Annotated in this window: 50 protein-coding genes, 2 pseudogenes and 1 riboswitch (1 of these 53 running past the window's edge); of the genes and pseudogenes, 22 read left to right on the forward strand and 30 right to left on the reverse strand. The window is 61.7% G+C overall.

Going from position 1 to position 57,441, the window contains the following annotated elements; all coding sequences use genetic code 11:
• The 5 genes from NKH99_RS15610 to NKH99_RS15630 form a co-directional block, all read left to right on the forward strand.
• Nucleotides 1-629 carry the 3' portion of a M24 family metallopeptidase gene (locus NKH99_RS15610; RefSeq protein WP_353014621.1) on the forward strand. Its footprint begins 565 nt before the window's first position, so only the last 629 of its 1,194 coding nucleotides appear in the window; the start codon falls outside the window, past its left edge; the stop codon is at nt 627-629.
• Entirely contained in the window at nt 626-1,918 is a 1,293-nt protein-coding gene (locus NKH99_RS15615; RefSeq protein ID WP_353014622.1) for a threonine synthase, read from the forward strand. Before NKH99_RS15610 ends, NKH99_RS15615 begins: the two co-directional genes overlap by 4 nt.
• A 164-nt stretch (nt 1,919-2,082) precedes the next feature.
• Nucleotides 2,083-2,829: a substrate-binding periplasmic protein gene (locus NKH99_RS15620; protein WP_352472981.1), complete on the forward strand. Its 747-nt coding sequence runs from the start codon at nt 2,083-2,085 to the stop codon at nt 2,827-2,829.
• Between the two features lie 107 nt (nt 2,830-2,936).
• Nucleotides 2,937-3,593, forward strand: coding sequence for an amino acid ABC transporter permease (locus NKH99_RS15625; RefSeq protein WP_352542328.1), 657 nt, complete (start codon nt 2,937-2,939; stop codon nt 3,591-3,593).
• Entirely contained in the window at nt 3,590-4,321 is a 732-nt protein-coding gene (locus NKH99_RS15630) for an amino acid ABC transporter ATP-binding protein (protein ID WP_352819435.1), read from the forward strand. The genes NKH99_RS15625 and NKH99_RS15630 overlap by 4 nt, the downstream gene beginning before the upstream one ends.
• Nucleotides 4,322-4,364: 43 nt before the next feature.
• On the opposite strand, the gene NKH99_RS15635 is transcribed toward NKH99_RS15630, so the two are convergent.
• From NKH99_RS15635 to NKH99_RS15645, 3 genes are all read right to left on the reverse strand, one after another.
• Complete coding sequence (locus tag NKH99_RS15635; protein WP_353014623.1) at nt 4,365-5,411, reverse strand: PLP-dependent cysteine synthase family protein; 1,047 nt, start codon at nt 5,409-5,411, stop codon at nt 4,365-4,367.
• Complete coding sequence (locus NKH99_RS15640; protein ID WP_353014671.1) at nt 5,408-6,373, reverse strand: GHMP family kinase ATP-binding protein; 966 nt, start codon at nt 6,371-6,373, stop codon at nt 5,408-5,410. Before NKH99_RS15640 ends, NKH99_RS15635 begins: the two co-directional genes overlap by 4 nt.
• A gap of 282 nt (nt 6,374-6,655) precedes the next feature.
• On the reverse strand, nt 6,656-6,820 hold the full coding sequence (locus NKH99_RS15645) for a DUF2274 domain-containing protein (RefSeq protein WP_502900056.1): 165 nt from the start codon (nt 6,818-6,820) through the stop codon (nt 6,656-6,658).
• On the opposite strand from NKH99_RS15645, the gene NKH99_RS15650 reads away from it, so the two are divergent.
• Entirely contained in the window at nt 6,747-6,968 is a 222-nt protein-coding gene (locus NKH99_RS15650; protein ID WP_353014624.1) for a hypothetical protein, read from the forward strand. The two genes, NKH99_RS15645 and NKH99_RS15650, sit on opposite strands and share 74 nt — an antisense overlap.
• Before the next feature lie 149 nt (nt 6,969-7,117).
• Here the strand turns inward: NKH99_RS15650 and NKH99_RS15655 are convergent, their stop codons facing one another.
• The 21 genes and pseudogenes from NKH99_RS15655 to trbB form a co-directional block, all read right to left on the reverse strand.
• Nucleotides 7,118-11,455 (reverse strand): hypothetical protein, encoded by a 4,338-nt coding sequence (locus tag NKH99_RS15655; RefSeq protein WP_353014625.1) that lies wholly within the window; start codon nt 11,453-11,455, stop codon nt 7,118-7,120.
• A gap of 68 nt (nt 11,456-11,523) precedes the next feature.
• Nucleotides 11,524-12,465: a prenyltransferase/squalene oxidase repeat-containing protein gene (locus tag NKH99_RS15660; protein WP_353014626.1), complete on the reverse strand. Its 942-nt coding sequence runs from the start codon at nt 12,463-12,465 to the stop codon at nt 11,524-11,526.
• Nucleotides 12,462-13,436: a hypothetical protein gene (locus tag NKH99_RS15665; RefSeq protein ID WP_353014628.1), complete on the reverse strand. Its 975-nt coding sequence runs from the start codon at nt 13,434-13,436 to the stop codon at nt 12,462-12,464. Before NKH99_RS15665 ends, NKH99_RS15660 begins: the two co-directional genes overlap by 4 nt.
• A 1-nt stretch (nt 13,437) precedes the next feature.
• On the reverse strand, nt 13,438-13,695 hold the full coding sequence (locus tag NKH99_RS15670; RefSeq protein ID WP_352678424.1) for a carboxypeptidase-like regulatory domain-containing protein: 258 nt from the start codon (nt 13,693-13,695) through the stop codon (nt 13,438-13,440).
• Nucleotides 13,696-13,705: 10 nt separating this feature from the next.
• Nucleotides 13,706-15,235, reverse strand: coding sequence for a trypsin-like serine peptidase (locus tag NKH99_RS15675; protein ID WP_353014629.1), 1,530 nt, complete (start codon nt 15,233-15,235; stop codon nt 13,706-13,708).
• A complete protein-coding gene (locus NKH99_RS15680) occupies nt 15,232-18,612 on the reverse strand; it encodes a hypothetical protein (RefSeq protein WP_353014631.1) in 3,381 nt (1,126 codons plus the stop codon). Before NKH99_RS15680 ends, NKH99_RS15675 begins: the two co-directional genes overlap by 4 nt.
• Nucleotides 18,613-18,639: 27 nt before the next feature.
• Entirely contained in the window at nt 18,640-20,934 is a 2,295-nt protein-coding gene (locus NKH99_RS15685; protein ID WP_353014632.1) for a hypothetical protein, read from the reverse strand.
• Between the two features lie 25 nt (nt 20,935-20,959).
• Nucleotides 20,960-23,152 (reverse strand): hypothetical protein, encoded by a 2,193-nt coding sequence (locus tag NKH99_RS15690; protein ID WP_353014633.1) that lies wholly within the window; start codon nt 23,150-23,152, stop codon nt 20,960-20,962.
• Nucleotides 23,139-23,978 carry a hypothetical protein gene (locus NKH99_RS15695; protein WP_353014635.1) on the reverse strand — a complete coding sequence of 280 codons (840 nt, stop codon included), beginning with the start codon at nt 23,976-23,978 and terminating at the stop codon, nt 23,139-23,141. The genes NKH99_RS15690 and NKH99_RS15695 overlap by 14 nt, the downstream gene beginning before the upstream one ends.
• Before the next feature lie 853 nt (nt 23,979-24,831).
• On the reverse strand, nt 24,832-25,119 hold the full coding sequence (locus NKH99_RS15700) for a DUF2274 domain-containing protein (RefSeq protein ID WP_352612612.1): 288 nt from the start codon (nt 25,117-25,119) through the stop codon (nt 24,832-24,834).
• A gap of 41 nt (nt 25,120-25,160) precedes the next feature.
• Nucleotides 25,161-25,268: pseudogene (locus NKH99_RS15705) on the reverse strand (DUF2274 domain-containing protein); the annotation flags it as partial.
• Nucleotides 25,265-26,479 carry a TraB/TrbI/VirB10 family type IV secretion system protein gene (locus tag NKH99_RS15710; RefSeq protein ID WP_353014636.1) on the reverse strand — a complete coding sequence of 405 codons (1,215 nt, stop codon included), beginning with the start codon at nt 26,477-26,479 and terminating at the stop codon, nt 25,265-25,267. The gene NKH99_RS15710 and the pseudogene NKH99_RS15705, both read right to left, overlap by 4 nt.
• A complete protein-coding gene (gene trbG, locus NKH99_RS15715) occupies nt 26,476-27,540 on the reverse strand; it encodes a P-type conjugative transfer protein TrbG (protein WP_502900057.1) in 1,065 nt (354 codons plus the stop codon). Before trbG ends, NKH99_RS15710 begins: the two co-directional genes overlap by 4 nt.
• Nucleotides 27,537-28,223: a conjugal transfer protein TrbF gene (trbF, locus tag NKH99_RS15720; RefSeq protein WP_352612605.1), complete on the reverse strand. Its 687-nt coding sequence runs from the start codon at nt 28,221-28,223 to the stop codon at nt 27,537-27,539. Before trbF ends, trbG begins: the two co-directional genes overlap by 4 nt.
• Nucleotides 28,220-29,590: a P-type conjugative transfer protein TrbL gene (gene trbL, locus NKH99_RS15725; RefSeq protein ID WP_352772991.1), complete on the reverse strand. Its 1,371-nt coding sequence runs from the start codon at nt 29,588-29,590 to the stop codon at nt 28,220-28,222. Before trbL ends, trbF begins: the two co-directional genes overlap by 4 nt.
• On the reverse strand, nt 29,587-29,955 hold the full coding sequence (trbK-alt, locus tag NKH99_RS15730) for a putative entry exclusion protein TrbK-alt (protein WP_352685424.1): 369 nt from the start codon (nt 29,953-29,955) through the stop codon (nt 29,587-29,589). The genes trbL and trbK-alt overlap by 4 nt, the downstream gene beginning before the upstream one ends.
• Before the next feature lie 12 nt (nt 29,956-29,967).
• Nucleotides 29,968-30,717 carry a P-type conjugative transfer protein TrbJ gene (gene trbJ, locus NKH99_RS15735; protein WP_502900059.1) on the reverse strand — a complete coding sequence of 250 codons (750 nt, stop codon included), beginning with the start codon at nt 30,715-30,717 and terminating at the stop codon, nt 29,968-29,970.
• Nucleotides 30,714-33,221, reverse strand: coding sequence for a conjugal transfer protein TrbE (gene trbE, locus NKH99_RS15740; protein WP_353014638.1), 2,508 nt, complete (start codon nt 33,219-33,221; stop codon nt 30,714-30,716). The genes trbJ and trbE overlap by 4 nt, the downstream gene beginning before the upstream one ends.
• 11 nt (nt 33,222-33,232) lie before the next feature.
• Nucleotides 33,233-33,496 (reverse strand): VirB3 family type IV secretion system protein, encoded by a 264-nt coding sequence (locus NKH99_RS15745; RefSeq protein ID WP_352772995.1) that lies wholly within the window; start codon nt 33,494-33,496, stop codon nt 33,233-33,235.
• Nucleotides 33,496-33,759: a TrbC/VirB2 family type IV secretion system protein gene (locus NKH99_RS15750; protein WP_352612738.1), complete on the reverse strand. Its 264-nt coding sequence runs from the start codon at nt 33,757-33,759 to the stop codon at nt 33,496-33,498. The genes NKH99_RS15745 and NKH99_RS15750 overlap by 1 nt, the downstream gene beginning before the upstream one ends.
• Before the next feature lie 74 nt (nt 33,760-33,833).
• Nucleotides 33,834-34,844, reverse strand: a complete 1,011-nt coding sequence (trbB, locus tag NKH99_RS15755; protein WP_353014639.1) for a P-type conjugative transfer ATPase TrbB — start codon at nt 34,842-34,844, stop codon at nt 33,834-33,836.
• 516 nt (nt 34,845-35,360) lie between these two features.
• Here trbB and NKH99_RS15760 point away from each other — a divergent pair.
• Together NKH99_RS15760 and NKH99_RS15765 are read left to right on the forward strand one after the other, a co-directional pair.
• A complete protein-coding gene (locus NKH99_RS15760) occupies nt 35,361-35,618 on the forward strand; it encodes a type II toxin-antitoxin system VapB family antitoxin (protein WP_352492342.1) in 258 nt (85 codons plus the stop codon).
• Nucleotides 35,618-36,004: a type II toxin-antitoxin system VapC family toxin gene (locus tag NKH99_RS15765; RefSeq protein WP_353014640.1), complete on the forward strand. Its 387-nt coding sequence runs from the start codon at nt 35,618-35,620 to the stop codon at nt 36,002-36,004. Before NKH99_RS15760 ends, NKH99_RS15765 begins: the two co-directional genes overlap by 1 nt.
• A 227-nt stretch (nt 36,005-36,231) precedes the next feature.
• On the opposite strand, the pseudogene NKH99_RS15770 reads toward NKH99_RS15765, so the two are convergent.
• Nucleotides 36,232-36,524, reverse strand: a pseudogene (locus NKH99_RS15770) (GSU2403 family nucleotidyltransferase fold protein).
• 771 nt (nt 36,525-37,295) lie between these two features.
• Between NKH99_RS15770 and NKH99_RS15775 the strand changes: the two are divergent.
• Both NKH99_RS15775 and NKH99_RS15780 read left to right on the forward strand, forming a co-directional pair.
• Nucleotides 37,296-37,781 carry a Crp/Fnr family transcriptional regulator gene (locus tag NKH99_RS15775; protein ID WP_353014641.1) on the forward strand — a complete coding sequence of 162 codons (486 nt, stop codon included), beginning with the start codon at nt 37,296-37,298 and terminating at the stop codon, nt 37,779-37,781.
• A 425-nt stretch (nt 37,782-38,206) separates the two neighbouring features.
• Complete coding sequence (locus NKH99_RS15780; RefSeq protein ID WP_353014643.1) at nt 38,207-38,509, forward strand: DUF3072 domain-containing protein; 303 nt, start codon at nt 38,207-38,209, stop codon at nt 38,507-38,509.
• A 149-nt stretch (nt 38,510-38,658) separates the two neighbouring features.
• Here the strand turns inward: NKH99_RS15780 and NKH99_RS15785 are convergent, their stop codons facing one another.
• On the reverse strand, nt 38,659-38,784 hold the full coding sequence (locus tag NKH99_RS15785; protein ID WP_352612592.1) for a hypothetical protein: 126 nt from the start codon (nt 38,782-38,784) through the stop codon (nt 38,659-38,661).
• Between the two features lie 650 nt (nt 38,785-39,434).
• Here NKH99_RS15785 and NKH99_RS15790 point away from each other — a divergent pair.
• Together NKH99_RS15790 and NKH99_RS15795 are read left to right on the forward strand one after the other, a co-directional pair.
• The gene (locus tag NKH99_RS15790; RefSeq protein ID WP_353014644.1) at nt 39,435-40,328 is read left to right on the forward strand and encodes a hypothetical protein; all 894 of its coding nucleotides are present in this window, start codon (nt 39,435-39,437) and stop codon (nt 40,326-40,328) included.
• Between the two features lie 669 nt (nt 40,329-40,997).
• A complete protein-coding gene (locus NKH99_RS15795; RefSeq protein WP_352768512.1) occupies nt 40,998-41,303 on the forward strand; it encodes a hypothetical protein in 306 nt (101 codons plus the stop codon).
• Between the two features lie 727 nt (nt 41,304-42,030).
• Here the strand turns inward: NKH99_RS15795 and NKH99_RS15800 are convergent.
• The 4 genes from NKH99_RS15800 to NKH99_RS15815 all read right to left on the reverse strand — a co-directional run bounded on the left by NKH99_RS15800 (nt 42,031) and on the right by NKH99_RS15815 (nt 46,004).
• On the reverse strand, nt 42,031-42,201 hold the full coding sequence (locus tag NKH99_RS15800) for a hypothetical protein (RefSeq protein WP_353014645.1): 171 nt from the start codon (nt 42,199-42,201) through the stop codon (nt 42,031-42,033).
• Nucleotides 42,202-42,584: 383 nt separating this feature from the next.
• Nucleotides 42,585-42,968, reverse strand: coding sequence for a CopG family transcriptional regulator (locus NKH99_RS15805; protein ID WP_502900061.1), 384 nt, complete (start codon nt 42,966-42,968; stop codon nt 42,585-42,587).
• 55 nt (nt 42,969-43,023) lie between these two features.
• A complete protein-coding gene (locus tag NKH99_RS15810) occupies nt 43,024-45,021 on the reverse strand; it encodes a conjugal transfer protein TraG (RefSeq protein WP_353014647.1) in 1,998 nt (665 codons plus the stop codon).
• Nucleotides 45,022-45,548: 527 nt separating this feature from the next.
• Nucleotides 45,549-46,004 carry a YybH family protein gene (locus NKH99_RS15815; protein ID WP_353014648.1) on the reverse strand — a complete coding sequence of 152 codons (456 nt, stop codon included), beginning with the start codon at nt 46,002-46,004 and terminating at the stop codon, nt 45,549-45,551.
• A 1,132-nt stretch (nt 46,005-47,136) separates the two neighbouring features.
• Between NKH99_RS15815 and NKH99_RS15820 the strand changes: the two genes are divergently transcribed.
• The 10 genes from NKH99_RS15820 (at nt 47,137) to NKH99_RS15865 (ending at nt 57,408) form a co-directional block, all read left to right on the forward strand.
• Complete coding sequence (locus NKH99_RS15820) at nt 47,137-48,681, forward strand: Fic family protein (RefSeq protein WP_352470527.1); 1,545 nt, start codon at nt 47,137-47,139, stop codon at nt 48,679-48,681.
• A gap of 182 nt (nt 48,682-48,863) precedes the next feature.
• Nucleotides 48,864-48,980: riboswitch (TPP riboswitch) on the forward strand.
• 104 nt (nt 48,981-49,084) lie between these two features.
• Entirely contained in the window at nt 49,085-50,920 is a 1,836-nt protein-coding gene (gene thiC / locus NKH99_RS15825; protein WP_353014650.1) for a phosphomethylpyrimidine synthase ThiC, read from the forward strand.
• Entirely contained in the window at nt 50,917-51,918 is a 1,002-nt protein-coding gene (gene thiO / locus NKH99_RS15830; protein ID WP_352470529.1) for a glycine oxidase ThiO, read from the forward strand. The genes thiC and thiO overlap by 4 nt, the downstream gene beginning before the upstream one ends.
• Entirely contained in the window at nt 51,887-52,084 is a 198-nt protein-coding gene (gene thiS, locus NKH99_RS15835; protein ID WP_023679205.1) for a sulfur carrier protein ThiS, read from the forward strand. Before thiO ends, thiS begins: the two co-directional genes overlap by 32 nt.
• Nucleotide 52,085: 1 nt before the next feature.
• Complete coding sequence (locus NKH99_RS15840) at nt 52,086-52,859, forward strand: thiazole synthase (protein ID WP_352470531.1); 774 nt, start codon at nt 52,086-52,088, stop codon at nt 52,857-52,859.
• Complete coding sequence (locus NKH99_RS15845; protein WP_352470532.1) at nt 52,856-53,461, forward strand: thiamine phosphate synthase; 606 nt, start codon at nt 52,856-52,858, stop codon at nt 53,459-53,461. Before NKH99_RS15840 ends, NKH99_RS15845 begins: the two co-directional genes overlap by 4 nt.
• On the forward strand, nt 53,452-54,225 hold the full coding sequence (locus NKH99_RS15850; RefSeq protein ID WP_352768908.1) for a hydroxymethylpyrimidine/phosphomethylpyrimidine kinase: 774 nt from the start codon (nt 53,452-53,454) through the stop codon (nt 54,223-54,225). Before NKH99_RS15845 ends, NKH99_RS15850 begins: the two co-directional genes overlap by 10 nt.
• 412 nt (nt 54,226-54,637) lie before the next feature.
• The gene (locus NKH99_RS15855) at nt 54,638-55,363 is read left to right on the forward strand and encodes a GntR family transcriptional regulator (RefSeq protein WP_023679209.1); all 726 of its coding nucleotides are present in this window, start codon (nt 54,638-54,640) and stop codon (nt 55,361-55,363) included.
• Nucleotides 55,364-55,390: 27 nt separating this feature from the next.
• The gene (locus NKH99_RS15860; protein ID WP_353014652.1) at nt 55,391-56,425 is read left to right on the forward strand and encodes an ADP-ribosylglycohydrolase family protein; all 1,035 of its coding nucleotides are present in this window, start codon (nt 55,391-55,393) and stop codon (nt 56,423-56,425) included.
• Nucleotides 56,422-57,408 carry a PfkB family carbohydrate kinase gene (locus NKH99_RS15865; protein ID WP_352768533.1) on the forward strand — a complete coding sequence of 329 codons (987 nt, stop codon included), beginning with the start codon at nt 56,422-56,424 and terminating at the stop codon, nt 57,406-57,408. Before NKH99_RS15860 ends, NKH99_RS15865 begins: the two co-directional genes overlap by 4 nt.
• The last annotated feature ends 33 nt before the right edge of the window (nt 57,409-57,441 follow it).

Consider the following 57,441-nt stretch of genomic DNA (forward strand, 5'->3'; position numbering starts at 1 on the left):
GCTCCATTCAAGCAGCACTCGGCATTGCTCAGGAAGGCGCCACCGAAGCAGATCTGGCGCGCGCTTTTCATGTCAGGACGGTCGAGGAAGGCGCCCTGCCCGTACTGGGATGCATCGGCTTTGGCGAGCGCAGCGCGCTCATGAACGTCCAGCCGTCTGACCGCAGGTTGCGCGCTGGAGAAATCATTCGCTTCGACGTCGGTGGCCGGTTCCGGCACTACCGCGCCGACATTGCCCGCATCGCCACGCTGGGCGAGCCGCCGCCGCAGGCGCATCGACTTCAGCAGGCGCTGCTGCGCGGCGTTCAGCATGCGTGCGACATTATCCGTCCGGGCATGGCAGCAGCACAGCTCTTCGAGACGGTCGTGCGTGTGGTGAAGCGCGAAGGAATTGCCCACTACGAGCGCGATCACGTCGGACATGGCATCGGCCTTGATGGTTATGATGCGCCGACGCTCTCGGCGCGCAGTACAGACATCCTTGAAGAAGGAATGGTGCTGTGCGTGGAGACCCCCTACTACGAAATCGGCCGCTGGGGACTCCAGGTGGAGGACATGGTGGTTGTTCGCGAGCGCGGAGTGGAGCGGCTGACGCAGACGCACGATGCAATCACCCGGGTGCCGTTATGAGCCGCGCGGCAGGGTTTTCCTGTATTCGATGCGGCGCCTTGTTCCGGATCGATACCAAAATCGACTCGCGCGGCTGCCCGAAATGCTGTGCCGAAGCACCGGCCAATCTTAAGGTCGTCTACGATCCGTCCGGAGCTACATCGACCGCTTCCACAGCGGGTGCCACCCTGCCCTCGCTCTGGCGCTATGCCGACATGCTTCCTTGTGGACTCAGCGATGCAATCTCCTTGGGCGAGGGCCTGACGCCGTTGCTGAGCGCCGAGAAGCTGGGAAAGCAGCTCGGCGTCCCCAAGCTGCTTATCAAGGACGAGGGCGCAAACCCTACCTGGTCCCACAAGGACCGCTTCTCAACGGTGGCGGTGTCGATGGCACGTTTGAGTGGCGCACGCGTGGTGGCGACTGCTTCGTCGGGGAACGCCGGGGCCTCACTTGCCGCCTATGCTGCACGGGCGGGCCTGAAATGCGTCGTTGTCACATTCTCAGGCACCGCCGGCGCAATGTTGGCGCAGATCCGCAAATACGGCGCAAGTGTCGTATCCCTGGCCGACAAGTCCCATCGCTGGCCATTGCTTGCCGCTGGCACCGAGCGCCTCGGATGGTTTGCAACGTCACCGTTTCACAGCCCCGTGGTGGGCAGTCATCCCGTCGGGATCGAGGGCTACAAGACCCTGGCTTACGAAATCGTCGAACAAATGCACGGTGCCGTGCCGGACTGGTGCGCCTTGCCTGTTTGCTACGGGGACGCGCTTGCCGGGCTGTGGGCCGGATTCAAGGATCTTCTCAGCCAAGGCAAGATCGAGCGGTTGCCGAGACTCGTGGCGGCGGAAGTGCATGGATCTTTGGCCAGATCCCTTGCCGGCAAGGGAGATCTGGTTGCCGAAGTGCCCGCAAGCTTCGACACGCTTGCCATCTCGATCGGCACCACACGAAGCACGTTTCAGGCGCTCAACGCCCTGCGTGAATCTGGCGGCACGGCAATGCCGGTCGGCAATATCGGCTTGATAGCGATGCAGCAGCAGCTTGCGGCCACCGAGGGTGTGTTTGCCGAGCTTGCCTCGGTGACGCCATTTGCAGCTATCGAATCCCTGAGGCGAGAAGGCACCATCGCGCGGTCGGACACCGTCGTTGCCATCGTGACAGCGAGCGGCCTCAAGGATTTGGATCGTTCGACCGGTCCGAACAAAGCACAAGCATCGTTTCAGTCAGTTGCCGAAGCATGGGAATACGTTGCCGAGGGCCGTGACTATTTCACGCCCTCACTTGAACGGCGCGCGACCAAGATGTCCTGAAGAGAAGATAGAGGCGATCATGAACGGATGCGATTTCTGATCGATTGATGATCTCGTCCACCATTGGACGGTATTGCGACTTCCTAAAAGCTATCCAGGAGAGGCAAATTCAACTCGCTTAGCGAGCGGAATCTCGATTCAAACATGATGTAAGGGGAATGTTCATGCTTCGCAAAACGCTCATCGGCTGGCTCGCAGCCCTCAGTGTCGCAATGGCAACTCAGACGATGGCTGAGGAAACGCTCAGAGTCGGCGTCACGCCAACCGGAGTGCCGTTCACGTTTGTCGACACCGCAACCCAAAAGCCGACAGGCGCGATGGTCGATCTGGCAAGTGCGATTGCCGCGAGCCTTGGCACGACCGCCGATTTTCAAATAAACGCTTTTCCAGCCCTGATCCCGGCATTGACGACCGACAAAATCAATCTGATTTCCGCCAGCATGTTCATAACGGACAAACGAAAGCAGGTAATCGATTTCAGCACGCCGGTTTACGCCTATGGCGAGGCGATGTTTGTTGCTGCCGGCGATAGCAAAAACTACACGATCGAGGAACTCAGAGGTGCGACCGTCGGGGCGCAGATCGGCTCGACCTATGCTGATGCTCTGGAAGCGCTTGGCGTCTTCGGTCAAGTCAAGCTCTACGACTCAATCGCTGACATGATGCGCGATGTGGTTCTGGGCCGCATCAAGGCCGGTTTCGGTGACGCCCCGATCGTCGCATATCAGCTTTCAAAGAATCCCGGCCTGGGTGTTCGCCTCGTCGACGGCTATCAGCCGATGAAAAAAGGCGAGGTCGCGTTGGCGGTTGCCAAGGAAAATCCACTGCTTCTCGAAAAGGTGAATGCCTCCATCGCCAAGCTGAAGGAAAGCGGCGAATTAAGCCGAATATTTGCCAAATATGGCCTTTGAGGCCGACCCGCACTGACCTCGACAGAAGCGCCGGCTGGCAGGACCAAAGGACCGCATCGGAATGACCGGCTTTGACGGCCGGGGTACGTGCCAAGAGGAAGCCGGCCATGACCAAATTCATCGCGCATGCAACGGAATATCTGCCGCTTCTTCTTAACGGCGTTTGGCTGACCGTCATGATAACCCTTCTTGCGCTGTGTCTTGCGACGGCGCTCGGCCTTGTCTGGGCGCTGTTCAGGACATCGGGGATACGCTGTCTCGCCGTGCCGACGCGGCTCCTTGTCGACTTCGTGCGCGGCATACCATTGTTGGTGGTTCTCTTTTATATCTACTTTGTCGCGCCCGAGATCGGCATCAACCTGACTGCGCTCCAGGCTGGCACGATCGGGCTGGGGCTGGCTCACTCCTGCTATCTCGGGGAAACCTTCCGGGCTGGCATCGAGGCGGTCGATAAGGGTCAGGTCGAAGCGGCAAAATCGATCGGCATGAAGCGTCCGTTGATGATGCGCCGCGTCGTGCTGCCGCAGGCATTCAAGATCATCCTGCCGCCTTACGCCAACAATATGGTCATGCTGCTGAAGGACTCCTCGCTTGTCTCGGTGATTTCGGTTCAGGAGTTGACCATGCAGGGCAAGATGCTTGCGTCGTCCACATTCGACAACATGACAGTTTTTACCTTGGTGGCACTGCTTTACCTGTGCCTGACGGTTCCGCTGAACCTGTTTATGCGTAGAATCGAAAGCTATCTTGGGGCGGCGGGATGATCACCTTTGAAAACGTGCACAAGTCCTTCGGCTCCCACGAAGTCCTCAAGGGGATCAACGCCGAGATCGCCAAAGGACAGGTCGTATGTCTGATTGGGCCCTCGGGTTCCGGCAAATCGACGCTTCTGCGATGTGTGAACGGGCTTGAGACCTATCAGCGCGGTCGCATCAGCATCGACGGCACCGTGGTCGATGCCGCCTCGCCCCAGGTTCACGCCATCTGCACCCGCGTTTCCATGGTTTTCCAACGTTTCAACCTGTTTCCGCACCGCACAGCCCTGGAAAATGTCATGGAAGGGCCGCTCTACGTGCTGAAGGAAAATAGGAACCAGGTCCGGGAGCGGGCCACGGCATTGCTCAATCGCGTCGGGTTGGCCGACAAGACGAATGCCTATCCCGCGTCATTGTCGGGGGGTCAACAACAGCGCGTGGCCATCGCCCGTGCCCTGGCGATGCGCCCACAGGCCATTCTTTTCGACGAGCCCACCTCCGCACTTGACCCGGAAACGGTCGGCGAGGTCCTGCAGGTCATGCGCGCGCTCGCATACGAGAACATGACCATGCTCGTGGTTACGCACGAAATTCAGTTCGCCCGCGAGGTTTCCGACAGCGTCCTCTTTCTCGACGGCGGCCGGATCGTTGAGCAAGGTCCGGCCAAGGAACTGCTTCGAAATCCGAGACACGAACGCACTAAGGACTTTCTTCATCGGGTTATGCACCCCGTGTGACTCGGGCGCTGGTTTGTCGCGTCCAACTCTGAATTCGGACCTGTCACTGCGTAGGGACCAAGCCGTCCGCCCCCGCGACCACGGCGTTTAAAGTACTGCGGTTCCAAGGGAATCTCGTCCATGCCGTCTCTTCGGCCGGATGAATTTGCGTGAGAACAGTTGGTTCAAGAGGAATTGAGATTGGCCAATCCTTCAAACCGGCGAGCCAGTCGGGGTTGTAGACTGTATCTGAATGACGATGCCCTTCATCTGGCATTATCACGACGGTGGAGGCGTCCGGATTGTGCCTGGCGAACCAGGCGCCGACCAAGGCTGCGGCGCCGCTGGTCGGCCCCATGAACAGCCCGTGATCGCGAAGCAGCCCATGCGCCATTGCGTAGGCCGGCAATGCGCCCACCCAATGAATATCGTCGATCATCTCATGACGAACATTTTCCGGCAAAACACTGTTGCCCAGCCCTCGCAACATGCGACGTCCGACAGGCTGGCCAAAGAGCATGCTTCTGTGGGTATCGACTGCAATCATCCTGAGATCAGGAAAGAGCTCACGAAGGAAGCCTCCGGTTCCACAAAGCGATCCCCCAGTGCCCACGCAGCCGACGAGGCAATCGATACGGCCGAATGATCGAACAACGAGGTCGGCCAGGCGCGCGTATGCCAGGCGGTTTTCCGGACTGTCGTATTGCCGAGGCCAATACGTGCCCGGGCTATCTTGCAGCGTCTGCTGAAGATACTGGAGCCGACCGCGCTGATTGCCGTCTCCTTGAGGATCGTCGATGGCCATGACTTTGGCACCAAGCTGTTCCAGTCGTCGCCTGAGTTTCACGTCGATGAGGGTAGAGGCCGTGACAAGTGTAAGCGCATAGCCACGAGCCGCAGCCAGCATGGCGATGGCGAGGCCGAATGTGCCCGACGTCGTTTCGATGATGTGACCTTCCCGCCTGAGGCGCCCTGACGCTTCCGCCTGATCGACCATGAATCGGGCGGGCATCAGCTTCATAAGGGAAAAGCAGGCGGCGTTGAGGTTAGGTGCGAGTTGGGCAAAACGCGGCGTCTCGTAGGCGCGTAAATAGTCTTGCGCCGCGCTCACTGGATTAGCCCCGTTTCGGCGTTAAGGGCAAACGTATGGACGCCTTGGAGGCCTGCGCCGCTCACCTGCCTTGCGAGTTCAGCAGCGCGCATGGCCGCCCTGGGTGCGTTGGCATCCAGAAGGATGCCGATCAACGTGCCACTGTGGGCCACCTGCACACCGCACGCGTCATGCGCCCGTGCTATATCCAAAACGGTATTGAAGGATGCCTTCGGCAAATGCCTCTGACTGATACTGGCGCTGATGGTTGCGACACGTCCAAGCAAGCGGGGATCTTGTTGCCGGATGGAGTGGTTCGCCAGTCCCCGCAGAACACGGAACAGCCCGATTTCCTCACCATCGTAGCGTGCCCGTGGCATGCTCAGCGTATCGATCGGCCGGGCACTGCCGTCCCTGAAACCTACCAGGAGAAGGGGCGGGAACTCGCCACCGAAGTATTCGATCGTACGGCCTTCCCGGTGGGCGAAGAGGAGAGGTTGGTCGCCGTAGGCAATGGCGTCGCTTGCGCCTTCCGCGGCCACCGCCAGTCGCGCAATCGTTGATTGGCGCAGCGTGAGGCCCGCTGCGGCTGCCACCGCACGAATCGCAGCAATGACGTCTGCGGTCGAGGAACCATAGCCATGCCCTATCATAATAGGGCTTTCGATCGTAAGTTCTCCACCTCCTTCAGCTACTCCGATATGCTCGAGCGTGAGGGCCGCCGCGCGTGCCGCTTTGGTCCGGTTTGCAGGCCGCGGTCGAATCCCAATTTGTTCATGCGGCCAGAAAGTCGCTAGCGATTCTTGCGACGTGAGCGGCAGGGTTACGAGTCCGCGACAAAGCCTACCTTTTTCCCCTTCAAAGACGCCTTGGAGGAATTCCCCATGGTGGGCGTGCGCTCGTCCGACGCCTACCGCCAGAGGCAGCCTGATAGTCTCGTTGTTGATGTTGTCCGAGCTTGTCCGATGGCCAGATCTCGTCATCCCCGTCTTTGTCACCACGTCATCTCCTCACCTGGAATTGACAGATGATGCGTATGACTGATCCATGCTGTCACTCGCCAAATCTTGGTAGTGCCAAAGGCAAGCGCATCATGCAAAGATAGGGGTAAGATCGCCCCACAAATTGCGCGTCCAATACTGGACTAGATACAGCAGCACGCGCCGAGGGCGGTTGGCCATGCGGACAACCGTTCCGAAACAAGTGCACCACGCACCGTGTCTTCATTATCGTTCTGCAAGGAGGGTTGGACTGCTCACCCTGTGTCAATACTGAGATTCGGCGATAGCCCGCAGCGGCCAAAAGCGCACCGGGTTCAGAGTGCGTTGGGCTCTGGCAAAGCCTCTGTCGGTTGCCATGAACCGTGCCAGCATCGGCGCAATCGGCTTTGCCGGATCAGTGATTGTCTCGCCGCTTTCACCGCCAAGCACATCGGCATTACCCAGACTCTATGAGGGTGGCCAAAATCCAGCGCTCGGCACCTTTAATAAACTGCCGCTCAGAGGTGGACAGCGGCTGTTTGTTTTGTCCACCCGAACGGGCAAGGAGGGCCATCTCGCGACCTTTGCGGTCGGATAGCAGGAAGTCGCGATTTTGAAACAAAGCGGCCCTCCGGTATGTCGGGCACTGCGCCGGCAATGCAATGTTCAAGGTGTTCGTCGCCAGCAGCGAGGCACGGCAGCTCGGGGACCCTTGCGCCGACCGGTTCGTGCGCAGTTCCAGTCAGGTCACGGCTGGACATTGACGAAGAAGGTTGCGCCTGTGCCTGTCCTTGGTTGCGGGTCCTGATCCTGACGGCCATTGGCGCGGATGACCGTTACCGAATAGCGGTAGCCGGCGGCAACGGGCCGGTTCAAGATAATGGCGGTGATCGGATAATCAATCCGCACCTGGGCAGCGAGCGTATCGGCGTTCAATTCAGCCGTGCCGCCTGCCTCGAATTCCACGAGGATCGCGACGATGCGCTCGCTCTCACGTCCGGCGATCGGTTCGAACAAGCCAGCAACGGCCTTAGCCGTGACCAGCCGGAAATAGTCGACGGAACTACCGTCGAAGATGTGATTCCACACCGCCTCCGGATCCACATTCACGTGCACGCCGCTGAGATCGAAGGCTATGTCCGGCGCCAGCGCGAAGGGCGCCGATGACGTGACAAACAGTTCAACCGCTTCCCCCGGCGCGACATTTTCCTTCGGCAACGTACCCGGTGCGATCGAAGCCGGGATCGCCTCGCCGCCCGTGCCGATCGCCGCGTCGAGGGTTTGGATATCGACCGGGCTCTCGATAGCATTGGTCAGCACGACACGCAGCGTTCCGGCCTCGGCGATGGCGATATAGGAAAAGATGTCGCCCTCGAGATCGTCGAATCTGGCCTCGAACGGAATGATCTCCGTGCGCCCGTTGGGGACATCCACCTCGACCTTGCCGATGAACAGAGCGGCGGTGGTCTGATGCATCGCATCGAACAGAAGGCGGAAGTCGGGCAACGGCATGGACAGCGTGTCTTTCAGCGCGCCGTGCAGCACTGTCGCGATATCCGGCCGCTGTTCGTGAACCGAACCCGATTGCGTCGGCCGGTCAACGAAGAAGCGTATATCGCTGGTCGGCAAAGGCTGGAAGTCGATGCTCGACGCGCCGAACTGTGGAAGGGCCAGAAGCTGGTCGCGTGCATCCTTTAGCCGCTTGGGATCGATGAACGGCGCGACGACATAGTCAAGGATCACCGTCGTGTCCGATCCATCGGGCTTTGAGGTGACACGAACGGTAGCGAAGGGCGTGAAGGGCGGATCGCGTCGCCGCGCAATCTTGTAACGGTCGGGAAAGATATAGATGATCGACCGGCGTGAAGCGTCCTGGAGATAGGTGTAGAAATTGTCTTTCCAGGCAAGCGCATGGCGGATCAACTGGCTTGCGCCTCCCGCGGACGCCGCGACTGCCTGAAAGATATAACCGTGCAGGGCGGGCGAGAAGCAAAACGGCTCGGGCGTAATCGTCTGTTCCAGCTCACGCCGCACGGCCGTGTATGTCCGTTGCGATCGACGCAAGTCGACGGTTGCGACAGGCTCGGACTGCCGCTCGATGTTCGAGCGCCTGTCGGTGAGCGATACGCGCAAGGCCGATGGCGCATCGGTGCCAGCGGGAATGGGAACAATGAGCGCGGAAAGCTGGCGCGCAGAATCGAGGTCGCAGAAGCCGTGGAGACGCTTGCCGCTGTCGGCATCGACGACATCGATCCAGGTGCGCGAAGCCGAGGCATTCACGCCACCCGGCGGGAGGTCAGGCGACGGGGCGAAGAAATCGTCGGAATAGTCCGCCCAATTGTCGATTGCGAGGGTAATAGTCGAACCGTCCGACTGGTCCTCGACACCGAGGATGGACAGCCGCGGTATCGGCAGCGCATCCACGATGGGAATCGGCGGTTGCCGCACAAGCGTACCGATGGCGAGCCGGACGGACGGAATGGCCGCCTTCACGAAGCCCGCCTCATGCGCGGCAATCATCGAATTCGCCACGATGCCCGGCTGCAGGGTGGCGAGGCTCGTTGTCGAGGTGGCATTTGCCGTAATTATCTTGTCGCGTATGCTGTCCGGTTCGAATGTCAGGATCTTGTTCGGCGGCCACACGACCGAAATTTTCTTCGGCAGGAAGGGGCCGAGCGGCCTGCCATTGCCCGTGCCGGACCCGCCTCCCCCATGCGGCCTTGGCGGAGGATCGGGAATTTCCACGTCAATCATGCGACGAATAGTGAGGCGGGCGGCTCGCTCCTGCTCGGTCAGCGCGCGATAAACCTCGTCACGCTCCATCAGCGTGGCAAAGGTCAATTTGGCCCAGATGTGATCGCTCTCGCGAGTGACATCGGTGAACTCTAGCGTCTTACGCGCGCCGGACGGCGGTGCCATCAGGAAGCTTAGCTCGATCAGCACTCTGTGCTGATATTCCGTGGAGTCGGGCGCCTGCGCCAAGACCGAAGCAGCCGGGAAAGCCTCGAGGCCGACCGTCAGAGTCGAGGTAGCGTGCTGCTGCGAAAGCGCAATCTGAAAGCGCTGCCCGCCCTCGACATTGTCGGTGCCGAGCCGATAGACCGGAACATACAGTTTGCGGCTGTCGTCGGAGAGGAGCGTGTAGACAAGCTGATCGGTCGGCTCTTCTTGCGGGCTGCGCCCAACCGCCACGACCGCGTCTTCAAGGCCGGCCGGAGACGACTCTCTGCGGCGATCCAGGTTCTTTGGCAGCACTTCGCGGACTGGCTGCGCCGCGCGCGCTGCCACCGGGCGTGCCCGCTCTTGGCGCTTTAACCGCGAGCTTTTGACGGCCAATGGTTTATCGGCGGGCGCGACCGACCAGAGCGATCCCATGGCGGCGGAGCCGCGATAACGCAGACCCGCCGTGAACGGCGTGGATGCGAACCACCGGAAAGTCCTCGTCGGTTCCGCCGGCGTGAAGGCCAACGTCGTGACGTTGTCGGGGATATCGTCGAGTCCGATCGGCAGCACGCTGAGCGCCCGGATCTGCGCGTCATCGTCGAAGATGCAGGTGATCTGGACCTGAGTTGGGCCATAGGAGGGAAAGGATGCGAGATCGAACCGCGCGTCAGTGCCGTCCACCGTATTGAGGCGAAGCGTACCGGAGCCGTCCCGCGCGGTTGCAACGGCTTCGATGAGGACCGCGTCGCACCCGCGCGGGATGGCTATGGCGGTGGAAAGCCGTCCGCTGTCGAGCACGAACGGCGTCGTATGCTCTTTTCCCCCGGCCGTGTAGGTGCAGAGGCCGCTGACGATGGCCAGTTGAATGAGGGCCGGCGTTGCCTCGACCCGCGTCAGTTCAAAAGGAAACATATCCGGGCCGAGGCGCAGCGGACTTCCGCTCGCCTGCGTTTCCGGCCCGTCGACCTGGGTGACACCGTTCTCGTCCTTCAACACCGCGAAAGTCGAAAAGCGATAGACGAGGGGCTCACCGGGCGACAGCATGACATCGATGTCGACGATATCGCTTGTGCCGCCGAGTTCGGCCGTCACGATCCGCGGCTGCGGCCGCAAGGGCGGGCGTGGTGCAAACACCATCGTGATGCCGAGCGCTTCTACCCCGGTACGCGATGCCGGCAGGTTGAATAACACCGAAACACGCGACTGGCCGACCGGCGGTAGCGTGCTCATGTCGCGACGAATAACGACCGAGCCGATGCCGAGACGCTCGGCCTGCTCCTGCGCCGCCGACAGCAGGTCGACGGGCAGCAGCATGCGCCGCGCGGCAAGGAAAGGCTGCGACAACGACCAGACGAGATCGACGTCTCCGGGTTGCCGCTCCAAGCGGATGACGGGAGAATCCCCGAGCAACCGGGCGGGAATGAAGTGCCCGAAACGCGCGATGATTCGGTCCGTCATGGTTTCGGCGAAACTCTTCGCCATGCCGGCGTCGACGGTGCCGTCGATACGAATGGGCAGAGCCGCGAGGTCGCGGCTAAAATAGTCGGCAATCAGCGATCGCGGCACGGCACCGGTCGCATCCGCCAGGACGAGTAGCTCCTCCAGCAACCGGGATCCGCTGAAACGCACCACCACCGGCACGCGCGGCGACACGCCCATGGTCTGGGCTTCGGCGATGGCGGGGAGACTGTCACGGGTCTGCAGCATGGCCTCCAGCATTTGCCCCGCGCCGATGTCGAGTTCCATAAGAAGTCGGGCGCTGCCCAGCCCGTTCGACACGAGAGCAATCGGCTCAAGCAAGCTGGCGAAAGGTTGCAAGACCGGCGATGGGGTGAACCTGAAAATCCAATCGGTCAGCACGACCGGTGAGATGGATGCGTCGGCATTGATTTCTCGAGCGCGCTCGAGAGCCGGGTCGGTAGCGTATTCGGCAACAATGCCGCAAGACAGCACTGCCCGCGACTGGCTTTCCTTGAGGCTGCGAATGAGATCGAGCCTGAAGGCCAGCTCACCGGTGCTCGATGAGCCTACCGTGCCGCCAGCCGGCTCAAGCCGAAACGGACCGCCGCCAAAGCCCTGGAAGATGCGTCCCCTGTCAAAAGAAACGGGCCGGTCCCAATCTGCACTGTCGATGAGCGCCATTCCGGCCTCCTGCCAGGGCAATTCCGGGAAAGGTGCGCAGCGGTTTTCCATCCGGAACTGCGTAAGAACTAAAGGATCGGAGAATGTGCGCTGCGCTCCGGTTCTCGAAATCCATCTTTCTCGGTTCGACCTGACCCGACTCTCAACACATGTTGTGACGAGATCGCACGCGCAACGTCAGCCGCCGGTGCGTGCCAGACCGTGCGACTATAGGCGCTGCAACAGATGCCGGCTGCACCATCCGGTGCTCCCGCGGCCAGCAGCCGCAATTGGGCAAGCGCCTCCAGCAGTTTCGTCACACCACATTCAACCGCATGGTCGACCGCTTCCGCCAGATAGATGAGAGAGGGATAGAACGGCGTGAGAGACGACAGCCGGGCTGGATCCTGTCCCGCCCACTGCAATCCGCCGACGATTGTCTGGATAGCCGCATCGTGGCCCGGAAACGAGTTTGTGCCGAGCAGCGCCAGCAGCGCCGCCACGTTGGCATTGACGCAGCAGTCGACGATATTGGCGAAGGGTTTCGCCGGCTCGGCGCGTGAGGATTCGGGAGGGATCCAGGTGAAGAAGCTGCCTTCCGCTACCCATGGCGGCAGAACGGGCAACATGGCGGCTTTCACCCGGCAGGGCAGAATGGCGTCGCAGACAATGCGCAGCGTCGCTGCGCGGCCGATCCGCCCATGACGCAGCAGTTCGCACAGGATGATCGCGGTATCGTCTACATCAGCAGGCACGCCCGTTGCCCAGGCAGGCCTGTCGTCGTCGGGCCAGAACGAAAAAGCATTGGGCGGGCGAGCCGAACGGCAAGCGGTGAGCCAATCGAGACCACGGCCGACGATCTTGTCGCGTTCTGGAGACGGTGGCGCGTTGCGCAGCCTGCGCAGCACGATCGCCGCCGTGAAACAATTGAAGTCGGAGACGGCCTGCCCGTCTGGCGAGACGATTACCGAGGGGAACGCGCCGTCGGCACGCTGCAAGCTTGCCAGCGCGCTGAATTCGTTCCCATTCATGACGACACCGGGCGAAAGCCGATTGAGAGGCTCGGGCCTGCACCGGTACGAAGCGTGATGCCGACAAGACCATGGAATGTCGTCCATTTTTCCCGGTCCGCTATGGGGGCGGTGGCCTCAAGATAATTGTGGGCACCGCTCCATGCGACGCCGGCTGCCTGAACGAAGCGCCGACGGATACGCGAATCCGCCCCCCAGAGCGAACGAGCGAAGAAAAAGAGGGTCACGCAAACTTGGCCGGACGCTTGCGCGAAGCTGACCCCGACCGACGGACCCGGCAGGCGTCCGCGGATCTCATGGCTGTACAGGTTCTCGATGAAGTCCAGAACCTCGCGGGCGCTTTTGGCAAAGCCGGCAGGCTCGAGAACCGCCGCCAGTTCCGCCGGCAACAGCGATGGCAGCTTCAGGTAAAGTTCGATACCCCTTGCCGAGCAGCCGATCATGCGAGGAATCGCGGGCCGGTCGGGCAGGCGCGGAAGCCGAAGCGGCAGCAAGCCGGGATCGACATTGGGAGCAATCTGCGCATAGAGCTTGGCCCGCCTCGCGCCGCCGCCGAAGCGGAGGCCGATCCATGCGCCGTAGGCAGGCGGTGAATCGGCCTGGACAATACTGCGGACCAACGCGAGCGTTTCCTCCCCCAAGGCATTAGCGTCGATCGATCCGATCAGGCTGATGGCAAGCTCGAGCCGCTGCCTGGTCGTCAGGTTGCGCGCGCCGGCTTCCACCGTCACGCGCAACGTCTCGTCGGCCGTCGAAACGGCGAACTCGACGGGAAAGCCGTCGCCCGTCAGCTTGCTGCCGCCGAAGGCGTCGGGACCTTCGGCGTAGAGCCGCGAAGCGAGAATCGCAGCGATCACATCCGGCATGTCGGGGGCAACATCGCGATAGCAGGCGAGCACATGCCTGATCGCCGCGTCGATGCTCGAATGAGTAGACGGCGCGGCCTGCTCGTTCGCGCGGCGGGCGGCCATGCTAGGCAAGCGCGATCTCCACCGTTGCTAGGCCGCCCTCGACCAATTCCACGCTGGCGCCGCCGAGCCCGTTGCCGCGGCGGGCCTCCAGCGAATAGCTTCCCCCCCTCAGGCCGTTCAGCCGAAAGGAGCCGTCGCCGGAGGTGATGGCGGCCATGTCGCGATGGGGCTGCGAGCTTTGCGTGATCGCAACCGTCGCACCGGCGACCGGCCCACCCTTTTCATCCCGGACCATGCCGATGATCGATCCCTTCGCCATGCCCCGCCCCCTAGGCCGCCTCGCCGGACCAGTTCAGGATGTTCTGGTGAACTTCGCCGGTGATGCGGGTGCCGCCATTGTTGACCGAGGTTCCGAAAGTGTGGATCGCCACGCCATAGCGATAGCCTTCGCTGGTCATTTCCCAGACCGGCGAGCCGCTCTGTCCGCCATATGTGTCGATCTCATAGGTGAGCTGTTTTTCGAAGACGTCTTTCACCGTCCGGCTGTGGAACCATTGAGTGCCGTCGACATGGGCCGGACCGCCGTCGCCCGGATATCCAGACAGGTTCAGCGTGACGTTGCGCAGGTAGTCGTCCGGCCGATTGGCATAGCCGAACCAGCCAAGCTGATCGCCGAGGCGTTTGTCAGTGGGCAGGATGATCGCACCATAGTCGAAATCGGAATTTCCGTCACGCGTCCATCCGGTCACGCTGCGCATGTCGGTGGCGACGACCGTGCCGAACGGACGGTTGTCGGCATCGCGGCCCGGAGCCACTTCGATCTGGCTGACCCAACCACCCTCGTCCGACATGTAGACGCAATGCCCCGCCGTCAACAGCAGCCGCGGCCCGACCAACCAGCCGGTTCCGACATATTGGGCCCCGGTGTTGGCTGTAATCAGGAGCGAGCAGATGCAGCGCCACGGGTAAAGCTGGTTGTTGGTGACGCGCACACGGTCGTCGCTTCCAAGAATGACCTCGTAAAGCTTGGTGCTGACCAGTTGCGCTCGCGCCGCCGCCCGCTCGATCGCGTTGCCATAGCTGCCCCAGTAGGCGTCGATGGGCTTCAGGTTGACGACGCCCGGGGCTGGAACCGTCTCCGGCCGCTCCGAGCGCGGCGTCGCCATCTTCTCGATTGTCGGCGCCTGCGAGCGGCCCTGGGCCCCGAAATACGACTTGAACTCTCTCGACTCCGTCAGCGGCGCGCGATTGGAGTCCGACTGATGCATGTTGACCGCGGCTATGAGGGTCGCGGCGGGAGACGGAGCTGACTCGGATTGCTTCCTTCTCAATTTGGTGGATTCGCGGAAGCGATCAAGAACATAGGCTTCCTTCTGCACGGCGACGTTGCGCTCAAATGCTTCCTTCTTGGCCGCTTCGCTATCTGCAGTTTCTCCCCCGGTCGAAGGCGCTGTGGTTCCTGTCGTTCCCGTGCCGCCGCTCGGCGCGCCGGTCCCTGACGTTCCGGTTCCCGCGCCCGTCGTCGTTCCGGTTCCGCTGCCGCTTCCCGCTCCTCCGGTGCCCGTTCCTCCGGTGCCTGCGGGATATGTTGTGCCCGACCCGGTGCCCGGCGCGTTGGGAGTGGAGCCGTTGCTCGGAGTGGTTCCACCCGTGCCGCCGGGCGAAACCTGGTCCGCCAAGGCGTCAAGAAAATCGTCGAAGGCGGAGACCACTTTCTGCTTCTGCGTCTCGACAGCGGAGACTGCGACTACGACGGGCGCCGCCGCTGCTTCGGCAGGCTTCTGATAGCCGTAGCTCTTTCCTTCGCGCGCCGGCTTCGCTTCCTTGGCCTGTAAGGTAGCACTTGTTGCACTGCTCATAGCACTCTCCTTCGTAATGTCTCCTGGGCCATGTATTCGCCCAAGAACACTGTTGTAGTTGCAGGGTTGACAGGTGGAAGCCGGCGTACCGAGTTGTCGACGCCCAGAACGGTGATCTGCATCGTGTAGGTGTTCTGACTGCGATCCGTGCGGCCAAAGCGGATACGCCGCGAGTCCACCTCGGTTGGCTGGAACTTGATCTGCTGCGTGCGCTTCTTCGTCGAGTTTTTCTCCTGATAGCTCAAATCGACAATGACCAGGCGGATCTGGGAGGCATCGTAATTTGGGTAGAGTTCGATAATCAGCGGCTCGTCGAACGGGTCGTTCACCGTGATCAGAGGAATGTTGGTCCGCAGGGGAGCGATTTCCTTCGTGCTCCCATCCTTGAGGCGGTGAACCCAGCGATAGGTGAACCAGCGCTGCTCCGGATCGCTGAGACGCAGCTTCCAACTCTTGGGGACATCGCCGGGCGTGACGGTGATCATGGTGTCGCGCGACCACTGGCCGGGATGCTCGTAGTGCAGAAACACATCGGTGGAATCGACCATGTCGGGATCGATGTCCCCCGGCACGATCCGAATTTCATGGAATCCAAAATCGCGGAACGGATTGACCAGCAGCGTGCGGTCTAGGGACGACACCGGCGGCAGGTCGTAGCTAAGCTTCTCGCCATCCCAGCCAGAGAGCGGGTTGAAGTGATATTGCAATGAGAGCGTGTAGCTCAAGTCGAACTTCGGGTTCAGGAAGAACGACGCCTTGTCCTGGTTCGCGCCGCCGGGCCTGAAGCTGATGTCCTTGTGCTTGATGCCGACCGGGTCCGTTGCGCGGCCGTATTCGATGGCGACATCGGCCTTCATCAGACCGATCGGATCGAAGACGGAAGGCGCGTCGATCTGAATAGCGAGTTCCCGGAAGAAGGGGCTGTCGAGATCGACCTCTATGAAATGCGGCGGTCCGTCGAGATCGTCGGCAAGCAGCCCGATCAATCCTTGTGGCGCAAAGCTGCGCTGTTCCGCCGATTGGCGATTGTATTGCAGAGTCACGGTCTTGTCTTCGATCTGCTCGATCTTCTGGAGCCGGAACGCGAGCTTCACGCCGAGCGGCGGCTGCTGCGGGATCGTCGGCGCCGTGGTGCCGGGCTTGGGTGCGGCAGCGCCGCCCGAAGCCGGAGGCGGCGTGGCGCCACCTGAAGCTGGAGGCGCCGTTCCCCCTCCACCCGAGGCTGGAGGCGCTGAACCGCCACCCGAAGCTGGAGGCGTTGTGCCGCCGCCGGAAGCCGGAGGTGCTGAACCACCGCCATCGGAGGCCGGCGGCGTGGCGCCGCCATTCGAAGGAGCGGCCGCGCGCGAAAGCGTTCCGCGAATTGTCACCGCCCGCCCTTCGGCTGAAGCGCCGCGCACCAGCGCATAGCGATCCTCGGGACTGCCGGATCGGCCGGCGGCCCGCGCCACACTGAAGCCCATGGGCGTGACCGACGTGACTTGCGCATCGGTGCCGATGATGCCCACGGCGACATCGGCGCGGCGCTGCGTGAGATCCTGGTTGAGGCTCGCCGCGCCATCATTGCCCTCGTAGCTCGCATGGCTCTCGACCGTCACGCGCCTTGGCGAACCGAGCGTATTCCCGAGCCAGCCGCGCAAGGCGTCGGCGCCATGCGCGCCATCGCCGCCAACGCCCGGCTGACCCGTACTCGTTTCAAACCGCGAATCCAGCGGAGTGGTGCGGTTGGCCAGGTAGCCGCCATAGGCGGCCGAGGGCGGCGACACGGACCAGCCCTGCGCGCGCGGTTTGTCAAAATCGAAATAGAGCCGGAATTCCTGCTGGCCGCCGGGCGTGGGACGATAGGTCGCTTCGACCTGGACGGTGGCGCCCGCCGCGAGGGTGAGCGTCGCCTGCCGGTCATCTGACAGCGCTTCTTGTGTTCCGTTGATGAACACGATGGGGGGCTCGCTTGCACCGAGAAATAGCAGCGTCACCTCGTCGCTGTCGGCGCGCTGAGTCATCTGCACGTCATAACCCGGGGTTTCCGGATCGATCGTGCGGGTGAACTGCGCCGGGGCTCGTCCGGCCGCTTCGAGAAAGGCATAGGCCCACACTTCGCGCGTTTCATAGCGCATTGGCATGACGGTCGACTCGCTTGCCATCTCGCCGCCGGCCGGACGCGGCGAACTCCCACCGGACGGCGCGCTGCCGCCAGCCGGCGCTCCTCCGGCGGGTGGCGATGCACCACCGCTGGCAGGCACCGCACCGCCGCCAGCCGGCGCTGCTCCGCCGCTGGCGTGCGGTGCGCCACCGCTGGCTGGCGCTGCCCCACCGCTGGCGTGCGATGCGCCGCCGCTGGCTGGTGCCGCCCCGCCACCGGCAGGCACCGCCGATCCGCCGCCAGCAGGGGAAGCCGATCCGCCACCGCCAGCGGGTGCCGCGCCGCCTCCCGCGGGAGAACCTCCGCCACCAGCGGGCGAAGCGCTGCCGCCCCCTGACGGCGCTGCACCGCCACCACCGGCCGGCGGCGTGCCGCCAGCCGGTGGCTTTCGATCGAAGGTGACGGGAGCCAGTGTCGGCTGGAACCATTGCTGCAGCAGATTCTGCTTGAAGAAGTCGAGCGCCCATTTCTCCTTGTCGTCCTGGTCGGCGGCACTGGAGAAATTGATGACCTTAATGTCGATGACGCCGTCCTGCTTCAGCTTCTCGAAAGCCATGTCGATGCCCGCCTCGAGATAGACGGGAACGCCATAGATGACGGCGCCGGCGGTCAGGTCGACGCTGAAGTTCAGGCGATCGTAGATCCGCTTGAAATTCGCGGTTATCTTGACATCGAGCGCCGGCCGCAGCGCGGTGTATTTGAGGTCGTAGATGACGCCGACGGGCGTGGCGCCCTGCCTGAATGCCTGGTCGAGGATGGTCGACCCCTCCTCGCTGAGCGTCAGGCTGAAGATCGCCGTATTGTTGCCGCCGAGCGATGGCTTGGTTGCGCCGAGCACTGCCTCCACCGCCACGAAGGCGCCGGCCGGTGACGGCGTCGCCATGGTGCCGCCGCTTCCCTGGACATTGAGCGCGATTACCTGCACCTTGCCGTCATCGAAGGGAACAGGGGTGAGCCGAGGCGTGCCATTGCTGAAGCGCGCTACCGCACCGATGATCTTGCGTTCCACCTCCGGATCAAGACGCAGTTCGACCTCCATCATGAGGAAGCCGCCACCCTTTACGCCCGCGCCCGCCACCGCCGGCCGGTAGCGGATGAGCGTGAATTGCGGCACGCCCTCGCGCTCGGCAAGAACGACCGGCGCCGGCAGGTACCAGAATTGCGCCGGGTCGGCATGATCGGCGAATACCGTAACGCCTTCGACCGTAACCGTCTTGCTTCCCATCATCAGCATGGCTCAGCTCCCGGCATTACACGCTCCTCAACCCGCCGGCAGCGCCAGCCGATCAAGGCCGAGGCTCCCCAGGTCCCGCTCGAGGACGAGGCCGTTGGACAAGACCAGCGTGGCCAGGCAGCCGTAGCTCGAGTGGTCGGGCGAAACGTAGTCGAACTCGAAGAAGCCGATGTCGCGCGGCTTCGTGAAAACCAGCCGGTCCTGAAAGCTCAACCCTGCATCGTTGTCGCGGTATGAGAGCTGCGCTTCGACGCGCTCGATGCCGCGCGCGGTAAAATCGATGTCCGGTGGCGTAACCGTCACCACCTTGTGCCCGACCATGTCGGTGCGCAGCGCGATGGTCGATCCGGTTGTCATCGAGTTGGGAATGGTGATGACGCGATTGTCCTTCAGTATGATCGTGGCTGCGTAGCTCACGAGACGCTGGCTCGCATCGGCGAGATTAACCAAGAACGCCTTGGGATTGCGGTCCGTCGGCGTGTCATAGAAGGTGAGCGTCTGCTGTTCGTCGATGCCGTTCGCGGCATCGACATAGCGCAGGTCAACGAGAATCATGGCGACGAGGCGCCAGTCCACGGCAGGCGCGACCTGTAGCGTCCGCTTCTGCGGATGAGGATCGCGCACAATCAGGCGCTCCTGGTCGGTCGGCGCCCAGTCGAGGACGATGTCCCTGTGGTCGGCCGCCATGAACGTCATTTTCAGGTCGTAGCGGTCCAGGGTGCTGTCGAGGCGGAACCGTTTCCAGGTGACTTCCGGCTTGTCCTGGGTGAGCAGGAAGCTCTCGGCGAGATCGATCCGGTTCACCGGATCGTTGTAGCGCACCTCGACGGCAACCTGCGGAAAGCGATCCCAGGGAAGCAGGCTCGCCCCGATCTGGATATCGTCGATGAAATAGAGGCCGTCGCTGCGCGGCGAGACTTCGAACTCGTCGCCGATGGTTGTCAGCGTGCCGGTATTGACGACGCCGGGCCGCTCACCAGAGTCGACATCGTGGAACGTGACCCGATACTCATAGGGGATGCCGCGGACCATCTTGCCGCCGTCCAGGAGGCTGTTCCATTCCTGGCTGCCGTCCAGTTGATCCTTGCTCAGCCGGATGGTTCGCGGCTGGCCATCATAGGTCAGCGTCAGGTTAACCGAATCGACTTCATCGTGCTCAAAGTTGACGAGTGAGTAGGCCTTGATCTTCCGCTTCTCGAACCATGGATCGTCGAGCGTCACCTCCTGAATGAAGCGACCGGCATCAATCTGCCCCTGCGCGTCGCGCAACATCTTGCCCAACCCCTTCAGCGTCGCCTGCGGGTAGATGCTGCGCTTCACCGTCACGCGCTCGTTCATCTGCAGACTGGCGCGCTTCTGGTCGATGCGCTGCAGGTCCTTCTTCACATAACTGAACTTGGCGACGCCGCCCCAGCCGCCGGTCGCGCCCAGAAGCGCCAGGCGCTCCGCCGTATCGGTGAAGCGATCCCAGCCGTCTTTTTCCTCCTTCATAGGTTCAAGACTGGGCTTGAAGAAATTCTCCAGCACCATGTCCTTGAACTGATCGATTGCCTGATCGCGCCGCCCGACCCAGGAGCCCGCGTCCTCGCCCTCCGGAAGGAATGAATCGACATCGATCTGCACCACCTGGGCCTCGACCAGCTTGTCGACGACCTTGTCGATCTCGGTGGACGCGAACAGGATATCGGTCGTGAAACTCTCCTCCATGTGGGTCTGCACCCGGTTCCAATCGGCCGAAATCTTGACAGAGAAGGCGGGGCGCAGGGCGAAGAAGTCCAGTTGATAGACGACTCCGATTGGCATCAGCTCGCTGTGCAATATGGAGTTCTCGACCAGTTCGACGCCTTCCTGATCGAGTTCGACACTGAAGATCGCCTGGTTGTTTCCATAGAGCGAAGGCTTCGAGGGATGCGTGATGCGTACGACGAAACGCTGTTGCTGCTCCGTATCCCACAACGGCTTGCCCTGCTCGTCCGTGGCGCGGCCGAGCATGATCAGGCGCACGCTCCCCCCTTCGAGAATAACGGGCGCCAGTTGGATAGGCCCCTCTCCGGGATACAAGCCGCGGAGTTCCGCTGCGATGTCGTCCATCACGCCATCATCCAGACCCAGGTCGACCTGGAACGTCAGGAAGCCCCCGTTTCCCGCTCCGCCGCGAAACTTGAGCAATTGTATCTGCGGCACTTTCACGCCTGTCGCAGTGTCCAGCACCATCGAGAGATGCGGCTCCGCCGGCAGGAAATAGAACGCACGGTTGTTCGCGTGATCCGGAAAGACCGCCACGCCGCGGACGATGTGGAATGGAGGCTTGAGATAAAGCATGAAGGTCTCACTCGCGGCGTAAGCGTCAGGCGGCGGGGTCGAGGATCAGGGCAAGCTCGCTGGTAGACGTCGGCGGAACATCCTTCTTCTGCCCGGTCGCCAGGTAGTAGCTGACGGCGTAGGTGTAATCGTCCTGCTCCTTGTTCTTGACCTCCACCTTCCATGTGGTGTTGGCCTTGTTGCTGGCACTGAAGACGAAATCCTTGGCTTGTGAGACATCGCTGGCGAGATCGTCGTAATTGAGCGACACGCGCGCCAATTTCACCTGCTCCCAGTTGATCAGGTCAGCGATGATCTGCACTTCGAGGAACGCTTCCGCCGGCGGCGGCAGCACGATGGTTCCGGACGCAGCGTCCGTCACCGGCACCGTGTCCGTCGTGCCGTCCTTGTAAGCGATCATGGCCTTGTAGGTGACCTTGCCCGCCTTTTCGTCGATGACGGGGAAGGTCCAGTCGAAAAAGGGACTGGCCGCCGTCAGCGCCTGGCTTTTGGTCTGCGTATAGGTATGCGTGGCGTCTGTGTATTCGAGATCGACAAAGACGGTCTGTATCCTGTTGGCGAAGTCGCCGACGCCACGCACCGAAACCGTCTTGCGCGCATCGAACACATCGTTGATGAACAGCCTCTGCGATCGGCCCTGACGTTCGGCGCCCTGGTATTCGCGGCCATCCTTCATGAAATACTTGATGCGGTATTTGTAGTTGTTCCGCATCGGCTGGAAAATGACGCGCTGGATCTTGAATGTCGGCGCTGCCTGGGTGAGGTTGAACTGCTCCTCGAGTTCTTCTACACCGCCCGCGTCATCCTCGTAGGTCAGCACGACGGCGGCGCGGTCGAGTTCGGTCCAGTTGATGTCGCCGGCCGTGGCTTCGATGGAAAGCACGCCCACATCGTCGACCCCGATGGTGAGATTGCCTTCGTTCGTCTCGATTTCGGGTGACTGGTACTGCCGGCTCTCGCCGCGGTAATTGACCTGGTAACTGTAGGTGTATTTCCAGTCGTCGCCTTCGACATAAGCCGCGAACTTCCCGACATCCTCTTCGTTGTTCATGACGACTTCGCCGTCGGGCTCGCCTTCCGCGAGATTGGCCATGGGCCGGCCCTTGTAAATCAGCTTCACTTCGACTGAGTGGATCGGCAGTCCCTTGAAATCGGCGTTGACGAAAGTGTTGATGCGCAGCGTCTTGAAGAACGGATCATCGAGATCGATCACGCGGGCATAGTCGCTCCACTTGACCGGCGCGCCGTTGCCATCCTTGAGGTTGGTGATGTTGGGCAGGACGCCGCGAGGCGCCACGCGCCACTCGACAGTCTGCGACTCCTTGTAGTTGATGTAGATATTGGTGATCTTGGTGTTCGAGATGTCGCGCGTGACATCCTCGATCCCGTCGGGCAATTTGCGCTGATCGTCGGGAACCGGCGCGATGGCATCGATCATGTTGCGTTCGATGGATTTTTCCAGCGTGCGGTATGCCCAGTCGCGGATCGGCCCCCTGATCTTTTCATCGGTCACCCCGCCCCACTCGAAATCGATGTGCATCGATTCCGAATTGATCGTCTGTTCCCGGACGGTCTCCCTGTAGGAATCCTCCGACCACAGGTTCCAGTCGGTGTCGATGGTCTGATAGAAGCTGTAGAACTTCGATGCGTTGAAATAGCCGTTGACGTTAATCGCCGGCAGTTGCGCCCAAAACCACAGCTCATAGGCGATAGCGACGGCGCCTCCCTGGCCCTGCATGGCCTGCTCGAAGAAAGTGGCACCCTCGGGTGGCAGTTCCAGCGCGAATGTCGAGATGTTGTTGCCGAAGAGCGATGGCGTTCCGCCGCTGGGAACTTCCCTTTCGACGAGGCCCTGGGGATAGAGCAACGACGTCGTTCCCTTGGTATAGGTGAAAGCACCGATGACGACTTCCGGTATCGGCTGGATTCCGAGGCGATTGGCCTCGGCAGCCACCTGTTCGGCGAGCTTCTGCTTGACCTTGACCAGGACCTCGTCTTCGACCACGAACTCGACGTCAAAAAGAAGGAAGCCGCCGCCTTTCTTGCCGTCGGGCCTATCGACCGGGAACCTGTATTTATAGAAAGCGAACGACAATCTGCCGTCGGGGCCGCGACGGTAACGTGGTTGTTGCGCCAGCGGATAGAAGACACTGATCTTGTCCGAATCGCCAAAGACCGTCACGCCCTCGATCTCTTGTACCTTGTCAATCTGCAGCATCTTCACCTCCTGGGAGCATTCGGTTCGACTCCGCTGCTACTAGCGTGCCGAGATCGCGAAACGCACGGACTGGCTCTTCAATCATTTGCTCGAGTTCAACCGCGATATCAGCGTCGCCAACCGTCCGGTGAGCGGGCGACTGCCTGATCGTTGCCGCGATCAGCGCGAAAAGCTTGCTGTGCAGCGTCTGGGAAATCTTTCCGTCAGGCGCGCCGTCGACTTCGATCGCGATGCTGGCCCTGCCATCCCGGATGGCGTCATCAAGCTGCTCCGCGAGGTCTTCGCTGTCGAGGCGCAATCCATCCATGAGAGCGGCCGGCGCGCGGAACCGCGCCCTGCCTTTTATCGGCATGCGATGGCGCGCGAGATATTCCACGGCGAGAAAGCCAGCTTGCTCCCGCACACCGGCGCGGGCAGATGCGAGCCACTCGGCTTCGAGGGCGAGATCGAAGACCGCGGCATAGGGCGGATAACCCGATGTCACGCTGCTTGCGGCGATTTCAAAGGTCCCGCGGCCGTTACCGATCAGGGCGTTGCAAAGCGGCGCGGTGATCGGCGCAAACGACAGCCGGGTCTGTGCCGCATCCGGCTGGCCCGAACGGGCCGCTATTTCCCGCCGCAGCGCCTCGATATCTTCATTGGTAGCGCCCCATCGCGCCGAGAAAATTAGATAGGCCGTCGAACCGAGGTCGGTGAAGCTCAGGATCGGCTTTCCCGCGTCATCCCTCTGCACATCTGCGCTCTGCGGCAGATAGTGCCAAGACTTCATGTCGGCATCCGCCGCGAAGCAGTGAAACCCACGGAAATCGAAACCAAAATGCTGCATCGCTGCACCACAAGCCACCCCCGTCGATGAGTGTTTCGACAGGGTTGTTTAAATCGCTAGAACTGGCAAAATGGAAATATCAGTAACATGGCGGTTGTCTGCCGCCATTACCGTCGGTTTAATTCCGAGATTGCCCTCAGGTCGCCTTCTTGCTGGCGATAAAATTCGCCAAACAAGCATAAAGCTAAAACTACGCAATGTGACCATAACATGAAGCCATATTATGAGCAATCAGAAATATAACTAGAACTATGTCGAAAAACTAATATAGGCGAATTAATTAAAATATAACTTAATTTTTTGTTTGGACTGTCGTTGGTTTATACATTATCTTTTATGACAATTTGCAGAAATCGTCTCAGAAAAATTGACACGAGCTGGCGCTGTTCGCGGCAATTGAACTTCGCCGACAGTGGACAAAGGTTGTTGCGTCCGAGGTGGATGACGAAAGCGGCTCCTTTTTCCGACATCTGATTGCTTAGTGTCCCGGGCCGCTCCGATCAGGCGGACGAAAAACGCCCGAGGCATTGCGCGCCCTTTGAGCGTTTCTGCGAAGGGCTTGAGGATCACATGTTCGAGGAGGGGATGACGCTACACTGCGGGCGGTCATCTGGTGGAGCCGCTACGCGAAGTCCTTTGAGTATGAGGGCAAAGCGGCCAATTCAACCTCGAGTGCTCGCCTGAACGGGCGAGGAGGAACTTCTGATTGGCTGCTTGTCCTCCCTTCCCGACCTTCATCCCAAAGGGCCATGGATTCCTGTTGGGTCATGGCCGTGAATTGGCCCGGAGCAAGCGAGCTTCCGCTTAGGGTGGGAACCGATATTCCGCTTAGGGTAAAGCCACCAGGACAGCTTCAGGCGGGGCCATCGCCTTCAGCACCGCTTCGCGCCATAGTGCTGGCTGGAGACGCCGCTCGTTGACGGGCACGGCCGGTCTTCGCCTTACGGCTGCGCCAGCCGCGATCGGAGCCGACGAAGGCTTCCAGCATATGCGGAATCAGGGCAGCGGTGTCCACCGGTTCATAGAGGCGGCTGTGCTCGGCCGCATACTGATCGAGTTCCTCCTTGAGGGGCTCCGGCAGGATGATCGTCATGCGGACGACACCAACCTTCGGCAGCCGACCGAGCCTCAGATCAGGCATTGTTCACCTCCTGCTTGTGAGACAAAGACATGTTGACTGTTCAGATAATCGACATAGGCAACGAGGTCGCGATGAACGGCGGCAGGCAGTTCGACAGTGATCTTGACCGGACGGTCATCGGGAATGGCGGAAAGTTTCAGCTTGGTCATGATGGATCCTTTGACGTGCCGTAAGGCACAAGAAGAAGGTCGCGATTGACAATCACGCGAACCGGGAAACCGGGCCGCACGGTGAGCGTAGGCTGGACATTGAGCTGATTGCGCACGAGCTGCTGGCCAATATCGGAGGCCGAATCCTGCGCGCTTTCGCGGATGGCCCTGGCGATTTCGCTTTCGTCGTCGCTGGACCCAAGCGATGTCCCAATGCCCAGTAATGTCGAGAGTGCTGCGGCCCGGAACATCTGGCCCCAATGACGGTCGACCTCGTCCTCCAGCCCGGAAAATCCTTCAGCGTCTGCGCCCTGCTGCCGCTCCAGCACGATCGAGGTGCCGTCAGGCATGATCAGCCGGTTCCAGACCAGCAGCACGCGCGACTGGCCGAAGGCGATGTGGCTGTCGTACTGGCCGATCAGCCTCGCACCCTGCGGGATCAGGAGATGGGATCCTGTCGGGCTGTCATAGACATTTTCCGTGACCTGAGCGGTGATCTCGCCGGGCAGGTCGGAGCGGATGCCGGTGATAAGGGCGGCTGGAATGACGCTGCCGGCTTGCACCACATAGGGCGAGGCCTTCGCGGCGAGCCGATTGGGGCTGACTGTGCGACGGTCTGGCTCGGCATTGACGAAGGCCAGCTTGCGATCCTGCACGTTTTGCGCGGCGCCAGGATCGATCGGTGGCGGCCCAAGCGGCGGAGTCAGATCAGATTGGGTGTCCGGTTCTATGACTCTGCCGCCAGGATCCTTTCGTGTGGGACCAGGTCTCGTGTTCGTATCGGTGAAGAGCTTCGCCACGCGTGCGGCCTCGATCTCGGCCAGTCGGCGCTGCTCCTCCGGATCGGCGCGCGGTCCACTGACGTTGGACGCCCCAATCGGCTGGCCGCGCTCCTGCGCGCGCAAGATCGGCCGGCCCAAATCGCCAGGCAGCGCGGGGCCGAGTTGCGGAACACCTGCATAGTCCTTCGGCAGCTTCTGTAGCCCGTCGGCCGTTGAGCGGTTTTCGGTGGTGAAGAGCTCGGGCGGCTGTTCGGTTCCGCGATGTCTGGTGTCGAGCGCCCAAATCAACGTGCCGAGGATCGCAGCGCTGGCAACTCCACCGACGCCTATCAGCACCTTGCGCGACAGTCGCGTGACCCTGGCCGGTTCGGGCCGAAGGCGCAGTTCCGCTCGAATGTCCTGGTTGGGTGCATTTGCAGGGTCGCTCATCGGAACAGCCTCGTGCTGGGCGAGGTTCGTTTGCCGTCCGTGCGCACGATGCGGACGCGCTTTTCGCTTGTTTTGTCGCCGAGCCTCAATTCAGCGGCGGCAAACAGCCGATCAACGACGTAGTAGTTCTGGCGAGCACGGTAGTTGACCAGCTCCGAGCCGCCCGACGGGCCGATGACAAAGAGCGGCGGCATTTCACCTTGCCCTATGCCCGACGGGAACTCGATGTAGACTTTTGCACCGTCATCGAAGGCGCGAAGCGGCCGCCATGGCGCCATGTCGCCTTCGATGCGATAGCGAAAATTCAGTTTCTGGATGTCGACGCCGGACGCGACCGGCTGTGCGGCGGAAGCCTGCGCGTTCTGGCGCCGCAGCGCAATCAGCTGGTCCTGCGGGTACTGCCAGGAGACCGAAGCCATGTAGGTCTTTTCGGTCGAGCGCAGCTCGAGAAGATAGGTGCGGCGGTCGCTGTTGATGACGAGATTGGTCTGCAGATCCGGCCGTGTCGGCTTCACAAGAATATGGACCTGCTGGCGCTCCCCTGCCCCACTTTGCGTATCGCCGATGATCCAGCGCACCGTGTCGCCGGCGGCCACAGGCCCGGAGCCGACAAGCTGCTCGCCGGGCTGCAAGGCGATGTCGGTGACCTGGCCGGGCGCGGCATAGATCTGGTAGAGCGCGCCCTCACTCCAAGGATAGAGCTGGATGGCATTGACGAACCCGTCGCGAACCGGCTGCATCCTCGCTGCCTCGTTTGCCTGGCTGATACGCTGCTTCGGATCGGTCGGCTCCGGCTTCACCTTCGTAGCGTCGACTGGTTTCAACTGACCAGGCAGCGGAAGCGGTTTCGGCACTTCCACCACTTTGACCGGACCAGGCGGCTCGACCCTGCGCACCGCAGGCACCGCATCGTCGTAGGCGATTTCCGGCGGAATGTATTTCTTCGATGCACAGCCGGCGAGCGCCGTTGCCGACAGCAGTGCCAGGGCAAGCCTACGTGCCTCGGGCGCATTGTGCGTGACCGGTCTCGCCGACGTTCTTGTTGGTGCTGCACGCATCATGAAAACTCCTTCGACCAGCTGATGGCGTTGACATAGACGCCAAGCGGATTGGCTTTGAGCCGGTCAGCGTCGCGGGGTTGCTGAATCACGATTGTGAGGATTGCGGTCCAACGCTCGGTGCCGGCCAGGTTGCCATTCTCGTAACGGCGCTCGACCCAGGCGACGCGAAACGAATCGGGGGTAGCACGGATGACGCTGGAAACCTCGATGGCGATCTGGAGTTTGCCCAATTTGGCAAAAGGGTCGTTCAACCGGGCGTAATCATTGAGGGAAATGGCGCCGCGGTCTGTGGTGTAGTCGTAGGCTCGCAGCCAGTTTTGGCGGACGATGACCGGGTCGGCCGGAATGCTTCTGACCTGTTCGATGAAGCGGGCCAGATGCCAGGCGACCTGCGGATCGGTCGGCCGATAGTCGGCAACGGCCGGCGCGACAACCTGCGCTTCACCGAACTTGTCGACCTCCACCACCCAGGGAACCACTGAGCCGCGCGTTGACTGCCACACCAATGCGGATGCAAAACCGCCGGCCAGGACGAGAGAGCCGAAGGCCATCAGCCGCCAGTTTCTCGCCTGGACGCGAGCCGAGCCGATGCGCTCGTCCCAAATCTGGGCTGCACGCTGATATGGCGTCTCGGGGTGGGGCGTTTTTGCGTAACGAACGAAAGGGCGTCTAAGGGGGGTCATCGGCGGTCGTCCTGATCGAGGGAAACATTCATCGAGCCGCCCCCATCATCACTCGAGTGAACTGAATGCGCGGCGACGCTGGCGCCATGGCTCATGACCTGGCTACGCTTCATTCGTTTTGCCCATGCGGGCGGGGCGTCGGAACTGGTTTCGGAGGTCGACCAGTCACCCGAGGAAGCCGTTCCCGACGATCGCTCTCCACTCGTCGCACTCCAAGCCGCAAAGCGGCCGGCCTCATAGCTGTCGGACAGCGCCGACGCGGCGCGCGACATGGCCTGCTTCACCGGTCGAACGGCAGCGCTGGCACCGGCCCTGGCGACACCCGCCACGCCGGCGGCGACCGAGCCTGCACCACCTCTTCCAGATGTCGCTGCGCCAAGTTCCCAGGCGGCCGAAGTGCTGCCGGCCAGATGCGCGCCGCGGCGTGCGGCTGCTGCCGACATACGCGCACTGCCATTGAGTGCGCCTGCCGCGCCGCTCAATCCGGCGCGAGCACCCATAGCGCCAGCCACGCCAAGGCCGCCAGCGACGAGGCTCGTGCCAACAGCGGCACCTGCGCCCAGTTGCGGGGCACCGGAGACCAGCCCCGTCGCAATGCCGGGACCGAAGATCGACAGTCCCATCAGCGACAGAGCGCCCAGGACAAGCGACAGCGCATCCGTGATTGTGGGCTGTTCGGCGCCGAAGCCTTGGGTGAACTCGCCGAACAGGCCCGAGCCGATGCCGACGATGACGGCAAGGACCAGGATCTTCACGCCGGAGGCAACGATGTTGCCGAGCACTTTTTCGGCAAGGAAGGCGGTCCGGTTGAACAGCGCAAAAGGTATCAGCACAAACCCGGCAAGCGTCGTCAGCTTAAATTCGACCAGCGTGACGAAGATCTGGACGGCCAGAAGAAAGAACGCAATCAGTACGATCGCCCAGGCGATCATCAGCACTACGATCTGGACGAAATTCTCGAAGAACGATACGTAGCCCATCAGCTGGCTGGCGGCCTCGAGGATCGGATTGCCGGCATCGATGCCGACTTGCGCCACGCGGCCCGGCTGCAGCAATGCCGAGCCTGAAAGTGCCGAGCCTCCAGCCTTCAGGCCGAGCCCGGAAAAGCTCTCAAAGACGATCCCGGCAAGACGGTTGAAGTTGCCGATGATGAAGGCAAAGAAGCCGATATAGAGCGTCTTCTTCACCAGTCGGTGCAGCACGTCTTCATCAGCACCCCATGCCCAGAACAGGCCGGCCAGTGTGATGTCGATCACAATCAGGGTCGAAGTGAGAAACGCAACTTCCCCACCGAGCAGACCAAAGCCGGAATCGATGTAGCGAGTGAAAGTCTCGAGGAAGCGGTCGATGACGCCGGTGTCGTTCATGGCGCCACCGTTTCGGGATAGGGCCGGTCTTCCGCGAAAGGCGGCGTTGGCGGTTGGAGCGGCGGCAGCCGGGTCGGGTCCTTTTCGATCGACGGAGCCACGTTTGGCATGATCGGGCGGGATGGCCGCAGGAAGCGTCGGCGGCCTTCCGCCCAGGCTTTCCTGCAGGCGTCGTCATCGATCGCCGCCATGCCGATGTCCCGGCATCGGGCAAGCTCGACACTTGCCGGCTCACCGCCCGGATATGCGGAGCGCGGGGAGGACGCGTCCTGCGAGCCGCCGCCGCGCAGCGCCATGGAGGCGGCGGTCATGGCGGCGCCAAGGGCAAGAACGGCTGTTATCCGGGCGGCGATCTTGAGATCCATGCGGTCTTCGCCTCAGTCGTGGAACATTTTTACGGATGACGCGCTGTAGCTGCTGCCCGTCATGAAACGGCTGAACTGTTCCCGCGCCTGCTCCTGTGCGGCCGCCCGCCTCGCCTGCTCAAGGGCTTCGGCTCGTCCTTGTGCCGCCAGCATCGCGGTGAGGTCGGCAACTTGCTTGGCCTGCACGGCAAGAAGCTGGTTGCCGGCCTGCGTCGCCTGCAGCACGCCGACCGCGGACTGGCTGGCACCAACCAGCGCACTCGTCTGCTCTTGTGTCGCGGCGCTGTTGTCGACCGCGACAGCGCCCGCCTTCAGCGAATGCTCAAAGGCCGACACCGAGGTCTGCCAGCGTTGACGCGCGCCCTCGACAAGCTGCTGGCTGGAGAGTTCCGAACCGAAATTCTCGTAAGCGGAGGTAAACTGGCTCTCGATCTCCTGGACGCTATAGGCCAGCTTGTCGGCCTCGCCGAGCAGGCTCTTCATCTCGGAAAAATTGGCCTCGATCTGGCCAAGCAGCGAGGTTGGCAGGGAGGTGAGATTCTTCGCCTGGTTGATCAGCATTTGCGCTTCGTTCTGAAGCGAGCTGATCTGGTTGTGGATCTGCTCCAGCGCACGCGATGCCGAAAGCAGGTTCTCGGCGTAGTTCTTTGGGTCGAACACGATCAGTGCCGATGCCGGCGCCGATGACAGCGCCGTCGCGACGACGATTGCGCCGGCTGCCGCCATGCGACGGATACGGCGACCTGCAAGAACGGAATTCATGAGGGAAGCTCCTTTGTGGATTGGTCGATCACGCCAGTGAGATTGGGAATGAGGTCTGCCGCCCAGGAGAGACCACGGTTCGTAAGCCAGGCCTCGAGGAAATGGTCTCGCCCCGCCTCGGCGATTATCCGGTCGATCGCGGCCTGGTCCGATTTGGACGATGCGGCGCAGAGCGCCAGCGCGATCGGACCAAGCCCCAGCTCGAACAGGCGGTTGCCGCGGCGGCTTTGACAGTAATAGTCGCGCTTCGGTGTCGCTCGGGCGACGATCTCGATCTGGCGATCGTTGAGACCAAAGCGTCGGTAGATCTCTGTGATCTGTGGCTCGACGGCGCGCTCGTTCGGCAAGAACAGCCGCGTCGGGCAGCTTTCGACGATTGCCGGTGCGATTGGCGATCCGTCGATGTCCGAAAGCGACTGGGTGGCGAAGACCACGCTGGCGTTCTTCTTCCTCAGCGTCTTCAGCCATTCGCGCAACTGGTCAGCGAAACCGCCGTCGTCGAGCGCGAGCCAGCCCTCGTCGATGAGCAGCAGTGTCGGCCGGCCGTCCATCCTCTGCTCGATGCGGTGGAACAGATAGGCGAGCACGGCGGGCGCTGCACCTGTGCCGATCAGGCCTTCGGTTTCGAACGCCTGGACCGAAGCCTCGCCCAGCCGCTCGTGCTCGGCATCGAGCAGGCCGCCATAAGGGCCACCGATGCAATAGGGAAGGAGCGCCTGCTTCAGCGGCGAAGATTGCAGCAATACGGACAGGCCAGTCAGCGTCCGTTCGTGGACGGGCGCAGAGGCCAGCGACGTCAACGCCGACCACAGATGTTCCTTTACCTGCGGCGTGATGGACACGCCTTCGCGCAGAAGGATGTCGACAATCCAGTCGGCCGCCCAGGCTCGCTCTGGCGTATGATGAATATGGGCGAGCGGCTGTAGCGAAACGGTATGAACGTCGTCCGACAGATCGGCCAAAGTGAGCAAGGGCAACGGATCGTCAGCCCCCTGCCCAGTTCCGGCATTTCTTCCGAGATCATGCCAATCGCCGTGCATGGCGAGCATGGCCGCGCGGATTGAGCCGCCGAAGTCGAAGGCAAAAACCTGGCTGTGCTCGTAACGTCGGAACTGCAGCGCGATCATCGCCAACAGGACCGACTTGCCGGCACCGGTCGGGCCGATGACGAGGGTGTGGCCGACATCGCCGACGTGAAGGCTGAACCGGAACGGTGTGGCGCCTTCCGTTCTGGCGAAGAACAGCGGCGGGGCGCCAAAATGCTCGTCCTCAATCGGTCCAGCCCAGACCGCGGAGAGCGGAATCATGTGGGCGAGGTTCAGAGTCGAGATCGGCGGCTGGCGGACATTGGCGTAGACGTGGCCAGGGATGCTGCCCAGCCAAGCCTCGACGGCGTTGACGCCCTCGGCGATGCAGGTGAAGTCCCTGCCCTGAATGACCTTTTCGACCAGGCGCAGCTTTTCGTCGGCAATTGATGGATCAACATCCCAGACCGTCACGGAGGCGGTGACATAGGCTTCGCCGATCTGATCTGAACCGAGATCCTGCAGGGCCGCGTCCGCATCGGCCGCCTTGTTGGCCGCGTCCGTATCAACGAGGACTGACGCCTCGTTGGTCATCACCTCCTTCAAAATTGCGGCGATCGATTTGCGCTTGGCGAACCACTGGCGACGGATCTTGGTCACCAGCTTCGTCGCGTCGGTCTTGTCGAGCATGATCGCCCGCGTGGACCAGCGGTAGGGGAAGGCAAGGCGATTGAGGTCGTCGAGAATCCCCGGGAAGGTCATGTTCGGAAACCCGGTGATGGTCAGTGTGCGCAGATGCGCATCGCCAAGCCTCGGCTCTAACCCGCCGGCTAACGGCTGATCGACAAGCAAGCCATCGAGATGCATCGGCGTTTCCGGCACGCGAACGCGATGCCGCTTGGTCGAAACGGCTGAGTGCAGGTAACTCAGCGTCTCGGCATCATCGAGCCAGTCAGCTTCGGGAACGAAGCCTTCGATGAGGTTGAGCACGCGGTCCGTGCGATCGACATAACTCTTCAGGAGCTCCCAAGGATCGACGCCGGTCTTTTGCCGGCCTTCGTACAGCAAGCTCTCCATTCGCGACGCTTCCTCGGCCGGAGGCAGCCACACGAAGGTGAGAAAGTAGCTGCTTTCAAACAGCACGCCGGACCCTTCGAACTGTTCGCGCCGCTCGATGTCGAGAAGTGTGGATGCGCAATCCGGGAAGCGGCTGTCGGGATAGCCGCTGGCAGGATTGCGCTGCGCTTCGACAAAGATCGCCCAGCCGGAGCCGAGCCGGCGCAGCGCGCCATTGAGCCGCGCGGTCGTGCCGACCAGCTCCGCCGGCGTGGCGGAGTCCAGGTCCGGCCCGCGAAAACGCGCCGTTCTTTGAAAACTGCCGTCCTTGTTGAGCACCACGCCCGGCGCCACCAGGGCGGCCCAAGGCAGATAGTCGACGAGGCTGGCGCTCTTGTTTCGATATTCCGCGAGGTTCATCACGGCGAAAAACCTCAATAGCCGAAATGCGAGGGATAGCGCAGGTGCCGGCGAACCACGTCGACGAACTGCGCATCGCGCTTTGCCGCCCAGACGGCGGCGAGATGCCCGACCGCCCAGATGACGAGCCCCGCGATCCACAGACGAAGACCCAACCCGACCGCGCCTGCCAGCGTGCCGTTGGCGATAGCGACCGCGCGCGGCGCGCCGCCGAGCAGGATCGGTTCAGTAAGCGCGCGATGCACCGGCGCGAAAAAGCCACGGACTTCCTCCTCCATCAGATCAGCGCCCCGCCGCCGAAGGAGAAAAAGGACAGGAAGAACGAACTTGCCGCGAAAGCGATCGACAGCCCGAAGACGATCTGAATCAGCCGGCGAAATCCGCCCGATGTGTCACCGAAAGCGAGCGACAAGCCGGTGACGATAATGATGATCACCGCCACGATCTTGGCGACTGGCCCCTCGATCGATTCGAGAATCTGCTGAAGGGGCTCCTCCCAGGGCATGGAGGAACCGGCAGCGTGGGCTGGCTCAATCGTCATGATCGCGGCGGTCGTCGCATACGACAGCTCCACGGCAAGCTTGCGGATAGCCGGTGGAGTGAAGCGGATCGGGTTCATTCTGAAGCTCCATGGCAGAGTGGGGATTCACGATCGGAGTGGTCTCGACATTCGAGGGTGCGGTAGTCGCCGGTGGCCGCATCGAGCCCGTCGACCAAGGCGATCTCGACGAGCCGGCGCGCTGAGCCACGACCAGCGAGAACCGCGATGATGTCTATGGTTTCCGCAATCAGTGCGCGCGGGACCGTGACGACGGCCTCCTGCACGAGCTGTTCCAGTCGCTGCAGTGCGCCAATGGCAGAATTGGCGTGAATGGTGCCGATGCCGCCGGGATGGCCGGTGCCCCCGGCCTTCAGCAAATCGAGCGCTTCGGCGCCCCGTACCTCGCCTATCGGGATGCGGTCGGGCCGAAGCCGCAACGACGACTTCACCAGATCGGACAGCGAGGCGACACCATCCTTTGTGCGCAGCGCTACAAGATTGGGCGCAGCACACTGCAACTCGCGCGTGTCCTCGATCAGCACGACGCGCTCGGCGGTTTTAGCCACCTCCGCCAAAAGTGCGTTGACGAGCGTGGTCTTGCCCGTCGATGTACCGCCGGCCACCAGCACGTTCTTGCGTGTCTCCACGGCAAGCTGCAGGACGTCAGCCTGGCCTTCGGTCATGATGCCGGCAGCGACATAGTCTTGAAGCGTAAACACCGCGACTGCCGGCTTGCGGATGGCGAATGTTGGTGCCGTGACGACAGGCGGCAAAAGGCCCTCGAACCGTTCACCGGTCCCGGGCAGTTCAGCCGAAACGCGCGGCGAGCCCGAATGCACCTCCGCACCGACATGGTGCGCGACCAGCCTGACGATCCGTTCGCCGTCTGCCGCGATCAGTGTTTCGTTGCTTGCAGCGAGTCCTTCGCTGAGACGGTCAACCCACAGGCGACCGTCGGGATTGAGCATCACCTCGACAATGGCTGGATCGTCAAGGAAGCCTGCGACCGCCGGGCCGAGGGCGGTGCGCAGCATGCGCGCGCCGCGCGATACCGCTCCCTTACTGGCATGATAGTTGGTCGCCATGCGGGTCCCCGTTTCTCGCCACGAACTGGTTCTTGCCGCGGTCGGGGATCATTAGAAAAGGCAGGAGCGCCGGCCTTGCAACAAGCAAAACCGGCGATCGTGGCATGACGTGCAGAGACTTGCGAAATGCGGTGCCGCGACCGCGCCAGCTCAGCAACCCGGTGCCCGACTGGCCATCGCCGCTCCAGCAGAACAGGCGGCTATATTCGAGAGGTGGCATCGCGACGGAGGATCAGCGCCTCGTTAGGTGCGTCTGACAGGATGAAGGGACTGCTTTCACGCTCTATGGACCGCTGCCGGAACGCTCTTTACCGCGGCCGGGTAGAGTTCCTCGCCGGCCGTCGTCGGATTGGAGTCGACAGGCAGCTTCGGGAGACTGCGGTCGCCGCTTGGCAGGCGTCGGCCTGGCGATTGTCGTGGTCAATCCGGCGCCGGTAGGCGAGGCTAGCAGGTATGTTGAAGAGCCTAGAGAACTGTGGTAGAAATTGCCAGAAAGGTAGATTTTTGGAGCTTCTCGTGTCCCTGAACATCAAAAATCCAGCCACCGTTGCTCTCGCCGATGAACTCGCACGCCGCCAGGGTATCAGTAAGACAGCAGCCATTCATCAGGCCCTTAGCGAGCGCTTGCACCGCTTGGGCTTTGGAGAGACCGCTCAGGAGCGTCTGCTGGCAGAATTGCGCGCCATCCGAGAAAGAGTGGCACGATTGCCTGAACTGGATGGTCGCAGCGACGAGGAGATCATCGGGTATGACGAGCATGGAATCCCTAACTGATGGTGATCGATACCTCAGCTGTTGTAGCGATCCTTCGGAGCGAGCCTGAGGCAGCAAGGCTGGAACGAGCGCTGGTCTCCGACCCAATCCGTCTGATCCCGGCAACCTGCGTGCTCGAGGCACGCATGGTGCTGGTCAGCAGGCGCGGCGAACACGCGTTGGCTGAGATCGATCTTTGGCTGCGCAAAATTGAGGCCGACATCATTCCTGTCGACTCCGAATTGGTTGATCTTGCGACCCAGGGTTGGCTGACCTACGGCAAGGGCCACCACCCGGCGGCGCTGAATTTTGCCGATTGCCTCTCCTATGCTTTGGCAAAGCGTGCAGACGAACCGCTGCTTTTCATCGGCAAAGACTTCTGCCAAACGGATATCGAACCGGCATGAGCACGAGATTGTAAGATGATCGGCTGTCTCCAGCTTGAACCTGTAATAGCACCCAATTAGTTTCGGCCCTGTCGGCTGGGCCTGCATCAAGGGGCGTCATGCCAACTTGGTCCAAAAGCAGAGCAAGCTGGCGTCTTTCGTCCTTCCGATCTGGCGCTGCTGGGCCGCGTCTTGGATGGATTGGAAGTTGAGGGCCAATCCAGCCGGCCAACTTGTAACTCAGACATTCACGGCCGCGACGCTGGCTGCACGAATAAATGATGGGCCTCGTCGAAAACAGCCGTTGGGAGGGCCCGAAGCTCGCTTGCTTCGTAGGTGAGATGCTCGAGATACTGCTTCGACAGCGGGACAACCACTTGCGCTTGGGCCAAGTCACGACCGCGCTTGACTGGCTCGCGATCAGCTCGTTTTGAGACCCAGAATTGTGAGCCGCAAAAATACGCGGATCGGGAACCACGAGCCGTAACGGTCCGCCTTTTTCATCGATGGCGATTGTTTCGAAAGCAGGGGCATTTTCCAACCATGCCAGACCAGATCAGCAGTGTGTGGGACCCCAATTGGCCGCGCAGGTGTTTGGACGACACGCGCGCGGCATCATGGCCCACCAGATTCGGATTCGCGGCCAAGAGGACGACGTCGGCATAATTGCGCCTGAGATTCTGCTCGAGATCGCCGGCGGCACGCAGCCTCAGATGGTCTTTGAAAACGTGCTCTACGGATCGAGCCATGCAACATCTCCATTTGCGGCACCGAAGAGACATTCAGCCCGAGGGTTCTGGCGGTGCCGAACGGATGCGAGTGCGGTTGTTCCTCTGCTATGAGACAGGGGCGCAGAGGCCTGGAGAGGTGGACATGCCGCATCGACCGACGGATAATTCTCGGGACTCGCCGGTTTGAAAGGCGTACTCTGCTTTGATCGGTGATAAACATTAAGGGCATCGCCGGCTGTGAGCGAGCATCGTGCTTCCGCCCCAATTCGGGAGGGAGCCATGAGCAGCCCCAACACTTCCAAAATTGGCCTCGCATTTTCAGAAGGCCGCGATCGGGCGCCCCAGCCAATTCCTAGCCCAGAGCCTGTATACAGAAACGAACTGCTGCGGCGCATGTCTCCGGCCACCATCAATTGCTCAGCCCTCACCTTCACAGCAGCTTTCTGCCATTGAGGACGCAGCTCGAAACCGCAAACGCCGCTATCGAGGCCGTCTACTTCTTTGAGACGGGGATCGGCTCGATGGTGGCGAAACTCCGGCCGGAGGTCGACGCCGAAGTTATAGTCATTGGTTTCGAGGGCATGACCGGCTCGGCGCTGATCATGGGCGGCGATCGATCGCCGCACGACTGCTACATTCAAGCGGATGCCGAGGTTGCCAGCATGGACGCCGAGCCATTCACAAAGGCGCTTTCCGACAGCCCGACGCTGCGGCTTTTTCTGCTGCGGTACGTGCACTACGCGTGGATCCAGGCAAGCTATACCGCCCTCGCCAATGCGCGTTTGAAACTGGAAGAACGGCTGGCAAGATGGCTGGTCATGTGCAACGACCGCATAGAAGGCGACCGGCTGCCGATTACCCATGAATTCCTGTCGGTCATGTTGGGTGTACGACGGCCGGGCGTCACCGTGGCACTTCAAATGCTGGAAGGCCGCGGTCTGATCAGGTCAAATCGTGGCGAGGTCATCGTCCGTGATCGAACTGGTCTCATCACCTTGGCAAACAGCTCATATGGCCAGCCGGAGGCGGAATATGCCCGCCTGATCGGCGAGCAGGCATCTCCATGATCCGCGCCAATGTGGAAGTCCGCCGATGGGATGAGACAAACTACCTAAAGCGGCAGGCCATCGCTAATGCTGGGCGGGGGGTCTCGATGCGCGAAGGGCAACCCCTGCTGGTTGCGACAGTTGAGTGAGGCACGCCGAGTCTCTCCCTTCCCGCAAAGAATTGATATGTTGAGACCGAAGGCTCTGTCAGCGCCGTTGGCGACCAGAGCAGGATATGGCTGCCAGTCCGGCGCGGGAACCACCATCCAGCCGCAGTCGACTTGTTGTCCGGGTCCCGGCCAGCGTCGACGTTACTCCGACCGATCCCACACACTGACCAGGTCGGTGACGAGCAGCCCTGCAAACGGTCTGAGAAAGCCTACCAAATGTGGCGGAACAAATCATGATCGTTTCTCATTGTGCTGATCAATCAAGGGAGATTGACCATGGGCGACCGGCACAACCCAAAAATCGAGGCATCGGCAAATGTCGGAAAAGACCCGGAAGATTGGGTCAGCGGAGATGACCCAATGACTCCCGCACAAGCCTCATATCTGAAAACTCTGGCCGAACAGGCCGACGACCCTGACGGCTATGCCGACGGCCTTAGCAAGGCGGAAGCTTCTAAACGCATTGGTGCACTCCGGGAAAAGTTAGGCCTGTGCGTCCGCCCGTGGCTTTTCGTCTCTAGCAAAGGACAGCCGATCGGATTGGATTGGGACAGTTTTGCTGCAGGTGACCCGCAATGAATCTTCTGAATTCAGTGCGTTGTGGCTCGACCGGCGATCGAGACGACAAACGGCGGATGGGAGCGGCTCATAGGGTACAACAGCCCGGCATTCGCCCTAAACCCACCGAGACCTCGCACCCGCCGGTCCAATCCTACTGTCGAAACAGATCAGGCCCTTCCGACGAGGGCGATGGTAACCAAAGACACAAACAGGACAAGGGCGATTGCAGCGCCCCAGAAGAAAACTTTTTCGGTGCCGCGTTGCTCTTCCTCGCGAGATATGTCTTTCGCCATTGTATGCATCCTTTGCGAAGGTCAGCGACTGAGCAACGTGCTGTGCCAAGGCTGGGTTCCCGATATGCACTCAACGGCGATGGCGCAGTTCTCGGAATGAAACTCCAACCGTCGGTTGGTGGACGCATCGCAGCTGGTGCATCTAAAGTTCGCGTGGTCCGCGCGCACCGGGCATGTCCGACCCCGAGCCCCCGCTCGGTGCAACAGCGTTTGATCGACCCGCCGCATCAACCTGTGCGGCGGGCCTTTTTCCTCACGCGATGGAACACCGGCGCGCAGGAAAAGTTCTGCCCACGCAGCAAACTCTTTCCCTCATATTTTTGCTGCCAGATCGGATATCTCCGATCGGCCCGCGTCGTTCTTATCCTCCGGCGACGCGGGCTCGCCGTCCTGCTATCGGTCGAGGAACCACAGAACAACCGAAAGCACGATGCTGTCAGGACCCGGTGCCAATCGGAGCACAAACGTGAAGTTCTCACGTTGGAGGTTGCGCGGATCCTGGTCAACCGTAGCGGCATATGTGAGGCGGGAGCGCCTTCACCGATCGCCTCGTCGGCTTCCTCTTGCAGGTCTAACTATGCGTTCTGATGTTCTTGGACCCAAATGAGCTGCACCGCGTTGTTTGCGCGCATGCTGTGCTTCGCAATCTGATGGAAAAATCCGACGCCCCTGCTGCACCGCAGACAGCTCCTGGTGCCGAAGCGCGCTTTCCGTACGATCGTGCGGCGGTTGAGCGGTTTCGACAGACATTCCCGCGCGCCAGGTGGAGTGACGAGCGCAGAACCTGGTTCGTGCCAGGAAAGACTGCAGCGCGGCGCATCCAGCGCTGGCTTGCGCAAGAGGCGGATTTGCGAGCAGCACATGATGACAGCAAGGGACGGGATGCCTTCGCCTTCGATCCCCTGTCGAGCCGGTATCTGGAAGTCGCGGACGACCTGCGCATTCGCACGCCTTATTCGCGGACGGTTCTTGAGGAACTGCGAGCCGTTCCATGGGCGAGCTGGGACGACGAACTGCGGGCCTGGAGGGTGCCTTTCCGCTCGTACGAGGAGTTGAAGCGCCATTGGCCAAGCATCGAAAGGGCCGCAGGCCGCGCAGAACCGGAGGAGAGGAAACGGCGACGAGAAGCCTCCAAAGATTCCGAGGAATATAAAGCCGCCAGATTGCGGTATGCCGAACGCAGGCGACGTCGCTATCCACTGCCCCCAGACGATTTACCCCGGCTTGGCCGTGCCGTGGCAACGGAGCAATACGGTATCGTGGTCTTCACCGAGATTTCGGGTGAACTCGTCGACGCCTCGCAGATAGCAGCGTTCTATCCGCATTTGATCGAGGCGAACGTCGACCACGTCTGGGGCCGATGGCGTCCGGCGACGTTGGTTGAATTGATTAGAACATGGCCCGCTCGGCGTGCTGCCGGATTACCGGAACGGCAGCGAGGCTGGTGGCAACCAACGCTGGCCGAACTCAGGATAGCTCGCCAAATAGCTCGAAGCCTGGCGCGAAGAAGGGCACAAGGCTTATGGCATTGTTCTAGCTTTTGAAGCTGGGGCCGTTTTCCACCGTCTGTCCGGTTGCCCTAGTGTTGAGATGTCACCCCGATCGGAGCCTTCCATGTGCAACGATTGCGAACAACATACGGCTTGGCTGAACATTGCTCGATGATGACGTCGCTGGCCTTGAAAGTCCCATGCATGAAACCGACTTGACGTGCGCGTAGGCGCACGACACCAGCATCGATGATCCGGCTCCAATAACCCGCGTGGCAGTAAAGCCATCGACCGGCTTCTATGACGTTTGGAACGCACCGGCCGGACCTAGACTAACGGTGGGCGGGTGGTCAACTTGCCTTCCGAGGGAGCTTGGGGACAGCACACGTTTCCTGCTTCCGGCGTGGCGTTCCTCGAATTTGCCAGAACGATGTACCTGAACGCGAAAGATTCATTTCCGCTTCACGCTCAGCGTTTATGCCATCGCCGGACTGCGATGAAGTCCGCCGCTCCGCTACCGTGTGGCGGGCGCGCCAAGGTCATCCTGAACGTCAAACCGTTTCTGCAGAATTTTGACGCACAAGGCCGATCCGAGGCCAACTGGGAGTGCATACCAGCTTGGAATTGTGCGGAACCGTACGAAGTCGATTGCAAGCAACCAACCTGGTTGGCCGGGCATTAATTTAGCAAAGCGTGAATTAGGAAGGCATCGGGAGGAAGACCATGCTGCACGTTAACATGCCTCGCGAATTTGAGGTCGGCGATGAGGTGGCGCTGGCAGGTATCGTGATCGCGATTCTCCCCAGTGGGCGCGCCAGGGTGAGCATTCCTTCGTATGACCATCCTTATACGATTGATCCGCCACCGAAAGTCCGGGCCGGCGACAGAGTGGTTCTTGTTGGGGACGTCACCCGCGTCGATCGCGGGGTGAACAAACTCACTGTGCGAATTGACTGCGGCGGGGTGATCACTGTCGACAATTCGGCGATTACTCGGCTGAGAAAGCACAACCGGACTTCAGCGGGTTGACGCTCCAGATACAACGGCCGGTGTCGGCGCAGGGAAGATGCAAGCGCCTTTGAACAGCCCAAGGGTGCGGCCCTGTCCGGCCGGATATGGAGCGGACGAACCGATAGATGGGAGCTCGACGGCTAGGGCACGGGTCCAGCGCAGCGCGTCCCTGGCGTCTTCCGGGTTACTGGAGAAGCAAGCCAGATTCGGGCCATCGCAAGCGTGCTTCACCTGCCGCGGCCCGCCCGTCCAAGACGCGTAGCATGTGCCGTCGCGTGAAGGCACGCGGGCATCGCGATCGATTGTAGCCTTTCTCTGCAACGAGCGCCTGTTCGTCGATCAGCAATGTGAATCGCGACAGGCTCCGGTTGGTACGCATTATGGAGATCACATGTTCCGCCCGGCCCCGATGCCGGCAAAGGTCTGCTTCGGAGCGTCGCGAGGGAACTGGGCGACGTATTGCGGTGGAGTAAGCGCCCCCTGGGTTAACAACCCGGTCAGTGACGGCCATGGCGGTCAGTGACGGCCACGACCGCATCGACAACGCCCGCAATGGCAATCAAGTCGTCGCTGAAAGCCCGCAAGGTGTCTGTCACGACATAGCGTGCCGGCGAAGCTCTGCCCTGGCGACGGGGATTCGTTGTAGGCCGACCGGACGGCAACGCCGGCCAGATGAGCGACAACTTACCTCGGTGTTGGTCTCGATCAGGGTCGACGTTCGTCGACGACCGCCGGTAATTGCCGACTACGAGTCGAGGTCGTAGGGCTCGTGGCCCGGCTCGTTGTGATGAAGCGCCTCTGCCATACACCTGATATCGAACGCCTGGCCGCATGCCGGGCAGACGACATAATACTCCTCCTCCCGAAGTGGCGAAGCGTCGTGGTCTTGGGGAATGACGATGTCATCGTCGGGCATTGGGTCCTCCGGCAACCCGCCCGCTATGCTGGAACGCTTGCCGGCAGGATTTGTTTCAAAGTTATTGCGCCTAAGGAAGGGTCCGATGTCCGGTTCGAGCGATGCCGTCCCACCGGGCTGTCCAAAGTGATTATCATCTGCAACCTTTGGTTACGGCACGGGCAAGAACCTGTTCCTCCGGCGGCAAGGCTCGAATTCAACCAAGCATGCGCGGTCGAAAGAACTCCGATTCTGCAACGCACACTGGCCGAGATCGACTGTGGAGACGAATGCCCAGGCCCGCCGCTCCGATGAAAGGTGATCTGATGGCCATCAGCTGCGCAAAATAGCTCTGCAATCGGGCACCGGGGTTGGGCTGTTGAAGCGCCGGTCTTGCCGCAAGCTCATCCAGTTGCTGGCGGCGCTGGCGGGACATCGTCGGCTATCTCCTGCCTGAGCCTTGGTCCTTTGCTGAGCCGGCGACCGAGCGCATCGACGAAATTGTCGTAGCGCTGCAAGCCCTTGGCGCGTGCCTCCGCTTGCGCCGATTCCGGCAAGGCTGGAGTCGAGTTGAGCCAAAAGCGGACGAACAATGCGAGTGTCTCAATGGATATTCCGATATCGCGTTCAACACGCTGCACACGTCGATCGATCTGGTCGAGGCGTCGAGTGATCGCCGCTTGCTTTCGTTCTTCGGCGTCCGGCGACAGGAACGACGCTAGCGCAGCCTCCGCGACCAGTGACAGCGAGACCTCGCGCCGCCCGGCGTAATCTGCCAGTGCCCTCATTACGTCAGGGTCGAGATAGGCAGACAGACGTCTTTTCTTGGCGTTCTTCATGCGCTCAAAGCTCAATGCCATCATTGGGGTCAAGGGCGGCCTGACGAGCTGCGCGTCTCATGGCTTGATCGACACTGCGGCGACGAACGGCGTCATCATCGGGCTCGTCCTTGTCGAGGTCGAACTCATCGTCGCAGCGTGGCGTTCGTTCCGGCGCGATGTCTTCGTGTTCGGGAAGCTCAGGCTGGCGGCGAATGCCGCCGTTGGCCGGATCCTCGTCCTGCTGATCCCTGGCAAGCTTCAGCTTGCGAGATTTGCCTTCCGGCCCAGCAAGAAGTGTCGTGTCGGTCCAGTCGTCAGGGCGAGCGTTCTGCGTTGTCCCTCCGGTCCTTGGTGGCGGCAAGACACGCTCGGCAAGACGCGGGTCGGCAAAGTAGCGTGCCTTCTTCGCACGGATTGGGAACTGGCCCGAGATCATAATGATCGCCTCGGTCGGCGGCAGTTGCATGATCTCGCCCGGCGTCATCAGTGCACGCGCCGTTTCCTGCCGCGACACCATCAGATGCCCGAGCCAGGGCGACAATCTGTGCCCCGCATAGTTCTTCATGGCGCGCAACTCGGTCGCGGTCCCCAGAGAGTCTGAGACGCGCTTGGCCGTCCTTTCGTCATTCGTGGCGAAGCTCACCCGCACATGACAATTGTCGAGGATGGAATTGTTCGGTCCGTAGGCCTTCTCGATCTGATTGAGCGATTGTGCAATCAGGAACGACTTGATGCCATACCCGGCCATGAAGGCCAGCGCGCTTTCGAAGAAATCGAGCCTGCCGAGCGCGGGAAACTCGTCCAGCAGCATCAAAAGACGCTGCCGGTGATCCTTCGCGTGAAGATCTTCGGCGAGCCTGCGGCCGATCTGGTTAAGCACGAGTCGCATCAGCGGCTTTGTGCGACTGATGTCCGATGGCGGCACGACCAGATAAAGCGTCGTCGGCCGTGCCTCCTCGACAAGGTCTGCGATCCGCCAGTCACAGCATGACGTCACCTTGGCCACAACTGGATCGCGGTAGAGGCCCAGAAAACTCATGGCCGTCGAGAGCACGCCGGAACGCTCGTTCTCGGACTTGTTAAGCAGTTCCCGAGCAGCCGACGCCACGACAGGATGCGGGCCTGCATCACCCAAATGCCGCGTCAGCATCATGGCGCGCAGCGTTGCCTCGATTGGCCGCTCTGGATCGGAAAGGAAGTTCGCCACGCCTGCGAGGGTCTTGTCTTTCTCCGCATAGAGCACGTGCAGTATTGCGCCGACCAGCAACGCATGGCTGGTCTTCTCCCAGTGGTTGCGGCGTTCCAATGTGCCTTCTGGGTCGACCAGGACATCCGCCACGTTCTGCACATCTCGAACTTCCCACTCGCCCCGTCGCACCTCCAGCAGAGGATTGTAGGCTGCTGATCCAGCATTGGTCGGGTCGAACAGAAGCACCTGGCCGAAACGGGCCCGCCATCCGGCCGTCAGTTCCCAGTTTTCGCCTTTGATGTCGTGGACGATTGCCGAACCCGGCCAAGTCAGTAGTGACGGCACGACCAGGCCGACGCCTTTCCCGCTTCGGGTCGGTGCGAAACATAGCACGTGTTCCGGACCGTCGTGGCGCAGATAGTGTCGGCCCAACATACCCAGGATCACCCCATCCTGACCGATCATCCCAGCGGCCTTGATTTCGTCTCGCGTCGCCCAGCGCGCCGAGCCGTAAGTCGTGGTGTCCTTTGCCTCGCGCCCCCGCCACAGCGACATCCCGATCGCTGCGACGATAGCCATGAGGCTTCCGCTCGCCGCAATCGCCGCGCCCTCGAGGAAGACCTTCGGCGCGTAGGCGTCGTAGAAAAACCACCACCAGAAAAAGGCTGGCGGCGGATAAACGGGCTGTCCAGCCAATTCGAACCACGGCGGACCGAGTTGGCTTTGAAAGCCGAGCCGCCCTGCCGTCCACTGTGTTGCTCCCCATGTTGTCGCGACGACGATCAGAAAGGCGGTGAGTATCTGACCCCATAAAACCTTGCTTGCCGGCATCGGTCGTTTCCCAAATGGATGATCGGAACAACCGAAAAGCTCGAATTCCTAAATTCGCAAGAAGAATGGGGCGGTCGAAGCAGCATGGCGTACCCGGACGTGGAAAGACTTGCCCGATGCGGGCTCGAATGTTGAACGAGCATCGGGGGGCTGCTTTCTTCTGGAGCCGTTGAGCCGCTACTTTGCCCAATGATAATCAGTTGTCTCGGCTCAGATGGCATTTGACGAGATGGACGGGTTCTTGGAGAACCGCGGATTGCCCACGACCAAATGAACAAGAGCCCTCAGCGGCGCGCCGAGCCGGAGAACGCTCTAGTCCCGGCAAGTGGTGGTCAGCCGGAATTGCCGTTCTGCTGAGCTCGAATCTTACCGCCTCGCTGATCGGTAGCGCGATAGATCCAGAACCGACTCGATGAGCAGACCCATCAAGTCTGTTCAATTTTGTTAATCAATTCAGTCACATCAACTATTGCCATGGACTTTCGTTGGACTATTGCAAGCCGCGCCGGCCTCATGGGTCGCGGAATCTATTGGGCCGCACCAAAGTTCCAGATGTCCCGATGCAGGCGCCACGTCCCGTCGTCCCCTTTTTTCCAAACGACAATGTACTTGCCCGCAACGGTGGAAGGGGCACCGCCTTTGCTCGGCACACCGAGCGTAAATGCGCCAACTTCGTAGGCGAGATTCCCGCTCCCTTCCACTTCCAGCGCCTTCAGGGTGAGATTTTTCATCCCGGCCTTGATTGCGCCCTGCCAGAATTCTTCCACGCCCTTGCGGTCATCGACGCGTTTGCCGTCGGGTGGCAGCAGGGCGGCATCTTCGGTATACATTTGACCTACCGCTGCTGCGTTTCCGCTGTTGAAGGCGTCCATGAATTTTACCAACGCCGCTTCGATGTCCTCACGAGCCGAGTGGGCGGCCGCAGACAATGCAGACGAAAAAAGCAGCACAGCAGCAAATGCAAATGACTGAACCAGTCTCATTTCGTCCTCCCTTGCGTGCCCGACATGCCCACCCGATGAATAGCGCCGACCCGAGGGCGCCGCGGCGCGTTCGATGGCCGGGCGCGGATTATATTAGACTTATCTGATATGACGGCGCAAGCGCAACTGCGACCCTCTGAATGACCAGCGTAGCAGCTGTCGGAGAGCTTCAAAGCGGCGGCTACCGCCTCACTGCCCTCCTCGTCTCGACGAAAGAGTTCGTTCGAATGATGCTTTTCCGTGGCTTTGCTCGCAAGTTTTCGTCAGCCAGCACAGGGCCTCCTCTTACGGTCGCTGGTCGTCAAGGCCCAGCGGCCACTAGCTGACAGTCCCCCCCGTAGCCAAGCCGCTGGGCCCCTCGACGTGGGGAACGAGCATTGGAGACGATGTCGCGCTTTCCGTTACAGCCCGAAGGCGGGTGACAGATGACCGCGTCAGCCTCTCCACTCCGAGCTGCGATTTCACGCATTCGATCAGGCACAGCTCTCTCGGGCACCAAGCATGAGTCAGCTCCCGAATGAGCAGGTGCCGCCCAGTTCGGCTTCGGCCCTTGCGCGCGCAAAGTATTGGGCGAGATCGATCGGCAGTCCGATCGGCAAATTGGGGCAGCGATGGCGAGAATGAATGCCAGGAACTTCCCTTCGGTGCCGCTTCGTCGATCTGTTTGCCGAGAAGACGCGCGCTGCGTGCCGCCCCCCATACCGCAGAGAACTCACTTCAGGTCACACACACACGACGCCACCGAGATCCTGCATCACTTTTCTACTCCGACGCCGCCACGTCACCAAGATCAGTCGCGAGCGTGATCGCGGCTATCAAATCGGGATCGCGCACCGGAGTGCTCTATGAGTGAGCCCCGAACGGCGCGCTCGAGCAATCCGGCTCGACGTAAGGCGGGCCATCCGTGCCGGCCTCGTGACTAAGACGGGCGAATGGCGGTTCCTGGACTCACCTTTTTGGTCTGAAGTCGCTTCCTTGAGCCGGTGGCGGAGTTCTTGCTTGATCGACCTCAGCACTATTTTGGAATCGGTTTTCGGAAAATTTGTCTTGTGGCATCAATTTTCATGGGATAGGATCATTTTTCATAGGTTTTGCCGACTAAACCAAAATTCAATGGAAGGATTCGCGTTTCATGCCTGCGGTGCAACAGCACCAATTTTCAGGTCCTGTTACCGTTTTTCAGGAAATCCGCCTTCCTGAAACGGCGACCCCGGCCGGGTACAGCGCCCTGATCGGAGCCTACAGGCTCGCCGCGCCCTTGCCCCGTAGGTTGTTCGCCACTGGCGAGCATCATCGCATTACCGAACGGGATGGCTGGCGGATCATGACCCCCCGCCATGCCCCAAATCCTACCCTCGAAGGCCACCTGACCTTTGCGCTCAAGTACGAGGGACTGGACCTTGCCGTCCTCAAGCGGCTGTTCCAAGTGACCGGTCCCGCGCCGATCGAGGCGCTGGTCCGTGAAAGCCCGACCGGCAGTTATGCCCGCCGCATCTGGTTTTTATATGAATGGCTGAGGGACGCGCGTATCGATCTGCCGGACGCGGAGGCCGGACGATACATTCCGGTTGTCGATCCCGAGCTGCAGTGGCCCGGACCCGACAAGACCGCTTCGCGCTATCGCGTAAGGGACAATCTCCCGGGCACGCGTGAGTTCTGCCCTCTGGTGTTCCGCACCAAGATTCTCGAAAAATTCATCGGCCTTGAACTACCGCGGCGCGCGGAGGCAATCGTAGCGGACGTGCCGCGCGACCTCCTTGCTCGGACCGCCGCCTTTCTTTTGCTCAAAGACTCGCGATCAAGCTATGCGATCGAGGGCGAGCACCCGCCGCAAGATCGCATCCAGCGCTGGGGCCGCGCCATCGGCGAAGCCGGCCGCTGGCCGATCGATCGCGATGAGCTGCTGCGTCTGCAAAGAATTGTACTTGGTGACGCTCGTTTCGTAAGACTTGGCTTCCGAAAAGAAGGAGGTTTCGTCGGTGAGCATGATCGAGACAACGGTACGCCCTTGCCCGATCACATCAGCGCTCGGCCCGAGGACCTGCCGCGGCTAATCGATGGAATGGCGGCGTTCGATCAGGGCCCCGCGCAAAAGCTTGATGCAGTCGTAGCCGCCGCAATCCTCGCCTTCGGCTTTGTCTATATTCACCCGTTCGAGGACGGAAACGGCCGCATTCACCGCTACCTAATCCACCACGTCCTTGCCATGCGCGGCTTCAATCCGCCGGGAGTGGTCTTTCCCGTCTCGGCCGCGATCCTGGACCAGATCAACGAGTACAGGGGCGTGCTCGAGAGCTATTCGCAGCGCCTTCTGCCGTTGGTGGAATGGGAACCGACGCCGCAATTCAACGTCCGGGTGCTGAATGACACCGGTGATTTCTACCGGTTCTTCGATGCAACCCCGCACGCCGAATTCCTCTATGCTTGCGTTCAGCGGACGATCGAACGGGACCTTCCCGAGGAAACCGCATTTCTGCAGCGCTACGATCAGTTCCGGCAGCAGGTGGACGCCTTTATCGACATGCCCGAGCGGTTGACCGATCTGCTCTTCCGTTTTCTTCACCAGAATGATGGCCATCTATCGAACCGCGCGCGCGAGAAGGAATTCGCCGCGCTGACCAGTGACGAGGCAGGAAGAATCGAGGCGATCTACGCGCAAACCTTTGGTGCCCATTGAAGGTGTGATCATCAGGATCGATTTTTAGTCCGACGCTTTGCGATTCCCTTGTCCTTGCCTTCATCTCCGACGCTTGACTTGTCGCCGAGACATGCACGATTTTTTCCGCACGGTCTGACCGGCCGCCGATCAGCCGCGGCCAGAACGCGCTTGACAAACCGGAGCCGTCCCGTCCAACCTCACGCATTCACCAGGGGAGTCCCGGCAAGGGGCTGAGATACTGCTGGCATTCGCGGCGCAGTGACCCGTTGAACCTGATCCAGTTCATACTGGCGTAGGGACGGTGCAAGCGCTTTGCGGGAGTTTACGCCCGAGGTCCTGTTTCGGCAGGTCGACAGAAGCGTCTTTTCATCCTTCCGGCACAGAACTGGGTCTCCAATGCAACGAGCAAAGGAGCCTCAAGATGAATGCCCTCACCCCCGCCGTCTCGACGGGACCGCTGCCTGCCTCGCGCAAAATCCACAAATCCGGTACCATCCACCCGCAGCTCAGGGTGCCGATGCGCGAAATCTCCGTCCATCCGACGGCAGGCGAGCCGCCGGTGACCGCTTACGATCCGTCCGGCCCCTATACCGACCCGACTGTCGAAACCAGCATCGAAAACGGCCTTGCACGGCTTCGCCATGAATGGGTCACCGCGCGCGGCGATGTCGAAGCCTATGACGGCCGCCACGTCCGGCCAGAAGACAATGGGTTTGCGGCAGGCGAGCGCCTAACACCGGAATTTCCAGTCCGCAACCGGCCACTCCGGGCCCAGACCGGCAAGGCGGTGACACAGCTTGCCTATGCGCGCGCTGGCATCATCACGCCCGAAATGGAGTTCGTCGCCATCCGCGAGAACCTTGGTCGCGAGATCCTGCACGGCAAGCTTGAGCGCGACGGCGAGGCCTTCGGCGCGGCGATCCCCGACTTCGTCACGCCTGAATTCGTCCGCCACGAGGTGGCGCGCGGACGCGCGATCATTCCCGCCAACATCAATCATCCCGAGAGCGAACCGATGATCATCGGCCGCAATTTCCTGGTCAAGATCAACGCCAATATCGGTAACTCCGCCGTCACATCGTCGATGGCTGAAGAGGTCGAAAAGATGGTGTGGGCGATCCGCTGGGGCGCCGACACGGTGATGGATCTGTCGACCGGCCGCAACATCCACAACATCCGCGAATGGATCGTCCGCAACTCGCCGGTGCCGATCGGCACGGTGCCGCTCTACCAGGCGCTCGAGAAAGTCGGCGGCATTGCCGAGGATCTTACCTGGAAGGTTTACCGCGACACGCTGATCGAACAGGCCGAACAGGGCGTCGACTATTTCACCATCCACGCCGGCGTGCGGCTGCATTACATCCCGCTGACCGTTGACCGGGTCACGGGTATCGTCTCGCGCGGCGGCTCGATCATGGCAAAATGGTGCCTGCACCATCACCGGGAAAGCTTCCTCTACGAGCACTTTGCGGAGATCTGCGACATCTGCCGCGCTTATGACGTCTCCTTCTCGCTCGGCGACGGCCTTCGTCCCGGCTCGATTGCCGATGCCAACGACGCGGCGCAATTCGCCGAGCTGGAAACGCTCGGCGAGCTGACGCAGATCGCCTGGGCGAAAGATTGCCAGGTGATGATCGAGGGGCCCGGCCACGTGCCGATGCACAAGATCAAGGCGAACATGGACAAGCAGCTCGCCGTCTGTGGCGAGGCGCCGTTCTATACGCTTGGACCGCTGACGACCGACATCGCGCCGGGCTACGACCACATCACTTCCGGCATCGGCGCGGCGATGATCGGCTGGTTCGGAACGGCCATGCTCTGCTACGTCACGCCCAAGGAGCATCTCGGCCTTCCCGACCGCGATGACGTCAAGACCGGCGTGATCACCTACAAGATCGCAGCGCACGCGGCCGACCTGGCGAAGGGCCACCCGGCGGCGAAAGTCAGGGATGACGCCCTTTCCCGCGCGCGCTTTGAGTTCCGTTGGGAGGACCAGTTCAACCTGTCGCTCGACCCCGAAACCGCACGGTCCTTCCACGACCAGACCTTGCCCAAGGAGGCGCACAAGCTGGCGCATTTCTGCTCGATGTGCGGACCGAAATTCTGCTCGATGCGTATCTCTCACGACATCCGCGCCGAGGCACAGAAAGAGGGCATGGCGGCGATGGCGGCGAAATACCGCGAGGGCGGCGATCTCTACGTGCCAGCGGACGAGACCGTCGCACCGCTCACGCCTCAGCCAGGTAAGCCGTCATGAAGGTGCTGATAAAGGGGGCCGGCGTCGCCGGCCTCACCGCCGCCTTCGAACTCGCCGCCCGCGGCGCGACGGTCACGGTCGCCGAGATCCGGCATGGCCTTGGAGGCAATGCGTCGTGGTTCGCCGGCGGCATGCTGGCGCCATGGTGCGAGCGTGAAAGCGCCGAGCAGCCGGTGCTGGACCTTGGACGTGACGCTGCCGACTGGTGGGATGCGGTGCTGCCGGGTCAGGTGACACGGGGCGGAACACTTGTCGTGGCCGCCCCGCGTGATGCCGGCGAGCTCGACCGCCTCGCCAGCCGCACGTCGGGCCATCGGCGTGTCGACGAAGACGAAATTGCGCTCCTGGAGCCCGACTTAGCCGGCCGCTTTCGCCGCGGATTGCTCTTTCCCGATGAGGGCCATCTCGATCCGCGCCAGGCGATGGCAGCACTTCATGACAAGCTCGCAGCCATGGGTGTCAAATTCCACTTCGGCACCGACGCCCGGCATGTTTCCGGTTTCGATCGTCAGATCGATTGCACGGGAATGGCAGCCGCCGATGACAGGCTTCGCGGCGTTCGCGGCGAAATGCTGATCCTAAACACGCCAGACTTCTCGCTGTCGCGCCCGGTCCGGTTGCTGCATCCGCGCTTTCCGCTCTATGCGGTACCGCGTGCCGACGCCCAGTTCATGATCGGTGCGACGATGATTGAAAGCCGGTCCGCCAGACCGGTCACGGCGCGCTCCATGATGGAGCTTCTGGGTACCGCCTATGCCCTCCATCCGGCCTTTGGCGAGGCCGAGATCGTTGAAACCGGTGTCGGCGTCCGTCCAGCCTTTCCCGACAATCTGCCGCGCGTCGAAATGAGCGGAGACACCGTCGCGATCAACGGGCTCTATCGCCATGGCTTTCTTCTCGCCCCCGCCATGGCGCGCCTGGCGGGCGAAATTGTCTTCAATCACGACAAACCCGTGGAGCTTGCTCATGAAACTGATGGTCAACGGCAAAGTGCATGAGGTTGCCGCCACCACGCTGGCCGAGCTGCTTGCCGCGCTTGACTATGAGGGCGATTGGCTCGCGACCGCCGTCAACAACGACCTCGTGCACAAAGCCAGCCGGGCCGAATTCCAATTGAACGACGGCGACCGGATCGAAATCCTCTCGCCCATGCAGGGAGGCTAGCATGTTCGATCTTCTCGGGACGACGCTGCCCTCCCGCCTGCTTCTCGGCACCGCTCAATATCCTTCGCCGGCCATCCTTGCCGATGCAGTCAGGGCATCGGGCACCTCGGTGGTGACCGTCTCGTTGCGCCGTGAAATGGCAGGCGGCAGGGCTGGCGAAAAATTCTGGTCGTTGATCCGGTCGCTTGGTGTCAGAATCCTGCCCAACACTGCTGGCTGCCACTCCGTCAACGAAGCGGTCACGACCGCACAAATGGCGCGCGAAGTCTTCGGCACGCCCTGGATCAAGCTCGAAGTGATCGGCAACCACGACACGCTGCAGCCGGACGTGTTCGGTCTGCTCGAAGCCGCCCGCATCCTGTGCGAGGACGGTTTTGCGGTGTTCCCGTATACTACCGACGACCTTGTCGTCGCCGAGCGGCTGCTTGCGGCGGGCTGCAAGGTCTTGATGCCCTGGTGCGCACCGATCGGTTCCGCCCTTGGGCCGGTCAACATCATGGCGCTGCGCTCGATGCGCGGACATTTCCCTGATGTCCCGCTGATCGTGGATGCTGGTCTCGGACGGCCATCGCACGCGGCAACAGTCATGGAGTTCGGCTTTGATGCCGTGCTCCTGAACACAGCGGTCGCCAAGGCGGCCGATCCGGTCGGCATGGCGCGTGCGTTCGGCAAGGCGGTCGACGCCGGTCGAGAAGCTTTCAGCTCGGGGATGCTCGAACCCCGCGACGTCGCGGTGCCATCGACACCAACATTCGGCAGGGCGGTTTTCTCATGAAGCTCGATCCCTTCTACCTGATCGTCGACAGCGCCGCCTGGATCGAACGGCTGGTGCCACTTGGCGTCAAGCTGGTTCAGTTGCGCATCAAGGATAGGGACGAGGCCACGCTGCGGACGGAAATCCGCCGCGCGAACGGCGTCTGCGCGGTCCATGGTTGCCAACTGATCGTCAACGATTATTGGCGGCTCGCCATTGAGGAAGGCTGCGACTTCGTCCATCTCGGCCAAGAGGATTTGGCTGCGGCCGACCTGCTGGCGATTAAGTACGCCGGATTGAAGCTCGGGCTCAGCACGCACGATCATCTCGAACTGGAAACGGCCATCGCTGCCGAGCCCGACTATATCGCGCTCGGCCCCATCTATCCCACTATCCTGAAGCAGATGAAATGGGCGCCGCAAGGGCTCGAGCGGATCAGCGAGTGGAAGCATCGAGTGGCGCCGATCCCATTGGTCTCCATCGGCGGCCTCAACCCCGACCGGCTCGACGGTGTCTTCGAGGCTGGTGCGGACAGCGCGGCGGTGGTCACCGACATCACGTTGAATGCCGATCCCGAAGCGCGCACGCGAGAATGGATCGAAAAGACAAAGCCATGGCGCTGAGGCGAGAACCGCATGTGCTCGTGGTCGGCGGATCAGACCCCAGCGGTGGGGCTGGAATTGCACGTGATATCGAGACGATCTCTTCCATTGGCGTGCGCACCTGCCTGGCTGTCACAGCGCTGACGGTGCAGACGCACGAAGCCGTAATGGAAATCCATCCTTCGCAGCCCGATCTTGTGGCCGATCAGATGTGCGCCGCGCTACAGGCCAACAAGGTGGCGGCAATTAAGATCGGCATGCTCGCAACGGCTGAGATCGTCGTTGCCATTGCCGGCGTGCTGCGCGAAAATCCGCAGGTGCCGGCAGTGCTCGATCCGGTGCTGGCCTCGAGCTCCGGCCGGGGGCTTCTGGAAGCAGGTGCCATCGCTGCCATGAGGCGCGACCTGATGCCGCTTTGCTGCCTTGTGACCCCCAATCTCCTGGAGCTGGCGCTCCTTGTTGGTGCGGAACCGCCAGCCGACGAGAGCGACGCGGTGAGACTGGGACGGAAATTGCTGGCAGCCGGCGTGCCGGGCCTGCTGATCAAAGGGGGCCACGCATCAGGACCTCGATCAACCGATATTCTGTTGCGTTCCGATCAAGAACCAATCCGCTTCGACGCACCTCGTCTTGTCGCATCAATGCGCGGGACGGGTTGCATGCTGGCTAGCGCGATTGCGGCGCATCTGGCGAAGGCGAAGCCGCTCGAAGACAGTGTGCGCGAAGGCAAGCGGCTTGTCTTGGCCATGTTTAAGAAGAATGCAGCAGACCGACGAAATTTGTAAGATTTTCCAACTCTCGAAAGACACGCCTGCCTCTCGCGGGTCCGGGCTGGTAATTTACCCTCGTAATTCACCTCACTCGACAGGAGTAGTTTGACGGCCTCGCCAGGCGGCGACCGCGAGATCAACGATGGCGAGGCGGCCGTCGTGCGCCGTATCTAGTGCGTTGTGTGGCATCCTTTCCCCCCATCCGACTGCGATCCTGGAATTCACCTTGGTCGCGAGCTCCTGCTAAACGATGCCCCTCGACGGGAGCGGTCGATCCCGCGTCTCGGCTGCGGCGGCGCTAGGCTGACGCTCCTTATGCCGTCCTGTTGAACCGGACTCGGGATCACGAACTGCTCCATGCGGCACTCGTTGACAAGCCTGCCGTGATATGAACAGGATTATACAGGATCACTGAACAGGTACCCATATGAAGCGGCGCTCGGTTCAACTGTCTCCCGGCACGGGCAAGCCCGAACAGATCGCCACCGTTCTCGAACATGAAATCCGCTCCGGTGTTCTCGGCTTCGGCGACCGGCTGCAAAGCGAGAACAAGCTCGTCCAGCGTTTCTCCGTCAGCCGCAACACCGTCCGCAAAGGCCTCGAGGAACTGTCCAACCGCGGGCTGATCACGACCAAAGTCGGCATCGGCTCTTTCGTCACCTTCGATGGCAAGCCCGTTGATGACTCCATCGGTTGGTCGCGGGCGCTCGCCAACGCCGGCGCCAACGCCGAGACGCGGACGCTGCGGCTCGAGGTGATCGAGGACCCCGGTCTTGCCGCACTGCTTGGTATAGAAAACCCGTTTTTCATCGCTGTCGACCGGGTGCGCACCAATGCCAGCGACGGCCACGCCATCTCCATCGAGCGCAGCCGCCTGCCATTGTCGCCGGAACTGGAGGACGTGCCGTTGCGCGGCCTGCGCGAAGGCTCGCTGCACCAGACGCTGCGCGGCGCGGGCCTCATTCCCGACCATGGCGAGGAATGGGTCGGCATCGAAATGCTCAACGCCGAGGACTCTGCAATCCTCGGTTGCCCGCAAGGCACGCCGTTCCTTCGCGGTCGCCGGTTGACCCGCGCCGCCGATGACCGGCCGATCGAATATGTGACCAGCCTGCTCAACCCGGCGCATTTTGCGCTGCATATGAGGTTCTGAGTGATGCCGGACGACAACACCGGGAATATGATTGATCGGGCCATGGGGGCGCTTGTCGGCGGGGCACTGGGGGATGCGCTGGGCATGCCGACGCAGCTTTTGTCGCCGGCCCGGATTGCCGAACTCTACGCCCATGTAGAGGGCTTCATTGCTCCTTTCGCCGACCATCCGGTGTCGAAGGGGCTTCCCGCTGGAACGATCACCGACGACACCGAACAGGCGCTTCTGCTTGGCCGTATCCTGGTCGAATCCGGTAACCGCTTCGATCATGCGCGGTGGGTCAACGCGCTGCTCGACTGGGAGCGCGACGTCAAAGCGCGCGGCAGCTACGATCTGCTGGGACCATCGACCAAACGCGCCATCGACGCCATCAACAATGGCGTGCCGGCCGAGGAAGCGGGGCGCAGCGGCGACACAAATGGTGCGGCCATGCGCATTGCGCCGGTCGGCATCATGATGCCGCCAGAGCCGCTGGACGCGCTGGTCGCCAAAGTTGCCGAGACCTGCCGGGCCACGCACAACACCTCGGTTGCCATTGCGGCCGCAGCCGCCGTTGCGGCGGCCGTCAGCCGCGGCGTCGCCGGCGGCGACTGGCGCGCCGCTTCCGCCAGCGCCATCGCCGCGGCGAGGTGCGGAGCAACGCTCGGCCATTGGGTGACCGGCGGTGACATTGCCGCGCGCATTGGGTGGGGGCAGGAGCTTGTGCGCGGCAAGGCGACGAAGGACGCGATCCGGCTGATCACCGATCTGGTCGGCACCGGCGTCGCCAGTCAGGAGTCCGTTCCGGCTGCATTCGCCGTGCTGGAAGTCGCCGGCGGTAATCCCTGGCAAGCGGCGGTGATCAGTGCCAATCTCGGTGGCGACACTGATACGATCGGCGCCATCGCGACCGGCGTGGCCGGCGCCTGCACCGGCTTTTCCCGACTGCCTCAGAACCGCATTGCAGACCTCAAGGGCATCGACATAGCGGCGGTTGGCGCGCTCACCGCCGACCTTGTTGCGGCCCGTATATCCAAGCGCCGTGCCGACAGGACGGGTCCCGGCAAGGATGCGGCGATATGAGTGGGCGTCTCGTCCATGTCGGCAGCGCGGTGGTCGACTATGTCTACCGCATCGACGCCTTGCCGGCGCCGGGTACGGAGAAGACGGCGTCGAGCTACACGCAAGTCGCCGGCGGCGGCTTCAACATGATGGTCGCGGCCAGCCGCACCGGCATGAAGGTGGTGTTCGGCGGCCAGCTCGGCAGCGGACCCAATGGCGACTTCCTGCGCACGGCCTTAGCCAGTGAGGGGATCGAGACACTGACGACGCCATCGCCCGTCATGGACAGCGGCAATTGCGTCGCCATGATCAGCAGCGATGCCGAGCGCACCTTCGTCTCGTGGCCTGGTGCGGAGAGCTTGCTCAGCCTTGACATGATGGCGCCCGTCTCGGTCGCGCCGGGGGATTGGGTGTTCACCTCCGGCTATACGCTTAGCTATCCGGGAAGCCGAGACGCGCTTGTCGACTGGATCGAGGCACTTCCGGCCGACACACCGCTTGTCCTCGACCCGACACCTGTCGTCGTCGACATTCCCCGCCCTATCCTGCCTCGGATACTCGCCCGCACCACCTGGTTGAGCTGCAACAGGATGGAAGCGGCCGCGATTGCCGGTCCGGGCGACGTCGAGACACTCGCGTCACGGCTTCTTAGCGACCACTCCCCGAAGGCCGTCGGCGTCGTTATTCGCGCCGGAGCGAAAGGCTGCCACATACGGCTGGCCGATGGCTCGGCGCAAACGAGTGCCGGCTTCGAGGTCGACGCCATCGACACCAATGGCGCCGGCGACACCCATATCGGCGCTTTCGTCAGCGCGCTGGCGCGCGGCGCGCCGCCTTTTGAAGCAGCGCGCTACGCCAATGCGGCGGCGGCCATTTCCGTCACCCGCCACGGTGGTTCATCAGCGCCGACCGACCACGAGATCCAGACATTCCTAAGCCATGCCGGCGGTCCGCCGATCGGCCTCCATGGCCGGAAGCAAGTGGCCAAACGCCCGACAGCCTGACAAAGCCCGGGAAGCGGGCAAACACAGAGAGGA

Source organism: Mesorhizobium sp. M0854 (assembly GCF_040319815.1).
Lineage (GTDB): Bacteria > Pseudomonadota > Alphaproteobacteria > Rhizobiales > Rhizobiaceae > Mesorhizobium.

Bases quoted from the DNA above. Each gene is read 5' to 3' on its own strand.
- NKH99_RS15785 (WP_352612592.1), bottom strand. From the start codon at position 38,784: ATGGCGAAAGACATATCTCGCGAGGAAGAGCAACGCGGCACCGAAAAA.
- NKH99_RS15865 (WP_352768533.1), top strand. From the start codon at position 56,422: ATGAGTGGGCGTCTCGTCCATGTCGGCAGCGCGGTGGTCGACTATGTC.
- NKH99_RS15855 (WP_023679209.1), top strand. From the start codon at position 54,638: ATGAAGCGGCGCTCGGTTCAACTGTCTCCCGGCACGGGCAAGCCCGAA.
- NKH99_RS15775 (WP_353014641.1), top strand. From the start codon at position 37,296: ATGACCGGCTCGGCGCTGATCATGGGCGGCGATCGATCGCCGCACGAC.
- NKH99_RS15840 (WP_352470531.1), top strand. From the start codon at position 52,086: ATGTTCGATCTTCTCGGGACGACGCTGCCCTCCCGCCTGCTTCTCGGC.
- NKH99_RS15745 (WP_352772995.1), bottom strand. From the start codon at position 33,496: ATGGAGGAGGAAGTCCGTGGCTTTTTCGCGCCGGTGCATCGCGCGCTT.
- NKH99_RS15695 (WP_353014635.1), bottom strand. From the start codon at position 23,978: ATGCAGCATTTTGGTTTCGATTTCCGTGGGTTTCACTGCTTCGCGGCG.
- NKH99_RS15850 (WP_352768908.1), top strand. From the start codon at position 53,452: ATGGCGCTGAGGCGAGAACCGCATGTGCTCGTGGTCGGCGGATCAGAC.
- NKH99_RS15700 (WP_352612612.1), bottom strand. From the start codon at position 25,119: ATGCCTGATCTGAGGCTCGGTCGGCTGCCGAAGGTTGGTGTCGTCCGC.
- NKH99_RS15620 (WP_352472981.1), top strand. From the start codon at position 2,083: ATGCTTCGCAAAACGCTCATCGGCTGGCTCGCAGCCCTCAGTGTCGCA.
- NKH99_RS15660 (WP_353014626.1), bottom strand. From the start codon at position 12,465: ATGAATGGGAACGAATTCAGCGCGCTGGCAAGCTTGCAGCGTGCCGAC.
- NKH99_RS15780 (WP_353014643.1), top strand. From the start codon at position 38,207: ATGGGCGACCGGCACAACCCAAAAATCGAGGCATCGGCAAATGTCGGA.
- thiO (WP_352470529.1), top strand. From the start codon at position 50,917: ATGAAGGTGCTGATAAAGGGGGCCGGCGTCGCCGGCCTCACCGCCGCC.
- trbB (WP_353014639.1), bottom strand. From the start codon at position 34,844: ATGGCGACCAACTATCATGCCAGTAAGGGAGCGGTATCGCGCGGCGCG.
- NKH99_RS15680 (WP_353014631.1), bottom strand. From the start codon at position 18,612: ATGCTGATGATGGGAAGCAAGACGGTTACGGTCGAAGGCGTTACGGTA.
- NKH99_RS15675 (WP_353014629.1), bottom strand. From the start codon at position 15,235: ATGAGCAGTGCAACAAGTGCTACCTTACAGGCCAAGGAAGCGAAGCCG.
- NKH99_RS15750 (WP_352612738.1), bottom strand. From the start codon at position 33,759: ATGACGATTGAGCCAGCCCACGCTGCCGGTTCCTCCATGCCCTGGGAG.
- NKH99_RS15810 (WP_353014647.1), bottom strand. From the start codon at position 45,021: ATGCCGGCAAGCAAGGTTTTATGGGGTCAGATACTCACCGCCTTTCTG.
- NKH99_RS15630 (WP_352819435.1), top strand. From the start codon at position 3,590: ATGATCACCTTTGAAAACGTGCACAAGTCCTTCGGCTCCCACGAAGTC.
- NKH99_RS15685 (WP_353014632.1), bottom strand. From the start codon at position 20,934: ATGCTTTATCTCAAGCCTCCATTCCACATCGTCCGCGGCGTGGCGGTC.
- NKH99_RS15790 (WP_353014644.1), top strand. From the start codon at position 39,435: ATGGAAAAATCCGACGCCCCTGCTGCACCGCAGACAGCTCCTGGTGCC.
- trbG (WP_502900057.1), bottom strand. From the start codon at position 27,540: ATGATGCGTGCAGCACCAACAAGAACGTCGGCGAGACCGGTCACGCAC.
- trbJ (WP_502900059.1), bottom strand. From the start codon at position 30,717: ATGAATTCCGTTCTTGCAGGTCGCCGTATCCGTCGCATGGCGGCAGCC.
- NKH99_RS15815 (WP_353014648.1), bottom strand. From the start codon at position 46,004: ATGAGACTGGTTCAGTCATTTGCATTTGCTGCTGTGCTGCTTTTTTCG.
- NKH99_RS15860 (WP_353014652.1), top strand. From the start codon at position 55,391: ATGATTGATCGGGCCATGGGGGCGCTTGTCGGCGGGGCACTGGGGGAT.
- NKH99_RS15845 (WP_352470532.1), top strand. From the start codon at position 52,856: ATGAAGCTCGATCCCTTCTACCTGATCGTCGACAGCGCCGCCTGGATC.
- thiS (WP_023679205.1), top strand. From the start codon at position 51,887: ATGAAACTGATGGTCAACGGCAAAGTGCATGAGGTTGCCGCCACCACG.
- NKH99_RS15615 (WP_353014622.1), top strand. From the start codon at position 626: ATGAGCCGCGCGGCAGGGTTTTCCTGTATTCGATGCGGCGCCTTGTTC.
- NKH99_RS15670 (WP_352678424.1), bottom strand. From the start codon at position 13,695: ATGGCGAAGGGATCGATCATCGGCATGGTCCGGGATGAAAAGGGTGGG.
- NKH99_RS15800 (WP_353014645.1), bottom strand. From the start codon at position 42,201: ATGCCCGACGATGACATCGTCATTCCCCAAGACCACGACGCTTCGCCA.
- NKH99_RS15710 (WP_353014636.1), bottom strand. From the start codon at position 26,479: ATGAGCGACCCTGCAAATGCACCCAACCAGGACATTCGAGCGGAACTG.
- trbK-alt (WP_352685424.1), bottom strand. From the start codon at position 29,955: ATGGATCTCAAGATCGCCGCCCGGATAACAGCCGTTCTTGCCCTTGGC.
- NKH99_RS15655 (WP_353014625.1), bottom strand. From the start codon at position 11,455: ATGGCGCTCATCGACAGTGCAGATTGGGACCGGCCCGTTTCTTTTGAC.
- NKH99_RS15765 (WP_353014640.1), top strand. From the start codon at position 35,618: ATGGTGATCGATACCTCAGCTGTTGTAGCGATCCTTCGGAGCGAGCCT.
- NKH99_RS15820 (WP_352470527.1), top strand. From the start codon at position 47,137: ATGCCTGCGGTGCAACAGCACCAATTTTCAGGTCCTGTTACCGTTTTT.
- trbL (WP_352772991.1), bottom strand. From the start codon at position 29,590: ATGAACGACACCGGCGTCATCGACCGCTTCCTCGAGACTTTCACTCGC.
- NKH99_RS15625 (WP_352542328.1), top strand. From the start codon at position 2,937: ATGACCAAATTCATCGCGCATGCAACGGAATATCTGCCGCTTCTTCTT.
- NKH99_RS15805 (WP_502900061.1), bottom strand. From the start codon at position 42,968: ATGAGGGCACTGGCAGATTACGCCGGGCGGCGCGAGGTCTCGCTGTCA.
- NKH99_RS15640 (WP_353014671.1), bottom strand. From the start codon at position 6,373: ATGACGAGATCTGGCCATCGGACAAGCTCGGACAACATCAACAACGAG.
- NKH99_RS15665 (WP_353014628.1), bottom strand. From the start codon at position 13,436: ATGGCCGCCCGCCGCGCGAACGAGCAGGCCGCGCCGTCTACTCATTCG.
- NKH99_RS15795 (WP_352768512.1), top strand. From the start codon at position 40,998: ATGCTGCACGTTAACATGCCTCGCGAATTTGAGGTCGGCGATGAGGTG.
- thiC (WP_353014650.1), top strand. From the start codon at position 49,085: ATGAATGCCCTCACCCCCGCCGTCTCGACGGGACCGCTGCCTGCCTCG.
- NKH99_RS15690 (WP_353014633.1), bottom strand. From the start codon at position 23,152: ATGCTGCAGATTGACAAGGTACAAGAGATCGAGGGCGTGACGGTCTTT.
- NKH99_RS15650 (WP_353014624.1), top strand. From the start codon at position 6,747: ATGAACCGTGCCAGCATCGGCGCAATCGGCTTTGCCGGATCAGTGATT.
- trbF (WP_352612605.1), bottom strand. From the start codon at position 28,223: ATGACCCCCCTTAGACGCCCTTTCGTTCGTTACGCAAAAACGCCCCAC.